The organism is Halobacillus amylolyticus, assembly GCF_022921115.1.
GTDB classification, from domain to species: Bacteria; Bacillota; Bacilli; order Bacillales; family Halobacillaceae; genus Halobacillus_A; species Halobacillus_A amylolyticus.
In genome coordinates, this window is record NZ_CP095075.1 from 3,996,096 (window position 1) to 4,053,766 (window position 57,671).

53 protein-coding genes, 3 rRNA genes, 3 pseudogenes, 1 riboswitch and 1 other annotated feature (2 of these 61 cut by a window edge) are annotated in these 57,671 nt (G+C 42.0%); of the genes and pseudogenes, 41 read left to right on the forward strand and 18 right to left on the reverse strand.

The annotated features are described in order from the left end of the window. Positions 1–352 carry the 5' portion of a divergent PAP2 family protein gene (locus tag MUO15_RS20100; protein WP_245032175.1) on the reverse strand. 122 nt of this gene lie to the left of the window's left edge, so 352 of the gene's 474 nt are visible here — the first part of the coding sequence; the start codon lies at positions 350–352; its stop codon lies beyond the left edge, outside the window. Positions 353–527: 175 nt separating this feature from the next. Between MUO15_RS20100 and MUO15_RS20105 the strand changes: the two genes are divergently transcribed. Then, entirely contained in the window at positions 528–2,012 is a 1,485-nt protein-coding gene (locus MUO15_RS20105; protein WP_245032177.1) for a leucyl aminopeptidase, read from the forward strand. Between the two features lie 148 nt (positions 2,013–2,160). Further along, positions 2,161–2,391, forward strand: coding sequence for a DUF2642 domain-containing protein (locus tag MUO15_RS20110; RefSeq protein WP_245032179.1), 231 nt, complete (start codon positions 2,161–2,163; stop codon positions 2,389–2,391). A gap of 46 nt (positions 2,392–2,437) precedes the next feature. Here MUO15_RS20110 and deoD read toward each other — a convergent pair whose 3' ends face one another. Continuing rightward, positions 2,438–3,148 carry a purine-nucleoside phosphorylase gene (deoD, locus tag MUO15_RS20115; protein ID WP_245032181.1) on the reverse strand — a complete coding sequence of 237 codons (711 nt, stop codon included), beginning with the start codon at positions 3,146–3,148 and terminating at the stop codon, positions 2,438–2,440. Positions 3,149–3,365: 217 nt separating this feature from the next. On the opposite strand from deoD, the gene MUO15_RS20120 reads away from it, so the two are divergent. Both MUO15_RS20120 and MUO15_RS20125 read left to right on the forward strand, forming a co-directional pair. Continuing rightward, a complete protein-coding gene (locus MUO15_RS20120; protein ID WP_245032183.1) occupies positions 3,366–3,854 on the forward strand; it encodes a cation:proton antiporter regulatory subunit in 489 nt (162 codons plus the stop codon). 6 nt (positions 3,855–3,860) lie between these two features. Then, positions 3,861–5,039 (forward strand): cation:proton antiporter, encoded by a 1,179-nt coding sequence (locus tag MUO15_RS20125; protein WP_245032185.1) that lies wholly within the window; start codon positions 3,861–3,863, stop codon positions 5,037–5,039. A 27-nt stretch (positions 5,040–5,066) separates the two neighbouring features. Here the strand turns inward: MUO15_RS20125 and MUO15_RS20130 are convergent, their stop codons facing one another. Beyond that, positions 5,067–5,450, reverse strand: coding sequence for a kinase-associated lipoprotein KapB (locus tag MUO15_RS20130; protein ID WP_245032187.1), 384 nt, complete (start codon positions 5,448–5,450; stop codon positions 5,067–5,069). Between the two features lie 122 nt (positions 5,451–5,572). Between MUO15_RS20130 and MUO15_RS20135 the strand changes: the two genes are divergently transcribed. Further along, a complete protein-coding gene (locus MUO15_RS20135; RefSeq protein WP_245032189.1) occupies positions 5,573–5,758 on the forward strand; it encodes a hypothetical protein in 186 nt (61 codons plus the stop codon). A 43-nt stretch (positions 5,759–5,801) separates the two neighbouring features. Next, on the forward strand, positions 5,802–6,599 hold the full coding sequence (locus MUO15_RS20140; protein ID WP_318036239.1) for a superoxide dismutase family protein: 798 nt from the start codon (positions 5,802–5,804) through the stop codon (positions 6,597–6,599). 45 nt (positions 6,600–6,644) lie between these two features. Here the strand turns inward: MUO15_RS20140 and MUO15_RS20145 are convergent, their stop codons facing one another. After that, a complete protein-coding gene (locus tag MUO15_RS20145; protein ID WP_245032191.1) occupies positions 6,645–7,814 on the reverse strand; it encodes a MalY/PatB family protein in 1,170 nt (389 codons plus the stop codon). Positions 7,815–8,159: 345 nt separating this feature from the next. Between MUO15_RS20145 and yugI the strand changes: the two genes are divergently transcribed. Continuing rightward, positions 8,160–8,549 carry a S1 domain-containing post-transcriptional regulator GSP13 gene (gene yugI, locus MUO15_RS20150; protein ID WP_245032194.1) on the forward strand — a complete coding sequence of 130 codons (390 nt, stop codon included), beginning with the start codon at positions 8,160–8,162 and terminating at the stop codon, positions 8,547–8,549. Positions 8,550–8,650: 101 nt separating this feature from the next. Here yugI and MUO15_RS20155 read toward each other — a convergent pair whose 3' ends face one another. Then, the gene (locus tag MUO15_RS20155) at positions 8,651–8,890 is read right to left on the reverse strand and encodes a DUF378 domain-containing protein (RefSeq protein WP_245032196.1); all 240 of its coding nucleotides are present in this window, start codon (positions 8,888–8,890) and stop codon (positions 8,651–8,653) included. 149 nt (positions 8,891–9,039) lie between these two features. Between MUO15_RS20155 and MUO15_RS20160 the strand changes: the two genes are divergently transcribed. The 3 genes from MUO15_RS20160 to MUO15_RS20170 all read left to right on the forward strand — a co-directional run bounded on the left by MUO15_RS20160 (position 9,040) and on the right by MUO15_RS20170 (position 12,220). Then, positions 9,040–10,206, forward strand: coding sequence for an iron-containing alcohol dehydrogenase (locus tag MUO15_RS20160; protein ID WP_245032198.1), 1,167 nt, complete (start codon positions 9,040–9,042; stop codon positions 10,204–10,206). A 145-nt stretch (positions 10,207–10,351) separates the two neighbouring features. Beyond that, positions 10,352–11,698, forward strand: coding sequence for a glucose-6-phosphate isomerase (locus MUO15_RS20165; protein ID WP_245032200.1), 1,347 nt, complete (start codon positions 10,352–10,354; stop codon positions 11,696–11,698). Between the two features lie 99 nt (positions 11,699–11,797). Then, entirely contained in the window at positions 11,798–12,220 is a 423-nt protein-coding gene (locus MUO15_RS20170; RefSeq protein WP_245032202.1) for a YugN-like family protein, read from the forward strand. Here the strand turns inward: MUO15_RS20170 and MUO15_RS20175 are convergent. Together MUO15_RS20175 and MUO15_RS20180 are read right to left on the reverse strand one after the other, a co-directional pair. Then, positions 12,197–13,195 carry a potassium channel family protein gene (locus MUO15_RS20175; RefSeq protein ID WP_245032204.1) on the reverse strand — a complete coding sequence of 333 codons (999 nt, stop codon included), beginning with the start codon at positions 13,193–13,195 and terminating at the stop codon, positions 12,197–12,199. The genes MUO15_RS20170 and MUO15_RS20175 overlap by 24 nt on opposite strands. An 89-nt stretch (positions 13,196–13,284) precedes the next feature. Further along, a complete protein-coding gene (locus MUO15_RS20180; RefSeq protein WP_245032206.1) occupies positions 13,285–13,839 on the reverse strand; it encodes a thioredoxin family protein in 555 nt (184 codons plus the stop codon). Between the two features lie 132 nt (positions 13,840–13,971). Between MUO15_RS20180 and MUO15_RS20185 the strand changes: the two genes are divergently transcribed. The 4 genes from MUO15_RS20185 (at position 13,972) to MUO15_RS20200 (ending at position 17,382) form a co-directional block, all read left to right on the forward strand. After that, positions 13,972–15,030: a M20/M25/M40 family metallo-hydrolase gene (locus tag MUO15_RS20185; RefSeq protein WP_245032209.1), complete on the forward strand. Its 1,059-nt coding sequence runs from the start codon at positions 13,972–13,974 to the stop codon at positions 15,028–15,030. 419 nt (positions 15,031–15,449) lie between these two features. Then, the gene (locus tag MUO15_RS20190; protein ID WP_245032211.1) at positions 15,450–15,812 is read left to right on the forward strand and encodes a GntR family transcriptional regulator; all 363 of its coding nucleotides are present in this window, start codon (positions 15,450–15,452) and stop codon (positions 15,810–15,812) included. Beyond that, positions 15,809–16,690 (forward strand): ATP-binding cassette domain-containing protein, encoded by an 882-nt coding sequence (locus tag MUO15_RS20195; protein WP_245032213.1) that lies wholly within the window; start codon positions 15,809–15,811, stop codon positions 16,688–16,690. Before MUO15_RS20190 ends, MUO15_RS20195 begins: the two co-directional genes overlap by 4 nt. Beyond that, positions 16,687–17,382, forward strand: a complete 696-nt coding sequence (locus MUO15_RS20200) for a hypothetical protein (protein ID WP_245032215.1) — start codon at positions 16,687–16,689, stop codon at positions 17,380–17,382. Before MUO15_RS20195 ends, MUO15_RS20200 begins: the two co-directional genes overlap by 4 nt. 307 nt (positions 17,383–17,689) lie before the next feature. Here the strand turns inward: MUO15_RS20200 and MUO15_RS20205 are convergent, their stop codons facing one another. From MUO15_RS20205 to MUO15_RS20215, 3 genes are all read right to left on the reverse strand, one after another. Continuing rightward, the gene (locus MUO15_RS20205; protein WP_245032217.1) at positions 17,690–18,061 is read right to left on the reverse strand and encodes a TraR/DksA family transcriptional regulator; all 372 of its coding nucleotides are present in this window, start codon (positions 18,059–18,061) and stop codon (positions 17,690–17,692) included. Between the two features lie 35 nt (positions 18,062–18,096). Beyond that, positions 18,097–18,483, reverse strand: coding sequence for a hotdog fold thioesterase (locus MUO15_RS20210; protein ID WP_245036113.1), 387 nt, complete (start codon positions 18,481–18,483; stop codon positions 18,097–18,099). Positions 18,484–18,600: 117 nt separating this feature from the next. Continuing rightward, on the reverse strand, positions 18,601–19,548 hold the full coding sequence (locus MUO15_RS20215; protein WP_245032219.1) for a 1,4-dihydroxy-2-naphthoate polyprenyltransferase: 948 nt from the start codon (positions 19,546–19,548) through the stop codon (positions 18,601–18,603). A gap of 228 nt (positions 19,549–19,776) precedes the next feature. Between MUO15_RS20215 and MUO15_RS20220 the strand changes: the two genes are divergently transcribed. The 7 genes from MUO15_RS20220 to MUO15_RS20250 all read left to right on the forward strand — a co-directional run bounded on the left by MUO15_RS20220 (position 19,777) and on the right by MUO15_RS20250 (position 27,699). Further along, the gene (locus MUO15_RS20220; protein WP_245032221.1) at positions 19,777–21,171 is read left to right on the forward strand and encodes an isochorismate synthase; all 1,395 of its coding nucleotides are present in this window, start codon (positions 19,777–19,779) and stop codon (positions 21,169–21,171) included. Continuing rightward, a complete protein-coding gene (gene menD / locus MUO15_RS20225; protein ID WP_245032223.1) occupies positions 21,168–22,904 on the forward strand; it encodes a 2-succinyl-5-enolpyruvyl-6-hydroxy-3-cyclohexene-1-carboxylic-acid synthase in 1,737 nt (578 codons plus the stop codon). The genes MUO15_RS20220 and menD overlap by 4 nt, the downstream gene beginning before the upstream one ends. 2 nt (positions 22,905–22,906) lie before the next feature. Continuing rightward, positions 22,907–23,704, forward strand: a complete 798-nt coding sequence (menH, locus tag MUO15_RS20230) for a 2-succinyl-6-hydroxy-2,4-cyclohexadiene-1-carboxylate synthase (RefSeq protein ID WP_245032225.1) — start codon at positions 22,907–22,909, stop codon at positions 23,702–23,704. A 54-nt stretch (positions 23,705–23,758) separates the two neighbouring features. Continuing rightward, a complete protein-coding gene (menB, locus tag MUO15_RS20235; protein ID WP_244753852.1) occupies positions 23,759–24,577 on the forward strand; it encodes a 1,4-dihydroxy-2-naphthoyl-CoA synthase in 819 nt (272 codons plus the stop codon). A gap of 79 nt (positions 24,578–24,656) precedes the next feature. Beyond that, positions 24,657–26,141 carry an o-succinylbenzoate--CoA ligase gene (locus tag MUO15_RS20240; RefSeq protein ID WP_245032227.1) on the forward strand — a complete coding sequence of 495 codons (1,485 nt, stop codon included), beginning with the start codon at positions 24,657–24,659 and terminating at the stop codon, positions 26,139–26,141. Then, complete coding sequence (menC, locus tag MUO15_RS20245; RefSeq protein WP_245032229.1) at positions 26,131–27,234, forward strand: o-succinylbenzoate synthase; 1,104 nt, start codon at positions 26,131–26,133, stop codon at positions 27,232–27,234. Before MUO15_RS20240 ends, menC begins: the two co-directional genes overlap by 11 nt. 147 nt (positions 27,235–27,381) lie before the next feature. Next, positions 27,382–27,699, forward strand: coding sequence for a hydrolase (locus MUO15_RS20250; protein ID WP_245032231.1), 318 nt, complete (start codon positions 27,382–27,384; stop codon positions 27,697–27,699). Between the two features lie 42 nt (positions 27,700–27,741). Here MUO15_RS20250 and MUO15_RS20255 read toward each other — a convergent pair whose 3' ends face one another. Next, complete coding sequence (locus MUO15_RS20255) at positions 27,742–28,575, reverse strand: DUF6612 family protein (RefSeq protein ID WP_245032233.1); 834 nt, start codon at positions 28,573–28,575, stop codon at positions 27,742–27,744. 268 nt (positions 28,576–28,843) lie between these two features. Between MUO15_RS20255 and ytkD the strand changes: the two genes are divergently transcribed. After that, positions 28,844–29,329 (forward strand): RNA deprotection pyrophosphohydrolase, encoded by a 486-nt coding sequence (gene ytkD, locus MUO15_RS20260; protein WP_245032235.1) that lies wholly within the window; start codon positions 28,844–28,846, stop codon positions 29,327–29,329. An 87-nt stretch (positions 29,330–29,416) separates the two neighbouring features. On the opposite strand, the pseudogene pckA reads toward ytkD, so the two are convergent. Further along, a pseudogene (pckA, locus tag MUO15_RS20265) lies at positions 29,417–31,008 on the reverse strand (phosphoenolpyruvate carboxykinase (ATP)). Positions 31,009–31,444: 436 nt separating this feature from the next. Then, a riboswitch (SAM riboswitch) is annotated at positions 31,445–31,559 on the forward strand. A 235-nt stretch (positions 31,560–31,794) separates the two neighbouring features. On the opposite strand from pckA, the gene metK reads away from it, so the two are divergent. Then, on the forward strand, positions 31,795–32,991 hold the full coding sequence (gene metK, locus MUO15_RS20270; RefSeq protein WP_245032237.1) for a methionine adenosyltransferase: 1,197 nt from the start codon (positions 31,795–31,797) through the stop codon (positions 32,989–32,991). 91 nt (positions 32,992–33,082) lie between these two features. Here the strand turns inward: metK and MUO15_RS20275 are convergent, their stop codons facing one another. Then, the gene (locus tag MUO15_RS20275) at positions 33,083–33,598 is read right to left on the reverse strand and encodes a gamma carbonic anhydrase (RefSeq protein ID WP_245032239.1); all 516 of its coding nucleotides are present in this window, start codon (positions 33,596–33,598) and stop codon (positions 33,083–33,085) included. A 70-nt stretch (positions 33,599–33,668) separates the two neighbouring features. On the opposite strand from MUO15_RS20275, the gene MUO15_RS20280 reads away from it, so the two are divergent. Continuing rightward, entirely contained in the window at positions 33,669–34,439 is a 771-nt protein-coding gene (locus MUO15_RS20280) for an alpha/beta hydrolase (protein WP_245032241.1), read from the forward strand. A gap of 49 nt (positions 34,440–34,488) precedes the next feature. After that, positions 34,489–35,529, forward strand: a complete 1,041-nt coding sequence (locus MUO15_RS20285) for a tetraprenyl-beta-curcumene synthase family protein (protein WP_245036115.1) — start codon at positions 34,489–34,491, stop codon at positions 35,527–35,529. A gap of 10 nt (positions 35,530–35,539) precedes the next feature. Here MUO15_RS20285 and MUO15_RS20290 read toward each other — a convergent pair whose 3' ends face one another. Next, a complete protein-coding gene (locus MUO15_RS20290) occupies positions 35,540–36,112 on the reverse strand; it encodes a tRNA 5-(aminomethyl)-2-thiouridylate-methyltransferase MnmM (protein ID WP_245032243.1) in 573 nt (190 codons plus the stop codon). A gap of 118 nt (positions 36,113–36,230) precedes the next feature. On the opposite strand from MUO15_RS20290, the gene MUO15_RS20295 reads away from it, so the two are divergent. Beyond that, positions 36,231–37,100 carry a WD40 repeat domain-containing protein gene (locus MUO15_RS20295; RefSeq protein WP_245032245.1) on the forward strand — a complete coding sequence of 290 codons (870 nt, stop codon included), beginning with the start codon at positions 36,231–36,233 and terminating at the stop codon, positions 37,098–37,100. Positions 37,101–37,142: 42 nt separating this feature from the next. Here the strand turns inward: MUO15_RS20295 and MUO15_RS21775 are convergent, their stop codons facing one another. Continuing rightward, positions 37,143–37,277, reverse strand: a complete 135-nt coding sequence (locus MUO15_RS21775) for a hypothetical protein (RefSeq protein WP_256464154.1) — start codon at positions 37,275–37,277, stop codon at positions 37,143–37,145. A gap of 125 nt (positions 37,278–37,402) precedes the next feature. After that, positions 37,403–37,618, forward strand: a binding site (T-box leader). Positions 37,619–37,848: 230 nt separating this feature from the next. Between MUO15_RS21775 and leuS the strand changes: the two genes are divergently transcribed. The 6 genes from leuS to rrf all read left to right on the forward strand — a co-directional run bounded on the left by leuS (position 37,849) and on the right by rrf (position 46,520). Continuing rightward, positions 37,849–40,263 (forward strand): leucine--tRNA ligase, encoded by a 2,415-nt coding sequence (leuS, locus tag MUO15_RS20300; RefSeq protein ID WP_245032247.1) that lies wholly within the window; start codon positions 37,849–37,851, stop codon positions 40,261–40,263. Positions 40,264–40,400: 137 nt separating this feature from the next. Further along, a complete protein-coding gene (locus MUO15_RS20305; protein ID WP_245032249.1) occupies positions 40,401–40,712 on the forward strand; it encodes a rhodanese-like domain-containing protein in 312 nt (103 codons plus the stop codon). 20 nt (positions 40,713–40,732) lie between these two features. Continuing rightward, positions 40,733–41,068, forward strand: a complete 336-nt coding sequence (locus MUO15_RS20310; RefSeq protein ID WP_245032251.1) for a rhodanese-like domain-containing protein — start codon at positions 40,733–40,735, stop codon at positions 41,066–41,068. Between the two features lie 422 nt (positions 41,069–41,490). After that, positions 41,491–43,057: ribosomal RNA gene (locus tag MUO15_RS20315) — 16S ribosomal RNA — on the forward strand. Positions 43,058–43,290: 233 nt separating this feature from the next. Further along, a 23S ribosomal RNA gene (locus MUO15_RS20320) occupies positions 43,291–46,211 on the forward strand. A gap of 195 nt (positions 46,212–46,406) precedes the next feature. Further along, positions 46,407–46,520: ribosomal RNA gene (rrf, locus tag MUO15_RS20325) — 5S ribosomal RNA — on the forward strand. The 16S, 23S and 5S rRNA genes sit together here, the layout of an rRNA operon. Before the next feature lie 593 nt (positions 46,521–47,113). Here rrf and MUO15_RS20330 read toward each other — a convergent pair. After that, positions 47,114–48,091, reverse strand: a complete 978-nt coding sequence (locus MUO15_RS20330; protein ID WP_245032253.1) for a cation diffusion facilitator family transporter — start codon at positions 48,089–48,091, stop codon at positions 47,114–47,116. Between the two features lie 204 nt (positions 48,092–48,295). Here MUO15_RS20330 and MUO15_RS20335 point away from each other — a divergent pair, with 204 nt between their 5' ends. After that, complete coding sequence (locus MUO15_RS20335; protein WP_245032255.1) at positions 48,296–48,550, forward strand: hypothetical protein; 255 nt, start codon at positions 48,296–48,298, stop codon at positions 48,548–48,550. 115 nt (positions 48,551–48,665) lie between these two features. Here the strand turns inward: MUO15_RS20335 and MUO15_RS20340 are convergent. Continuing rightward, positions 48,666–49,924, reverse strand: a pseudogene (locus tag MUO15_RS20340) (NAD(P)/FAD-dependent oxidoreductase). A 106-nt stretch (positions 49,925–50,030) separates the two neighbouring features. Here MUO15_RS20340 and MUO15_RS20345 point away from each other — a divergent pair. Then, a complete protein-coding gene (locus MUO15_RS20345) occupies positions 50,031–51,659 on the forward strand; it encodes a putative polysaccharide biosynthesis protein (protein ID WP_245032257.1) in 1,629 nt (542 codons plus the stop codon). Positions 51,660–51,662: 3 nt separating this feature from the next. Beyond that, entirely contained in the window at positions 51,663–52,385 is a 723-nt protein-coding gene (locus tag MUO15_RS20350; RefSeq protein ID WP_245032259.1) for a pseudouridine synthase, read from the forward strand. A gap of 81 nt (positions 52,386–52,466) precedes the next feature. Here MUO15_RS20350 and MUO15_RS20355 read toward each other — a convergent pair whose 3' ends face one another. Next, a complete protein-coding gene (locus MUO15_RS20355) occupies positions 52,467–52,706 on the reverse strand; it encodes a DeoR family transcriptional regulator (protein WP_396266277.1) in 240 nt (79 codons plus the stop codon). A 140-nt stretch (positions 52,707–52,846) separates the two neighbouring features. On the opposite strand from MUO15_RS20355, the gene MUO15_RS20360 reads away from it, so the two are divergent. The 6 genes and pseudogenes from MUO15_RS20360 to MUO15_RS20385 all read left to right on the forward strand — a co-directional run. Further along, entirely contained in the window at positions 52,847–53,872 is a 1,026-nt protein-coding gene (locus tag MUO15_RS20360) for an ion channel (protein WP_245032263.1), read from the forward strand. Continuing rightward, positions 53,869–54,039, forward strand: coding sequence for a hypothetical protein (locus MUO15_RS20365; protein ID WP_245032264.1), 171 nt, complete (start codon positions 53,869–53,871; stop codon positions 54,037–54,039). The genes MUO15_RS20360 and MUO15_RS20365 overlap by 4 nt, the downstream gene beginning before the upstream one ends. Beyond that, on the forward strand, positions 54,006–55,247 hold the full coding sequence (gene pepV, locus MUO15_RS20370; protein WP_245032267.1) for a dipeptidase PepV: 1,242 nt from the start codon (positions 54,006–54,008) through the stop codon (positions 55,245–55,247). The genes MUO15_RS20365 and pepV overlap by 34 nt, the downstream gene beginning before the upstream one ends. Before the next feature lie 216 nt (positions 55,248–55,463). Continuing rightward, positions 55,464–56,033 (forward strand): RNA 2',3'-cyclic phosphodiesterase, encoded by a 570-nt coding sequence (gene thpR, locus MUO15_RS20375; protein ID WP_245032269.1) that lies wholly within the window; start codon positions 55,464–55,466, stop codon positions 56,031–56,033. Then, positions 56,034–56,948, forward strand: a complete 915-nt coding sequence (locus MUO15_RS20380; protein WP_245032271.1) for an NERD domain-containing protein — start codon at positions 56,034–56,036, stop codon at positions 56,946–56,948. 274 nt (positions 56,949–57,222) lie between these two features. Further along, positions 57,223–57,671: pseudogene (locus MUO15_RS20385) on the forward strand (phosphotransferase); it runs 354 nt beyond the window's last position.

A 57,671-nucleotide genomic window follows, 5' to 3' on the forward strand; every position in this document is an offset into this window, starting at 1 on the left:
TGCTCCAGTCTTTAGCCTCGCCGACGAAACGGTGAAAGTCGTTTAATAATATATTTAACATAATAGCTTGTTCTCCTGTTTGTCTTCGTACTCCTGTTGAGTCGAACATAACGATAATTGAAAATACACAGGCAATGGCAAATATAGGAGAATCCAAGCCTTGATCTACGCCAACACCTGTCGCGAGGGCAGCAACTGCGGCTGAATGGCTGCTTGGCATCCCTCCAGTGCTGAAAGCAAGTCCAGCATCGAATTTTCTTGAGGCAATAAATTGAATTGGAATTTTGATAGCTTGAGCAAAAAGTATGGCGGCAAGTGACGCCCATAGAGGAAAATTTTGTAGTAAATCCATATGGTCTAAAGACATCCTTTCGTGCGTTGCAGGCTACATAGGATAGAAAGCCCGATAAAGTATTATTCGTATTGTACCATATGTCACTTTCAAAAGTCCTTTAAATTGAGACGAAAGGGCTTACAGAAGTATTCCTTTCCTTTTTTTAGTACACTTAGAAATGGAGGTGTATACGATGTTTACCATTCGAAAAACATTATTCGATCAAGATCACACGCTTATTGTTGGCTTATTTGATGAGGATTTACATCACCAGCTCATCTTTCAGTCACTGAATAAGCATTCCTCAGGTCAAGTAGATACATACGTCAAGGAAGGCGATATTTCTACGGAATATAAGCACGTGTCTAAATACTTATCTTCTGGACAGCTTCCGGTTAAACGTGTTTACTTTCTAGGTCTCGGAAAAAAAGGCCAGCTCACTCGCATACGTCTAAAAAAAGCTTTTGGAAAATTATTTAAACAGATTCAAGCGGATAAAATCGTTCAATTGTCTATCGCCCTTGAGAGCTTCCGTCCAGATAATCTTTCAAATGAAGAATGTGCTGAGATCATTTCTGAGGCTATGGGAACAGCCACTTATCAGTTGGCAAGCTTCAAACGTAATCAAGTGCAAACAATTACGTCTATTGATTCACTAACTCTAATTTCTGATGGGGATGAGGGAATACTGTTACGCTCTTTGGAAAAGGGGATTGCTTTTAGTAAAGGTGTTAATAAAGCGCGTCATTTAGTTCACCTTCCCGCAAATATACTGACCTCTGCACATATGGCGAAATATGCTGTGGATTTGGCTGATGAGTATGGCTTCACTGCTGAAATTTTGGAAAAAGAGCAGATGGAGGAGCTTGGGATGGGAGCATTGCTTGCTGTAAATCAGGGGTCATCGGAGCCTCCCAAAATGATTGTACTGAAATATCAGGGACTTGAGGAATGGACAGATGTAACTGCATTTGTAGGAAAAGGTATTACATACGATACCGGCGGCTACTCAATAAAATCTAAAACAGGCATGCCTGGAATGAAAGGCGATATGGGTGGTGCAGCTGCAGTGCTTGGGGCGATGGAAACAATCGGTCGCTTAAAACCAAAACAAAACGTGTTAGCTGTCATTCCGTCAACAGATAATATGATTTCTGGATCAGCATTTAAACCTGACGATGTGATTACATCATTAAGTGGAAGAACGATTGAAGTATTAAACACCGATGCTGAAGGCAGACTTGCCCTGGCAGATGGGATGACCTATGCGAAGCAGCTTCATGCTGTGCGAATAATCAATGTTGCAACATTAACAGGTGGTATGGTGACAGCATTAGGTTCATGGATGACAGGGGCACTAACGAACAGTGAAGATTTTTTTAAAACTGTACAAGACAGTGGTGAGAAAATGGGTGAGCCGATATGGCAACTTCCTTACAATGAGGACTATCAAGCACAAGTAAGGAAAAGTTCAATTGCTGACTTGAATAACTCTCCTACACGTAAGGCACACCCCATTATGGGCGGTGCATTTGTTGGAGAATTTGCAGAGGATACCCCGTGGGTTCATTTAGACATTGCGGGAACATCTACTGCTGAAGCAGCACATGATTTGGGTCCAAAAGGTCCGACGGGTGTAATGTCCCGAACGCTAGCTGATTATATCTTAACAAGGTAGGTAAGGCTCAGTTCTCATTTATATTAAGACCAACCTCAAATTGATCATAATTTGGGGTTGGTTTTCATTTTTCACAGACTTTGACCCAAGCTAAAGACAGGTCGTGCGTATAAACTAGAGGGATAGGCTTGATAGGAGGGGAGAGTCAGTGGACCATTTAAAGTTGCCGCCCTCTTATTCAAAAGAAGTATCTATAAACATCAATTCTGTCCTTGTGGAATCTTTAAAGGAAATGACAGGTGAAATGCTCTTCGTTTATACGAAAAGTGGTACGGTGAGGGGGGAAAGACTGGGCGTTGTGATTGATGATCATATCTGGCTCAGGGGATGCAGTGTTTTCCTTCAAATCCAAACTATTATTTATTTTATACAAAAATAAAAAAGCCCGCACTAGGGCGGACTTTATGATGAAGAATCTTCGCTTTTTAGTCTTGAATCGCTGCCTCTAAGGCTACTTCGATCATCTCGTTAAAGGTTGTCTGACGTTCTTCTGACGACGTTTCTTCACCTGTTAAGATGTGGTCGCTGACCGTAAGAACAGAGAGCGCTTGTCGATTGAACTTAGCTGCAAGCGTATATAATGCTGTCGTTTCCATTTCAACGGCTAAAACATTATATCTGGCTAATAGGTTGAAAAGTTCCATCGCATTGTCACGATAGAAGCTATCACTTGTAAAGACATTACCGACCCGCAGCTTAAGCCCTTTATTTACACCAGCATCATAGGCATTTTTCAAAAGTCCAAAGTCGGCAGTTGGCGCGAAATCAATGCCATCAAATACCATGCGGTTCATTTGTGAATCTGTAGTAGATGTCGAGGCCAAAATAACATCACGAACCTTTACATCTTTTTGCAGGGCACCACACGTACCCACACGAATCAACTTTTGAACATCATAACTTTCCATCAGTTCATTAATATAAATGGAAATAGACGGAACACCCATGCCTGTTCCTTGCACAGAAATGCGCTCCCCTTTATAGGTTCCAGTATAGCCATACATGCCGCGCACTTCGTTGTAGCATGTTGCATCTTCAAGGAAATTCTCAGCAATATATTTTGCTCTTAATGGATCTCCAGGTAGTAGAATCTTATCGGCAATATCTCCGGGTTTGGCACCAATATGTACACTCATTGGTATAACCTCCTCTTAAACATTTAACTATTTTAAATTACCACACAAGGTAAGAGAAAACAAACTAGGGTCTAGATTGACAAGGCTATTCTTGATAATATAGCAATGTAATCAATGGAGCTGATTGGATTATTTTAATAATGTGAATATCAAAGAGTTAAAAAGTGCGATACTAAGTGAGTAAAATTTACACGGGAAAAAAGGGAGTGGACATTGTATGAATATTTCTGTTTCACAATTGCCGGGTATCGGTCAAAAGATTACCTTGAAGACTGCGGAAGATAGTATGCTTGTGCTGATCGTACATCATACAGGTAAACGTGAGCTTTATTTTTTCGACGAAGCAGATAGTGAAGAAGCTGATTTTGCCATGGACTTAACATCGGATGAAACGAGAGAGCTTGGTGCACAATTGCTTGGTGCAACATATCAGCCGGTTGATGCGAACAAGCTAAAAATGTTTAAAAACCAAATCGTGATCGACTGGATTGAATTGAAGGAATCTTCCTCTATTACACATCAAACCATCGAAGAATCTGAGATTAGAAACAAGACAGGTGTGACAATTATTGGTATAATTAAGAAAGATGAAACCATTGCCATCCCTGAAGCGGACACGCAACTATTGCCGGGAGATGTCATTATGACCATTGGGAAGCAGGAGCAAATTGATAGCTTCACTGATTTGTGCAATGGAAAGGATTGATCATTAGTGCACACTGAATTTCCTGCCCTGTTGGGTGCAGGGTTGATTTTAATCGCGATTTTTTATTTAGGTTTTTTAAGTATAAAAATTAAAGTGCCAGGTGTCATTCTTTATATTTTATTAGGAATTGTCCTTGCTGGAAGTCTTGGGGGGAACGAGCTGCTTCACTTTGCAAGTGAAATAGGGATTGTCCTCCTATTTTTCTTGTTAGGATTGGAGTTTAATGTAAAGCGGCTTGGGGGCATTGCTAAAAAGATCTGGCCTTCGGGATTGCTTGATTTATTCTTAAGCTTAGGTGTTACCACAGGTATTGCTCTCTTATTTAACCTTGATCTATTTTCTAGTTTCTTAATCGGTGGGATCGCTTATGCCACAAGCTCATCAATTACAGCTAAACTGCTGGATGATCGGGGACGAATGGCTAACATTGAAACGGAATATATTCTTGGCATACTTATTTTCGAGGATCTTGTTGCTCCGATTGTCGTGGCAATTTTATTTGGGGTTAGTTCCGGAGAGACCTTTACTACGATTTCCTTTCTTACTATAACTGGAAAGATTGTAGGTTTAACTTTAGCGGCTATTATTTTAGGGAAAACAGTATTCAAAAAAGTTGAGACGTTACTTGATCGAATAGCGGATGAGGATTTTAAGATTGCGCTGTTAACGGGTATCGCACTCTCTTATGGTGGGTTAGCCTTATATCTTGGCCTTTCAGAAGTATTAGGTGCTTTCTTGGCTGGAATGATGCTCGCTGAAATTGGGAAAATTGAAAAGGTCGAACACACCGTTTTTCCTATACGAGATTTATTGCTGCCGACATTTTTTGTCTACTTTGGGACAACTATTGATTTAGGAAATGGTGTGCCAATGGCAGGGTTGCTTGTTGTCGTACTAATTTGGTCGATTATTGCAAAGATATTGGTTGGTATTCTTGGTGGACCATTGTATGGATTACCTAAACGGGCATCATTACGAGCAGGTTTGTCCATATGTTCAAGAGGTGAGTTTTCCGTGGTTATCGCAGGTGTAGCAACAGGCGTGTTAAAAGCGTTCAGTGGGCTTTATATTCTCATTGCTGCATTCATAGGTATGGTTTTATTTGAACGGGCTCCAAAAATAGTAACGAGAATTTACGGAAAGCCACAGAAAAAGAAAAAAGATTTAAGAGTACCCGGTAGTTAAAAAAACGCTCCCAATTGAGCGTGTTTTTTAACCAAAGTATTGCTTTTCAAGATCGATCAGCTGGTCTAAGGCATGTTGATTAAAATCTGTGTCACGACGCGTCAGCTTGTTCTTCAACTTTTCTACAGAATGTCTCAGAGAGGTAGGGTAGTCAGGTATATTCTCCTCTTCATATGGATGGACCGCCTGTTTATGAATGTTCGCTTTCTCTTGAAAGCTTAATGCTTTTCTTTGATGAAAAAATACATCTTTTGTTTGTCCAGGGTTATGAAGATCTCCTTGCATAGGGTGTTTATCCACAGCGAGTATCTTTACTAAGTAGTTTTGATTGCGATCCTCCAAGAGTTCACCTATGTAGATACCTGATTTATAATGGGCTTTAACAATTGCTCCATTTTGAAGTTCTGTCATATGAACGCCTCCTTTTTCATTATTATATCAGAGTTTGATTATGTGAAAAAATGGTGAAGACCTGCTTAAGTATAGAGTCATTTGTTATAATAGAGAGGTAAAGGGAAGGATGTGATGCTCCTATGATGGAATTTCTTTATTTTCCTGAGGATAAATCTGAATATATTCCAGCGGTGCTTACATTATTAGTTTTTATCGTAGCAGCTATTGTTACCATGTACTTTATCGTTAAAGCTTCACGAAAAGAAGAGGAGCGAACGGACTACACTTCTTATGATACACAGAATCAGCATCGTCACGATCATTAATGGGCAACACTTGAGGTGAAATCTCAGGTGTTGTTTTTTGTTTGTGGAGTATAATCACCAGGTCAACGCTCTTCTCGCTTTTCTTTGTCTAGCTCCGGCATCTAGACCCTCGAGAGATAAGTCAATCGCCACCGTGGGGGAAATTACCGACTGCGCCGCTAGTCTTATGCTTGTTGAGTCTGATCAAGACGCCTTTGCTTTTCTGATTATAAATGGTCGGTTTGTTGGGGAAGCTAGTTGTATGATTACGGATTTGGAAAGGGCGTTCGACATGAAATTTGTTCTAATAGGGGTACTCACTACTTTGTTAACGATTACGGGATGTGGAGAAAAACGTTCACCTTTAGAGTCGGCACTTTATAATCAGGCAGGTGATCGTATAGGAACAGTGACACTTACCGAACAGCCTGGAGGTGTCGAGGTAAAGGTAAAAGCTGAGGGACTAGAAGCGGGTCCGCATGGGATTCACATACACGAGTTTCCAAAGTGTGAGGGACCTGACTTTAAGAGTGCAGGGAATCATTTTAACCCGACACAAAAAAAGCATGGATTAATGAATCAGAAAGGCGCCCATGTGGGGGATTTACCAAACATCGATGCTGAGTCAAGTGGGATGGCAGACGCTAAGCTGATGTTGCCAGAGGCCACGTTAAAGGATGGGCAAACCTCGTTATTAAGAAAAGAAGGAACGTCTGTTGTCATTCATAGCGGTCCAGATGACGGTATGTCCCAACCAGCAGGGGACTCAGGTGATCGGGTTGCTTGTGCTGAAATCACATTGAACAGCGAAAAGGCTAAAGCAAGTGATCCTACAGAATTAAATAAAAAACAGGAAAAATAGGAACAATCCCCCTCTCAAACTTTTGCAAGAGGGGGGGGGGTTCGGTTATTTTTCGACAGCTTGGATGATTCTTGAGACACCTTTTTCGATAAGTTCCCTTGGTGCGGCGATATTCATTCTCATAAAGCTTTTTCCTTCTTCGCCAAAGGAGGCACCATCATTTAGACCTACTTTTGCTTGTTTTTGCATAAATGATTTAAGGTCAGATTGGGAGAGGTTAAGCTTGCGACAATCAATCCATAGTAAATAGGTGCCCTCCGCAGGGATCACACGCAAAGCATCTGTTTCCTTGTGGAGGCGTTCTGTAACGTAATTTCGGTTAAATTCAAGTGTTTCAATCAACTCTTCAAGCCATTCCTCACCTTGTTGATAGGCTGACTCAAGAGCTGTGATTCCTAGTGTATTAAGCATAAACATACCTTGCTTGTTAAAGTGAGCTGTTAACTTCGTGCGTATTTCTTCATTTTCCGTGACGAGATAAGAGGCTTGTAGGCCGGCTAAATTAAATGTTTTTGTTGGAGATAGACAAGTGACAGTATTATTGCTAGCTTCTTTTGACAGTGTGGCAATAGGGACATGTTTGTATTCGCTGTATATTAAATCGGAGTGAATTTCATCTGAAATTACAGTAACTCCATGTTCCAGACAAATATTGTTCATGCGCACGAGTTCTTCGCGAGTCCACACTCTTCCAACTGGATTATGTGGATTACATAGAATAAACAGTTTAACTTTATGATCTTTAATTTTAGCTTCAAAGTCATCAAAGTCAATCGAGTATGATTCATTTTTGAATACTAAAGGGTTTGTTACTAGTGTGCGATTATGGTCTTTGACTACACTGTAAAAAGGAGGATAGACAGGTGTTTGAATTAATATCGCATCCTCCTTGGAAGTCAAGGATTGCACGGCCATATGCAGGCTCGGTATAACACCAGGGCTGTAAGTGATCCAATCTTTAGCTGTTTTCCAGTTATGGCGTTGCTCAAGCCAATTGACGATTGTAGATTTAAGTGCATCATCTGGCATGGTGTAACCAAATATCCCGTGTTCAACCCGACTTGTCAGGGCATTTATTACAGCTTCAGGTGCTTTAAAGTCCATATCTGCCACCCACATTGGAAGCACATCTGGATCGTTATATATTTCTTCAGCCAAATCCCATTTAACGGATCTAGTCCCTTTTCTCACGGTCATTTCTGAAAAATGGCTCATTACTATCACTACTCCTTTGGATAACATTTAAACCTATCATAACGAATTAAAGTAAAGAATAGAAATGATGAGGGTTGGGCTGTGTGGAAATATAAAAAAAGCAAAGCGGACGATCCGCTTTGCTAACACAGGGGGAATACGAGAAAGCCTTACGATAATAACTATATCCATCTTGGGCGTCCTTTAAACCTATTTTTATTATTTCTCCAGAAAATAGATTGATAGAATATGTTGTATTTTACTAAAAAGTCAAGAATGAAGGTTTTGCTTATTGTGAACATGTATGATAAAATCAGTAATTGCGTGAAAAGAAACGAATAATATATATATCAGGAGTTGTATAGCATGTCAGATAAGTTTCAAGAAGGTCAAGTATTAGAAGGTAAAGTAACAGGAATTCAGCCATACGGTGCTTTCGTTGCACTTGATGAGCAAGTGCAAGGACTAGTGCATATCTCTGAAGTAACTCACGGTTATGTTAAGGATATTAACGAGCATCTTTCTGAAGGTGACGAAGTTCAAGTTAAAATTCTAAACATTGATGAAAAAAGTAATAAATACTCTCTTTCTATTCGTGCGACACAGGAAGCACCTAAGAAAGAGCGTCGTCCTCGCAAGCAAGCCGCACCAAAACAACAACAACAGGAGGATGCTTCGGCAGGGTTTAACACACTTAAGGATAAGTTAGAAGACTGGATTAAACAGTCTGATGACCGCGAAAAGTTCCGTAAGTAAATACGAAACCATTTAGAAACAAGTTTTAAAATCAGCAAAAACCCGGCTTCTTCTAAAGCCGGGTTTTTTTATATTGAATTTTACTGGGTACTAAAAGCTGATTATTTGCTTGGCTCTGCTTCGGTAGCTTCATGGTGCTCTGCTGCACGCGAGAAATAGAGGGAAATGGTAATAAGTCCACTAATTCCTACAAGTGTATAGATGATACGCGCAAACGCTCCACTTTGTTCTCCACCGCCAAACAAAGCAGCAACAAGGTCGAATTGGAACAATCCAATTAGTCCCCAGTTAATCGCTCCAATGATGGTAAGCAATAGGGCAATACGTTGTATCGTGTTCATGTTTTCACCCTCCTGTGTTTGGATTAAACATTCATAGCTTGAGCAAAAGCGGATAAAATATACATATTGCATTTCTTTTGAGAAATCATTTTATATGAGGGATAATGAAATACTGAAAGTCATGTTATGGAAGAGGGGAGAAGTTATAAATGGATTCATTTACGTTTCATAACCCAACGAAACTAATTTTTGGTAAAAGTCAGGTTGAACAATTGTCAGAACAGCTTCCAAAAGGAATAACAAATGTCCTTATCGTTTACGGGGGCGGGAGCATTAAAAAAAATGGTGTGTACGACAGTGTAATCAAAGAGCTTAATAAGGCAAATGTGATGGTTCATGAACTTTCCGGTGTAGAACCTAACCCTAAGCTCAGTACAGTTAGAGAAGGCGTTAATCTTTGTAAAAAGGAAAATATTGATTTTCTTCTCGCTGTTGGCGGTGGCAGTGTGATTGACTGCACAAAAACCATTGCGGCAGGTGCTAAGTACAATGGCGACGCATGGGATTTAGTCACTCGCAAAGCTACTCCAGATGGTGCACTTCCTTTTGGAACAGTGCTTACATTAGCTGCAACTGGCTCTGAAATGAACGCAGGCTCTGTGATCACTAATTGGGAAACGAATGAAAAATATGGCTGGGGCTATGCACCATATACATTTCCAACGTTCTCCATTTTGGACCCGCAAAATACAGTGACCGTTCCTCGTGATCAGACGATTTATGGCATTGTCGACATGATGACTCACCTGTTTGAGCAATATTTTCACAACCCAACCCAATCACCTGTACAGGATGAGATGATTGAAGGGGTTCTACGTACAGTTATTCATACAGCTCCTAAACTGCTGGATGATCTCGAATCATACGAGCATCGTGAAACCATTCTATATGCAGGCACTATAGCCCTAAATGGTATGCTGCAAATGGGATATCGTGGTGACTGGGCTAGTCATAATATTGAACATGCGGTTTCCGCAGTTTATGATATCCCTCATGCAGGTGGACTCGCGATCCTATTTCCAAACTGGATGAAACATAATTTGGAAGTTAATGAGGATCGGTTCGTGCGAATGGCTGTGAAAGTTTTCGCAGTGGATCCAGCAGGGAAATCAAACCGTGAGATAGCAGAAGAGGGCATCGAGGCTCTACGAAGTTTCTGGACATCGTTAGGCGCTCCTAAAACATTGGCTGACTACGATATTGACAATCAGAAGTTTGATTTGATCGTGGATCGTGCGATGAAACGAGGAACTTTCGGTAATTTCAGCAAACTTGAAGGCCAAGATGTTGAGAAAATCTTAGAAATGTCTAAATAAGCTTAGAAAGAAGTACAGAATGATCTGTGCTTCTTTTTTAGTTGGATACGTTTACATTTTTAGGCCTACTTGATTTGTTGCAAGCGTTTAGATAAAGTGAAAATGGCTTCGTTATATTTAATGATGATTTTTGGAGGAATTTTACATGACACACGTTCGATTTGATTATGAAAAGGCATTACCGTTCTTTAACGAACATGAGCTTGACTATATGCAGGATGCTGTATCTGTGGCCCATAAGGCACTCCACGAAAAAACAGGTGCGGGCAACGACTTTCTCGGGTGGGTTGATTTGCCTGTAGACTATGATAAAGAGGAATTTTCTCGAATTAAGCAGGCAGCAGAGAAAATTAAGAGCGATTCTGACGTCCTTCTAGTAGTTGGTATTGGTGGGTCCTACTTAGGTGCGCGGGCAGCGATTGAGATGCTCAATCATAGTTTTTACAATGAATTATCCCAGGAGCAAAGGGAAACACCACAAGTCTTTTTTGTTGGCAATAGTCTCAGTGCCTCCTATATTAATGAATTATTTGATGTGTTGAAGAACAAAGATGTGTCCGTTAACGTCATCTCAAAAAGTGGAACAACGACAGAGCCGGCGATTGCCTTTCGTATTTTCCGTAAGTTTTTAGAAGAAAAATATGGACAGGAAGAAGCACAAAAGCGTATCTATGCAACGACGGATAAAGAGAAGGGTGCTTTGAAGACGTTAGCTGCCGAGCAAGGGTATGAGTCCTTTGTCGTTCCAGATGATGTGGGTGGACGCTATTCTGTACTTACGGCTGTAGGGCTTTTGCCGATTGCGGCGAGTGGTATTGATATTGAGGAAATGATGAGGGGTGCTCAAGCTAGCCGAGAAGAGTTAAGTTCTGATCGACTTTCTGAAAACCCTGCCTATCAATATGCAGCGGTGAGAAATGCGTTGTACAGCAAAGGAAAAACGATTGAAATGATGATTAATTATGAACCGTCACTCCAATATTTCTCAGAGTGGTGGAAGCAACTTTTTGGTGAGAGTGAAGGAAAGGATCATAAAGGGATTTTTCCTAGCTCTGCAAATTTCTCAACAGATCTACATTCTTTGGGTCAGTATGTACAGGATGGTCGTCGTGACCTATTTGAAACAATTCTACATGTAGAGGAACCGTCGTCCGATTATACGATTGAAGAGGATGAGCAAAATTTAGATGGACTCAATTATTTAGCAGGAAAAACCATCGATGAAGTAAACGAGAAGGCCTATCAAGGCACAATGCTTGCTCATACAGACGGACAGGTTCCGAACTTAATTGTCCACATACCTAAGCGTGATGCCTTTACATTTGGTTATCTTGCGTACTTCTTTGAAAAGGCGTGTGCAATTAGTGGCTATATTCTTGGAGTAAATCCATTTGATCAGCCAGGAGTAGAAGCTTACAAGAAAAATATGTTCGCCCTGCTCGGCAAACCAGGCTTTGAACAACAAAAACAAGATCTAGAAAAACGCCTGTAATAATGAATTTACTTTAATTACCACCTCAGGTCATCCAGAAAATGGATGACCTGAGGTGGTTTTATTTGGGTAGGATAAGCTTAAAAGGAGTGAATGTTTGTGATTAATTTGTCTTCTCAACTTACAGATGAGTTATTAGATTTACATGAGCTTGAGCAGGGGCTTCGTCCAATTGGCTTTAACTTTTCGGACAACTGGGATTATGAGCATGGTTATTTTGATTATAAACTTGGTGATCAGAACGGATATCTATTTCTCAGGATTCCTTTTTCTGTCGTGGAAGGAACATTAGATTCACCCTCAAACCCTGCCACAGTGAAAATGAATGAGCCCTATTTACTTGCACATGTTTATCAAGATGGGATTGATGATCATGTACGAGAAGGAAACCTTCGTGCATCCATTGATCAATTTCAGACACCTAAAGATAAGGATGCAAGTTTTCCAGAGGAATATATTCAGACAGGCCAAGAAGTACTTCGACAAGCCGAACAGGCTTTACTCACTAAAGGGAGTAAATAGAACTAAATAATCTTCTTCCGTTAGTGTTGTATAAGTATCAATATTAAAAGAAATCGTGTCGCCCGTTTTTACTCCTATCACCTGAGAGCCCTGGGCTAAATAATGTTCCAGAACATTAATCATCGCGACACCGGCTAAGGAAGCGGAGACTTTTTCTTCGTGAAACTGACGAGCCGTAAGTAAATTCAGGAATAATTGGAAGGGTTGCAGAGGGTCTTTTCGGTAAAGCTCATGATAGAATAAACTGCTCATAAAATCATTGGAGCGGATCACCGTATTGGCCCCTGCTCTTTCTGCATTAATTTTTTGGCGCTCTGTCAACACCTCGGCTATGATAAATAAATTAGGATGGTGCCCTTTTAAAGCCACAAGCTGATGAATGACAGCCTGGTCGGATTGCTGTTCCTTTTTAGAGGGATTTGCTGTGACAACTGCCATTCTAGCCTCGCATACATTGGCTTTCTCTAGGGTATCCTCACTGGTCGGATCCCCTTTAACAAAATGAACATTTGATAACTCTTGGTAAAGTTGATTCATGGTCTCATCTATTAATACAATTTTATCTTCAATATTATCCTTTCTCATCATATCAATGAGTTGCCTTGTTCGTTCATTCCAACCTAATAAAACAATATGTGATTCTCCTTTAAAGCGGACTTTTCCTTTGGAGAGAGCTTGTTCATGCTTCACGGTTGCAGAGGATAATGTAACCATATAAAAGGTGATAAGTCCACCACCTGTAAAAATTAACAGAATAGCTACGATCCTACCTCCTAAGCTTATTGGAACGTAATCACCGTAGCCGACAGTGGCTCCTGTTACAAAAGCCCACCAAATCCCATCGAAGAATGTCGGAAAGTTTTTCGGTTCGATGAGATGGATCGCCATGCCAAAGAAGAGCATGGTTACCAAAGCGATAGATAACAATCGTATGAGTACAGGAAGTTGAAAATAAAATCGAATCCATTGCTGCATGGCGAAAATCCCCTTTTTATCTCTAGTATGGCTTGCAATACTAGGATTCAAACATAAAAAAGCATGCCTGGTTAGGCACGCTTTAATGTCTATTGTGCTAAAGTTTCTTTAAGGTTTTGATAAACAAATGAGTGGAAATCTTCATTGTCACGATAAGCCTTTGTAACAAATTGAAATAATTCCTGTTGCTTTTCCTTAAAATCATCTGCATCTTTAGGGGGAAGATTGGCTACTGCACCGTCAATAAACTCTTGCAACTTCGGCGCTCTGGGTCCCCAATTCAACCATTCCTCACCCTGTTCGTCAATGATTATAATTTTTGGGATCGAGCGTGAGGTACCGTTCGTTAAGTATTGATCCATTAGTTCAAGGTTCTCATCACGGTGTAGAAAATGTGTAGCAATACCACCTGCTTCCGCCATACGCAAAAATATTGGCAGATTTAACATCGCATCGCCGCACCAATCCTCCGTAATGGCAATGGCGCGCAAATTTTTGTTTTGTAATTTTGTGAAAAACGGTTCATCCTCTGCGGGGACTGTAAAGTGTTCATATATTTTAACAAAGCCCTCCTGATGTTGTTCCATGGAGTCTACATACTCCTGGGCAGTTATACCTTTGTTAAACCATTCGTTCAAATTCATTTCATTCCTCTCCTTTTAGGTGCATACACATTCATTTTCCCGAACCTTAGGGGAAGTATGCACATTTCTATAAAAACTAGACAATGGTATAATTTTGCACGACACTGCTAAAAAAATAGGAGGAATTATTCAATGGAAAAAAAGCAAATGGACTTTTTATTAGAATTATTACAAACCCCATCACCCTCAAGTATGGAAATGCAGATACAGAAGCGGTGGATGAAGGAAATGGAGTCACATGCAGATGAAATTCGGACAGACCATGCCGGAAACGTGATTGCTGTATTGAACCCTCAGGCAGAATTTAAAGTACTGCTTGCCGGGCACTGTGATGAAATTGCACTCGTCATCAATCGAATCGATGAGCAAGGCTATCTTCATTTTGACAAAATGGGAGGTATTAATCCTAAAGCAGCTGTTGGCATGAAGGTGGCTGTCCTTGGTTATCGCCAAACTCTTACAGGTGTGATTGGGGTCAATGCCCAGCATCATGGTGGCTTAAAGGACGATTTTGGTTTAGAAGATCTATTTATTGATTGTGGAGCGAAAACAAAACAGGATATAGAGAAATTCATTCAAATAGGTGATTTGGCTGTCTATAAGCGTACTCCCGAAGTACTTATGGATCAATATATTTCCGGAAGAGGTCTTGATAATCGAACAGGTCAATTTATTGTGGGAGAAGTGTTACGAAAGCTGTCTCAAAAAGATCTTAAGGTAGGTGTTTATGCGGCAAGCACTGTTAATGAAGAGACAAATATGGGCGGTGCTTATTTCGCGGCAGCAGGCATTCAACCAACGATGGCGATAGCCTGTGATGTTACCTTTGCAACAGACTATCCGGGAGTAAATAAAAATAAATATGGTGATATTCGTTTAGATGGAGGGCCTGTTCTGGCCAAAGGGGCGCCGATTAATCGGAAAATTAATCAGCTGCTTGAGAAAAGTGCCGGAACGTTAAATATGGCTCTTCAATATGAACTTACGCCTCGGATGACAGGGACGGATGCCGACCGTATGCGCTTAACTGGACAAGGGGTGCCAGTCAGTCTCGTGTCCTTGCCGTTACGTTATATGCATTCACCAGTTGAGACGGTCAGCATAAAAGATATGGAGGAAGAGATCGATTTGTTAGTTGAGATGGTTGCTAACATGACAGGACATGAAAGTTTAAATCCTTTAGATGATTAATGAAAAGAGCTCCGGCAAAGGCTTGCCGCTGAAAACATTGCAGTTTTTCAGCGGTCTCCCAGGTGGACGGGTTTTTTTGATAAGAATTGGATATAAGGGCCACAGTATTTGTTTAATGATGATAATGAAGGGAAGCCCTGCTTAACTATTTTCTCATTTAACCTGCTTATATCTGGTCTATGGGCAGGGAAACAATGTCTGCGCGGCTTTTTGTCCCATTGTTAATTAAATTAAAACCGTGGATCGAACAGAAGAATAACTCATCCGCTGCATAATTAGAGATCTCGGAGAAGCTGGCATGTTGCCAGCTTCTTTTTTTCCTATAATATAAGCTTTAAAAAGAAATTGACATTTCTGTAGTTAGAGTATAGTATTGTGGTTAATTACTTAACTAATTAACCAAATGAGGTGGCTTATTTGTGCATCAACTGAAGGATGACCGGCCAATTTTCCATCAAATCACAGAATATATTCAGAATCAGGTCGTGGATGGCTACCTAAAAGAAGGCGATAAAATACCTTCAACGAATGAACTGGCTTCTTTTTATCAAATTAACCCTGCTACAGCATTAAAAGGAATCAATCAACTTGTTGATAAACAAGTGATTTATAAGAAAAGAGGGATCGGGATGTTTGTACAAGAAGGGGCCAAAAGCATTTTGATTAACGAGAGACGTGAGCAATTTGCTGACCAATTTATTAGGCCTATGGTGAAGGAAGCGGAGAGAATAGGTTTCTCTAAACAAGATTTGCATTCTATTCTTGAGGAGGAAAAGGGATGACGGTACGTGCGGCTTTTCAAAATGTAAGTTTCTCTCATGATAGGAAAACGAACCTGGCATTAAATCATGTAAACTTAGATATTGAAGATCATAAGATTTATGGGTTGTGGGGGCGGAATGGGGCGGGTAAAACGACGCTTCTTCACTGCTTATTTGGTTTAATCCAACCGAGCGAAGGGAGTGTATCCGTTTCCGGATCTAGTCCTATGAATCACAAACAGTTAACGGAAGACATTTGTTTTATTCAAGAAAATCATCCGTTACATCCATTATGGAAAATCAAAGACGTTTTTGTGATCTCACGCCACTTTTACCCGAACTGGGACGAAGAAAAGGCGGTCCAATTATTAGAGCGTTTTTCATTAGATTCAAAAATGAAAATCAAACAGCTTTCTAAAGGTATGAAAACAGCTGTTTCTATTGTGATTGGGATGGCTAGCAAGTCAAGGGTTACTGTTTTTGATGAACCTTCTAATGGATTGGATGCCGCGTCACGCGAAGCCTTTTACGCCTTGCTTATAGAAGAATATGAGCAAAGCCAGCGCACCTTCATTTTATCTTCTCACTACATTCAAGAGATTCAAGGGATTGTGGAAGAATTGATCGTGATGAAACAGGGTGAAATTGTTTTAAAAGAACCTATCGATCAATTACTGGAACGGTCTGTATATATAATGGGGCAATCTGCAATTATTCATGAACACTTCCACCAAGTTCCGGTTCTTGAGAAAAAGGACATTCAAGATATGAGACGGATTATGGTAGAAACGTCTCGATTAAATCCTCCCGGGGCTGCAGCTGTAGATGTTCAGTATGATCAAGTACCGCTTCAACAGTTTCTTTTAAGAAAGACAGAGCCTGAGGAGGGAAGGGAATGAACACATTCACAGGTGTGTGGCGGATCGTATGGGGAGACGTGAAAAGGAGCTTCTTTATTTTCTGGGCAATCTTAATTGCAAGTTCGCTCGTGATTATTGGTGTTTCGCAAACAGTATCATCGGGCAGCATCTACCTGGTTACAAATATGCCTATGCTGGTTTACGCATCTGTACTGGGGTCTCAATTATTTCACAATACTTTTTCTTATGCTTTGTCGCTAGGCTGCTCAAGAGGGAACTTTTATAAAGGTTTGGTTGGCTCACTAACGTTTATAATCTTATTGTTAACTGTGACTCATCTGATTGTATGGAAAGCTTTTGACCTGATTCCTTCAGAAGCTAAAGTATTCAATATGTGGTCGTTCTTGACTAAAGAAGATCATTTGCTGACATTTGTTTGGTATGACTTCATTGTTAGTTTCATGATGTTAGCAATATTTTTATTGCTTTCTGTCGTGCGTTATCGTTACGGGACAAATGTGTTATATGTACTTGCGGGATTAATGTTTGTCGCCATTTTTACAGGAGTTGTAACAGAAGTGATAATTGAAAGAGCCGTTTGGTTTTTAAATCAACCGATTTTAATTCAGTCTTTGTGGTGTATAGGGACCATCTTCATGATGACCATTCTTGTATGGCCACTTGTTTTGAAGAGTAAATACAGAGCAAAAAATCAAATCCAGCCGCAATAACAACAAAAGCGGCTGGAACAAAACTGAATAAGGCATGAAATAATCCGAACGATTCTAGTGAAATCTGTTCAGATTATTTGTGTGCCAAGGAAAGATTTCTACCATCGCTACGTCAAAACACTTCGCTTTCCGCGGGCACGGCCTCAGATTCCTTGGAAAGCAAAGGACGCTTTCCTGGGGGATCTTTGGCTCGCGCTGTTCCCGCAGGAGTCTACCTATTTTGACTACGCTAATAATCTGCGTTTAACCTATTCATTTTTTATCGTTCGTTCTTTGACATCATTGCTTTACTTATGTCCCAGCCTCTTTACGATTGGTCTTCTACTTCATCGACCCGCATTCTAGCTGTAGGCATGACCTTCAGGCGTTCTAAAGGGATTGGTTCGCCGGATTTCTCGCTCTTTCCGTAGCTGCCATCTTTAATGCGTTCAAGGGCATCGTTGATCTCCATTAACTTCTCTCGGGACTGCTCGTATAACGTATATTCCTTCTCTTTTTCAAATTGGGAGGTCCCAAGATCTCCGGGATGGTCAGCTATACTGGATAGCTCTCCATCTTTCTCGTTTGGGTACTCCTTATCTGCCTGCTCATTTTGGAATTTATTCAGTTCCTGTTCTGTTTCAACTTTCATTTTTTCGAGCTGCTTTTTAAATTCGCTCATTTGCTTTTCGCTTAACATCTCATTCACTCCTATTTAAAATGTAAGACGATTGGTCAGGGTTTGCGGGGAACAACACCGACTGTGCATCTGGAAATCGAGATTAACTGGTGATCTTTGTCCTCAATCTTTATCTCCCATACCATTGTATTTTTTCCTAGATGTAGAGGTGTGGCTGTGCCGTAAACATAGCCAGAGCGTACACTTTTAGTATGATTGGCGTTGATTTCAATGCCAAATACCTGCTGCTGTGTGGGATCAATATTCAAGTAGGACCCAATACTTGCTGCGGATTCTGCTAGCGCCACACTGGCACCGCCGTGTAAAAAGCCCATAGGCTGGTGTGTACGTTCGTCTACTGGCATTTTGAGTGCTACTCTGTCAGCCTGTGCTTCAATGACCTCCATACCCAACGATTCCATTAATGTGTTTTCTAAGGACATATCCATTTTTACCATCATCCTTTTTTAATAATTCCCTACATTGTTTTTATCAAACATAACAAAAAAGGATGGCAGCTGCCATCCTTTTGTTCTAGTCGTGAAGTTATAGTTCCCTTTTTAAAATGTAAAAGGGATAACAAGTTGAAAAATTAACGATAGCCCTAATAATAATCCATACAGGGTATTGGTTTGTGCTGTTGCTTTCATAGCAGGCATCATTTCAAGTGGTGATTTTTGTCCAGCAAATCCTTGTATAGATTGCACAGCTTTCCTTATGCTAAGCAATGTAATAAGCGACCAAATAGGGAGCATCCCCACTGCAATGAAGATCAACGTAAGCCCATAGGCAAGGATATATGAACACATTAAAAAGCGGACTGCACCATTATGGCCAAACAAAATCGCCAGTGTTTTACGGCCATTCTCTGCATCACCAACACGATCGCGAATATTATTAGAGAGATTAATGGCACCAATAAAGATCGCGACTGGAATGGAAACCACGACTACTCCCCATGTAATACTTAACGATTGAATAAAATAACTGATGCCAACAATGATGGTCCCCATGAAAATACCTGCTGTTAATTCCCCTAAAGGGGTGTAGGCGATAGGATAAGGTCCGCCAGAGTAGAGATAGCCAAGCAGCATAGATACGAGACCGATTACAGCAACCCACCAACTGGATGAGGCACAAATATATATGCCAAGCAATGTTGCAACAACGAGAAAGCTGAGAGCAAGCGTTAATACAGTTCGCGGTTGAATACCGTCCCGAACAATCGTCCCGCCTATTCCAACAGAGTTCTCGTTGTCTAAGCCTCTGACGAAATCATAATACTCATTGAACATATTTGTTGCTGCTTGAATTAAAATAGAGGCAAGAAGCATAGCAGCAAATAACCCTAGATGAACTCCATGATCAAGAGCGGCCAGCATTGTACCCACAAACACAGGAACGAATGCGGCGGTTAAAGTATGTGGACGCAGCAAACGCCACCAAACTTGAAATCCATCACGTTCATTCAAGGAAGCTTTTATATTTTGATTTGAAACAGAACTCATGGGTGTCATCTCCCTTGTTAAAAAACTAGTAATATAATATCAACTTAAGTTTAGGCAAACAGTCCTCTGGTGTCAATACTTGTAATTATATGCAAGAAACGATGGCGATCCCTTGAGTCAATAGTAAAAAGAGAATAAAATAGAAGAGGATCATCAACGTCTGTTTAAAATGGACCAATTATTATCCAATTATAATGCAGCATCCCTTTAAGGGTGGGAGGAATTATAATGCTTCATATAAAAGTACCTCAATTAGAAGAGATCGTTGAGGGTGCAATTAGTCAGGCTGCTCTTCAAGGGGAGCCGCAATTAATCAGCGTAGTAAATGAAATAGATTATACAAGCCCATATGCTTTTTTAGATCGTGCCCAAGCAGTCGATCAACACCGTTTATTCTGGAGAAGTGCTGGTGAGGATTTCGCTATGGTGGGCGTTGGGGCTGCCCATCGCATACTATCGACAGATTCACATCGTTTTAGGGAAATAGAGTCTGTTTGGAATGAACTTCAGAAGAAGGCGCGCGTATATGACCCTTCTCACGTAAAAGGTACTGGCCTTGTCGCCTTAGGCGGGTTTAGTTTTGATACGAACCAATCTGACCTAACACCGTGGGAATCCTTTCCTGACAGTCAAATGACAATTCCTGCTTATTTATTAACGAATAAAGGAACAAAATCTTATTTATCAACAAACTTGCTTATTTTTGAAGAAGATCACAAACAGCAAATTATTCATCAGATTAATGAGCAGCAACATCAACTTTTGCATGGGGACAGGCAAGAGCTTAAGCTGCCAAATAGGACGAGCTCTATGGAAATGGAAGCTGAAAAGTGGAAGCAAAGTATTAAACAAGCAACCGATGATATTAAAAAAGGAAAGCTTGGAAAAGTTGTCCTTGCCCGTGAGTTACGGGTGAAATTTAACGCGCCTGTAGAATTAGCTGCTGTTGTTGAAGAATTGTGTGAAACCCAGTCGAACAGCTATGTTTTTGCTTTTGAAAATGGCGGTGATCATTTTATCGGGGCTACACCTGAAAGACTTGTTAGAGTAGAAAAACAGGAGCTTATCTCAACGTGTTTAGCAGGGACGATTCCTCGTGGGAAAGATGAAGAGGAAGACCATATCTTAGGCCAACGCCTACTGAATGACCCTAAAAATCGTCAAGAACATGACTTTGTCGTTCAGATGATAAGAGAGGCCGTTGAGGCTTGTTGTTATAATGTTGAGATTCCAAGTGCTCCTGTCGTATACCCGCTTCGAAATTTACAACACTTATACACACCTGTAACGGCAACGCTAGAGAATGGATATACGTTGCTCGATGTCGTGGAGCGACTACATCCGACACCTGCACTTGGGGGCATGCCTCAAAAACAATCGGTTGACTATATTAGAAAAAATGAAGCGTTGAATCGCGGCTGGTATGCAGGCCCTATTGGCTGGTTCGACGGGCATAATAATGGTGAATTTGCTGTAGCGATCCGTTCAGCGCTCATTCAAGGGGATGAAGCCTCATTATTTGCGGGATGCGGCGTCGTTGAAGATTCTGATCCCGAGGCAGAATATGAGGAAACAGCAGTGAAACTTAAGCCAATGTTGTCCGTATTAGGGGGATCATTATGAGCTATACAGAAACGTTAACAAAGTATATGACTCACTTTGTTGGTCAGCTTCTCTACTCGGGGTTAGAAGATGTAGTGATTTCACCAGGATCCCGGTCGACACCGCTTGCGATGACGTTTAGTGAGCATAGTGATGTGAAGCATTGGGTCCATGTTGATGAACGGTCTGCTGCCTTTTTTGCCTTAGGTTTAGCAAAAGAAAAACAAAGGCCTGCCGCGCTTGTCTGTACATCAGGTACAGCCGCAGCCAACTATTATCCTGCGATTGTGGAAGCATATTATAGCAGGGTTCCTCTAGTTGTATTAACGGCTGACAGACCGCATGAATTACGGGACGTTGGTGCCCCACAGTCCATCGAGCAGACAGAAATGTATGGAGGTTATGTGAAGTGGTTTCATGACCTGGCTTTAGCTGAAGAAGGGCTGATGTCCTACGTAAGGAAGCAAGCTGCTCGTGCTGTCGAAGAAAGTCAGTCTAACCACCCAGGTCCTGTGCATGTAAATATTCCTTTAAGGGAGCCGTTAGTTCCGGATTTTAAATTAGAGGGTCTTTGGAAGGAGGGAGCTAAACCGATACCAAAAACTTTTCATGGCTTACCTCAAATTTCAAAGCAGCAGGCGGCATTTTTTGAAGAATTGCTTTTCAGTGGAAAAAAGGGACTACTTGTCTGCGGGCCGCATACAGATTTAGATTTAGCCTCCGATATAACTAATCTTGCTGCACGGGCAGGGCTGCCTATTCTAGCCGATCCATTGTCCCAGCTTAGGGCTGGAGAGCATGATAAAAGAAATATCATTGAAAATTATGATGCTCTATTAAAGTCAGATAAGTGGAAGGTGAATTTGCAGCCGGATTTTATTATTCGCTTAGGTGCTATGCCAGTATCTAAAGCTTATTTGCAATGGGTACAAAAGCACGGAGCTTCTGTTGATCATTATGTTGTTGATACGTATGCAAGCTACCGCGAACCTTCGGGGGTAACAACCCAGTTCGTTTGGTCTGATCCGGTCAAGTTTTGCAAAAAGGTTTATGAACGGATCGATGAGGACCATTTGGAAAACGAATGGTTACGTAAATGGCAGAAAATGAACACGTTAGCTAAAGGTCATATGCTGACAGAACATGATGAACGGCTAAATGAAGGTCATGCTGTCGTCCGTTTGTCTGAGGCTATGCCTGATGAATCGGTATTGTTCGTAGGGAATAGCATGCCTATTCGTGATGTGGATAGCTTTTTTATGTCGACACCGAAACGAATTAAGATCCTCGCTAATCGTGGAGCTAATGGCATTGATGGTGTTGTTTCTACAGCCCTAGGTGTGGCGGCAGCTGGCCAGCCTACAACTTTGCTGCTCGGGGATCTATCCTTCTTCCATGATTTAAATGGCTTGCTTCTTGCTAAAATGCATAGCCTGCCTATCACGATTGTCGTAATTAATAACGATGGAGGCGGGATCTTTTCCTACCTTCCACAAGTTGATCAGCGTGATCATTTTGAGGAACTTTTTGGCACACCGATAGGTATTGACTTCAAAGCCGTTGTTGAAATGTATGGTGGAACACATAACCGTGTTCATACTTGGGCATCCTACAAACGGTCTTTAGAAGAAAGTTATCAAGAAAATGGTCTGAGTGTTGTTGAAGTGATGACAAACAGGGAAGATCATGTTCCTTTTCATAAAGCAAAGTGGCAAGGCGTTGCAGAGGCTTTGGAAAACTGGGATGAGGCGTAGGAATGTATATACAGCTTAAGGATAGAACGTATTGGGTAGAGGATTATGGGGAAGGGATACCGCTTCTAATGTTTCATGGGTTTACAGGAAGTGGTCGTACCTTTACTAAAATACATCAGCTGGTAACAAATTCTATAAGGACAGTTTGCATAGATTTGCCTGGTCATGGAAAAACAGGACCTGTTGGTGAAGTAACAATGGAACAATTTGCTTCTGATTTAACAGAAATTCTTGATGAACTGGAACTCCCACGCATTCATGTGTTAGGTTATTCTTTGGGAGGCCGGGCAGCACTATCATTAGCTATGACCTACCCACAATACGTGTCGAAGCTAATTCTCGAGAGCGCCTCCCCAGGAATCGCTCATCCAGATGAACAAATGGCAAGGCGTGTAAAGGACCAGGGGTTGATTGACAAGATAGCTTCCCAAGGTATAGAGGAATTTGTCAACTATTGGAGCGATATTCCTCTCTTTAAAAGCCATGAACAGCTGCCAATAGAAGTCAGAAGGCGTGTGCAAGAAGAGCGGCTAAGTCACGATCCCCAGGGCTTAATTCAATCATTAAAAGGAATGGGGACAGGGCGCCAACCGTCATGGTGGGATCGATTGTCTCATCTGTCTATTGACACTCTCCTGATTGTTGGGGAGTGGGATGAGAAATTTGTAGCTATCAATAGGGAAATGCATGATCAATTACCTTGTTCATCGTTGGTGATAGCAGAAAAGGCCGGACATACTGTTCATCTTGAGCGCCCGAAGTTTTTTGCTAAAATTGTAGAAGATTTCGTGATACAATAGAATTGAATCGAAGCGGAGAAGTCCGCTAATATACAAAAATGGAGGAAATGACTTATGGCTTATAATTGGGTTTCTGAACGTGAATATGAAGATATTCTTTATGAAACGTTTGAAGGCATTGCTAAAATCACGATTAACCGTCCAGAGGTACGCAATGCGTTCCGTCCAAAAACGGTAACAGAATTAATCGATGCGTTTGCTTACGCTCGTGATGATTCCAAAGTTGGTGTCATTGTACTGGCTGGTGCAGGAGACGATGCATTTTGTTCAGGAGGCGACCAAAGTGTTAGAGGACACGGTGGATATGTTGGCGATGACCAAGTCCCTCGTTTGAATGTACTCGATTTGCAACGACTTATGCGAGTGATTCCAAAACCTGTCGTAGCAATGGTATCAGGATACGCTATAGGAGGCGGTCACGTATTACATATTGTTAGTGACCTAACGATTGCAGCAGATAATGCGATCTTTGGTCAAACAGGTCCAAAGGTAGGCAGCTTCGATGCTGGTTACGGGGCTGGCTTGCTTGCCCGTATGGTTGGTCATAAAAAGGCGCGTGAAATCTGGTTCCTATGCCGTCAGTACAGTGCCAAGGAAGCAGAAGATATGGGAATGGTCAACACTGTTGTCCCACTTGAACAACTCGAGGATGAAACGGTTCAATGGTGTAGAGAAATGCTTGAGAAATCACCAACAGCTCTTCGTTTCCTAAAAGCATCCTTTAATGCTGACACAGATGGCCTTGCTGGTCTTCAACAAATGGGCGGTGACGCTACGTTACTTTATTACACAACAGAGGAAGCCAAAGAGGGAAGAGATGCGTTTAAAGAGAAACGCAAACCTGACTTTGATCAATTCCCGCGTTTCCCATGATATAAATAAATAATGTTATAAAAAAGGGCTCCCTATAGCTAGGCAGCCCTTTTTACGTGAAAAGAAGGAGGTTAGGATCATGAATGAGATTCCTCACTGGCTCGAAAAGCAAAGTGACTTGCAGCCAACAAATGTGGCCATTGAATATGGTGAGCACCAATCAATCAGTTACTCTGAATTAAGAGAAGAGAGTCGAAAGCTGGCAAAAGGGTTAATTAAAAAAGGGGTAAAACAAGGGGATCATGTAGCTATTTTATCCGGAAATCGGGTCGAGTTTCCGATTTGTGTTCATGCACTAAGCTATATTGGAGCCGTAGTCGTTTGTTTAAATACGAGATTGTCACCAGAAGAACTTGCCTTTCAGTTAACAGATGCCGATGCCACATCGTTTATCGTTGACACGGAGTTTGTTGAAGAAGGTCACAAAGCTATTGAGCTGACGACATTAAATGAGGATACTCTTGTAACAATGGATCATCTTCCTAAAGCCGATGGTTCAATTTCTCTGAACGACCAGCTATCCTTAGACGATGTTTTTACAATGATGTACACCTCTGGTACCACAGGAAAACCAAAAGCTGTCATGCACACGTATGGCAATCATTGGTTTAGTGCTGTAGCTTCCGCTTTAAATTTAGGTTTGTCAGCACGTGATAAATGGTTAGCCTGTCTGCCTCTCTTCCATGTAGGCGGTTTTTCATTACTTATGAAGAATGTGATTTATGGTATGCCAATACGAATGCTTGCTCGTTTTGATGCAGAAGTGATAAATAATGAAATACGCCATCATGGGGTAACGATCGTTTCTGTTGTTACTGTCATGCTTCAAAGGTTGCTGAAAGACTTACAGGAAAACAGCTATCCCAGATCCTTTCGATGTATGTTACTAGGTGGAGGGCCTGTCCCAAAGCCTTTGCTACACAAAGCAAATGAAAGAAATATCCCTGTTTTCCAGACCTATGGGATGACGGAAACAAGCTCACAAATCGTCACATTGAGTCCGAGTGATGCTCTACGAAAAATAGGATCCGCAGGAAAAGCGCTGGCTCCCGCTACGCTGAAAGTATTAGTAGGTGGGCGAATCGCAGAACCGTATGAGACAGGGGAAATTCATGTGAGAGGGCCAATGGTTTCAAGCGGCTATTATAAAAAAGGGCATCGAGAAGCCGAATATTTGGCAACCGGAGATGCAGGTTATTTAGATGAGGAAGGATTCCTTTACGTTGTAGACCGAGTAAACGATATGATTATTTCCGGCGGTGAAAATATTTATCCGGCAGAAGTCGAGAGTGTTTTGCTAGGAATTGAGGGAGTAGAAGAAGCAGGTGTAACAGGGATGCCAGATGATGAATGGGGTGAGGTACCAACCGCCTTTATTGTTAAAAAGGAGGAGGCAGACATATCTTTGGAAAAGCTGAACGAATATTGTCGTGGTCATTTGGCACCGTATAAGATTCCGAAACAATTGTTCGTTATTTCTCAGTTGCCGAGAAACGCCTCAAATAAAATTGTAAGGCGGAAACTTTTCAAGAGTGTTGAAGGAGAACATGGGTATGAACATTAGTACCATCCATTTACGAAAAGTATCGCTGCCGCTACGGAACCCATTTAAAACACATCAGGGAGAACTCCATGAACGATCGGTGATCATAGTTGTGGCGAAAGATAGCCAGGGACTGCAGGGATTTGGAGAAGTGACAGCTTTTCCATCACCATTTTATACCGCCGAAACGCTTGAGACGGCCTGGCATATGTTGATCGATATCATCCTCCCTCTTCTCAAGGAAAAACCGATACAACATCCTAGTGATTTTCTAGAGATGACGGATTTTATCCAGGGGAACCAAATGGCTAAGGCTGGTATGGAGGGAGCACTCTGGGATCTGTATGCTAAGCAAAGGCAAGTCAGTTTAGCGGAATTGATTGGCGGAACTCGCTCATCGGTTAAAGCAGGCGCTGTTCTCAGTCTTTCTAATTCTCTTGAAAAAGATATCCATCAGTTGAAACATTCCGGGTATGAACGATACAAGTTGAAAGTTGAAAAAGGGAGAGAGAAGGAAATGATTGAGCAAGCACAAGCGATCGATCCTGAGTTAGCGATCATGATTGACGCCAATGGCATGTACACGGAACAAGATCTTGATCACTTATTCTCACTGGATCAACTTGGCTTGCTAATGATCGAGCAGCCATTTCAGCCAGGTGATTTTTATTTGCATAAACAAGCCCAGCAACAGATGGAGACCCCGCTTTGTTTGGATGAGTCGGTGATGTCATTTCATGATGCGAAACAAGCTATCAAGCTCGGGAGTTGTCGTGTAGTTAATATAAAGATAAACCGAGTAGGCGGTCTCATGGCAGCCATCAACATCCACGATTTTTGTCAGGATCATGACATACCCGTTTGGTGTGGCGGAATGGTTGAGACAGGAATATCGAAAGCACACAATATAGCCTTAGCTTCATTGCCGAACTTCTCGATTCCCGGTGATTTATCCAGCTCAGACAGGTATTTTAGTAAAGATCTTCTCCACAGACCAATTAAAGTGGTGAACGGAGAAATCAATGCGCCCGATGGTTATGGGATCGGCGTTGAAGTTGATCAGTCATTTTTGGAGAAGATGACATACCAGAGTTTTTTGGGGGATATAAAGTAGCTCTCAATTTCAGCTTTAACGGCATTTGAATGGCCGATTGCCAACCATTTTCGATTAAGATGCATTTGGTAATATTTTCTTTCTCGCATTTTTATGTAATAAACCTTTCCTTGATTGTTCAACCTACAAAGAGAGGAGGTTATTATTATGGAGAAAAATCAATATTACGTAAACATTGGTACAAGAGAAATTTCGATCAATCATGATGCAAATAACGATGAGTTCATGATCAATGCGGACAGGGAGGAGCTTCTTCTGTTACGCGAGGTGTTTAATGAAATGTATAATTCTGATACTCGCGCTTTTTTTCGCTCTCACGTCCCGTTTGAGGAATATCACAAAGATAGTTCAAACGATGAGTATGATGAAGGGATGATGAGGGCGTTTCAGATGCTCTATGATTTAGGAGATGAAAAGACGAGGCAGCATATTAGCGGAATGGGCATACTAAAGGATTTAAACTAAACAACCGCCTCCTTAAAAAAGGAAGCGGTTGTTTTCGCGTGTTTATTGAGGTAATGAACTTAATCCCGGCATTTCTTTAGCATGATCAATGACTTCTTGAGGGATTGTAATCTCTCCAACCTCATTAAATTTGCTGTACGTACCACTCATTTCTTGGCTGATAGATGCTTTTTCTCCATCCATTTCCATAGTAAAGTCCATGGCTGATTCGATTGCTTCTGGGTAGTAGGTATCTTTATTAATGGTTAAGGTGTAGCTTGCCTTTTCAACTGTTAATCCTTTCAGTAAATCCTCAGGTAGTAATTCTTTCGGCATCGATTCGGTCATGGTTTTTTTAATCAGTTTTTGAACGTCCTCCCCTTTTGAACTAAAAGATAGGATGTAGGAATCCTCTTTTTCTTCAAGGTTAAATTCATCTACATACTCCTGTAGCGTTTCAAGCTGTTTTGCAGGTGTTTGCTGTGCTGCACTTACTTGATTTAGCTGCTCAACGATTTCTTTAGGAGCTTTAAACCAGCCATCTTTACCTGGCTGGGACATATACATGCCGCGATCGGAATAATACTGTTCAACGGTTTGCCCGAAGATCTCAATTGTTTGATGAAACGCTATCGGGTCCATCTGCATTTTAGAATCGATCGTTGTTTTAATAGGCATATTCATTGGCATACTTCCAGTTGTGTCTGTGCCTTTAGGTGACTGAAGACTAATATTTTGTGTCATATTAATACTCATGGCTAAACTGTCTAAGCTCTTAGATGCTTCAGAAGATTTTGCAAATACTTCTTTAGCTTTTTCTCCTTCTGCACTTGAGCAAGCTGCTGACACAAGCATAATAAATAACAAGCTGATAATCATCCAACTTTTATGTTTCATTACGATCCCCTTTCGATAATGTACTACTATTACATACGAGTGAAAAAACTTTTTGTTTCAAAAATATACAAAAAATCCTTTTCTTTCTAAATGTTTACCTCATTACTGCAAAAGGGTAACGTAATTATAGTTTACAAATGGGAAGAAGAACACTACTGTTTGTAATTCGGCTTGCTTATGATACGATTTATATAGCAATGAACACGAGTGAATGGAACGTCTTTCCATATTCACTACATAACAACGGATTAAAGGCAGATGATCTTGCATGAAAACATTTAATGATTACTACAGAAATCAAGTTAAATTATCTTTTGATAATCATCCATTTTCAAAGTCACCGAAGCATGTTTGGGTTATTTGCCGTTATAAAAATGAATGGCTGTTAACAAAACATAAGGACCGTGGGCTTGAATTTCCAGGTGGCAAAGTAGAGCAAGGCGAAACAGCTGAAGACGCTGCAGTTAGAGAAGTTCTAGAGGAGACAGGTGCTAGTATTGCGCATATTGATTATGTAGGTCAATACCATGTAGCTGGAAAAGGGGGCACCATCATTAAAAATGTGTATTTTGCTTCCATTTCTCGGTTGAATGAGCAGTCGCATTATTTTGAAACACATGGTCCTGTCCTGCTGGCCAAACTTCCTGAAGGAATTGTCAGCAACGAGCAGTATAGCTTTATGATGAAGGATGAAGTGTTACCTTGTTGTATGAGCCAAATTAGAAAAAAATTTTTGCGGAAGCCTGCTGAATAGGCATAGGTGATCAAATTTTACACGAAAGAGAGCGTGCAAATTATTATTGCACGCTCTCTTTATTTATATTGAGGAAATGAGGAAACATTAGTTATTTCTGCCAGAGGCAGGTCCAGCCTCTTTAATAGCCGTACTGGCATGTGTAAATTGCTTAAAATTTTCGTGGAACTTCGCTGCTAATTCCTGTGCTTTCTTGTCATAAGCATTAGGGTCGTTCCACGTTTTTCTTGGTATGAGAACATCGTCTGGAACACCAGGGCAATGGAGTGGGATTTGTAAACCAAATACTCCATCTGTATATGTCTCCACAGAATTAAGTTCCCCCTCTAGTGCTGCATGAACCATGGAACGAGTGTAAGAAAGTTTCATTCTCTGTCCTTCACCGTAAGCTCCACCGGTCCAACCTGTATTGACTAAATAAACATTTGTATCAAATTGATCGATTTTCTCTCCCAGCATTTCTGCATATACTGAGGGTGCTAATGGTAGGAATGGTGAGCCGAAACAGGCTGAGAAAGTAGCTTGTGGGGAAGTAACCCCGCGCTCGGTGCCAGCAAGTTTACTTGTATATCCACTTAAGAAGTGATACATGGCTTGTTCTTTTGTCAATTTGCTTATTGGAGGCAGGACCCCAGTAGCATCAGCAGTAAGGAAAACAATCGCATTTGGATGTCCGGCAATGCTTGGTTCAACTGTGTTACTAATATGATGCAGCGGGTAGGCAGCCCGAGTATTTTCAGTCAAGCTAGTATTGTCGTAATCAGGTTTTTGTGAATCTGGATCGAGCACAACATTTTCTAAAACGGAGCCAAAATGAATCGCATCAAATATTTGTGGTTCCTTTTCGGGTGATAAGTTAATGCATTTAGCGTAGCAGCCACCTTCAATATTTGCGACACCATTATGTGACCAGCCGTGTTCGTCATCGCCGATAAGACGTCGCGCAGGGTCTGCTGATAAGGTTGTTTTTCCTGTGCCAGATAAACCAAAAAACAGCGCTACATCACCTTCTTGGCCAATATTCGCTGAACAGTGCATAGGCAGAATATCTTTCTTAGGAAGCAAGTAATTCATGACTGAGAAAATTGACTTCTTAATTTCCCCAGCATATTCTGTTCCGCCAATCAGTACGATTCTATGCTTGAAGGAAATCATGATAAACGCTTCTGAATTCGTTCCATCTTGATTGGGATCTGCTTTAAAAGTAGGTGCAGAAACGACTGTGAATTCAGCCTCATGGTTTGAAAGCTCCTGTTCATCAGGACGAACGAACATTTGATGGGCAAATAGATTATGCCAGGCGAATTCGTTAATCACTTGGATAGGGAGTCGATATTTTTCATCTGCCCGGCATAGCCTTTAAATATATATAGTTCATTCCGTGTTTCTAAATACTTTAATACTTTGTGGTACAAACGGATAAATGTTTGCTCATTGATGGGCTGGTTAGTGCTCCCCCACTGTATATCTGATTCAGATACATGATCTTTCACAATAAATTTGTCCTTAGGAGACCGACCAGTATAGGTGCCCGTTGTAGCTAGAACAGCCCCACGATCGGTTAACGTTCCTTCTTTGCGAGAGAGTATTTTTTCAACAAGTTGTGGTACTGACAAATGGTGGACGTGCTCTTGTGCTAACAGTTGATTTAGTTCTGACATTTGGTTAATGGCACTCATATGTGTCTACCCGCCTTTACTCTGAAATTAATAAAAAGCATCAGGTGCTTTAATTTGATTATTAGTATAGCACATTCAATTTAATAAACCATACTAATCCTGAAAATGCTTTCATTTTATTTTATAAAACTACTTCAGTATATATAGTCGCCACATTCGACACTCGCGACATAAGCAGAGCACTTCTGTGAAGGAAAACCACTTCACTGCAGTGCTCTGCTTGGCCCCGCAGGACGCGGGCCAGTTCGACGTTGAAACAGGACGTTTCGTTTTAGCCGAACTTCCTCTTTCCCCGATCTTAGCCGAACTTCCACTAGTTCAGGTCTAAGCGCCCCTTTCCGCTTTTCTACTGTCTAGCTTCGACGCTTTTCTTAAAACATAGTAAACTAATTGACATTAAATGTTGTTTTCGGTACGATTATTTCGAACGGATACTCTCTTATCCAGAGTCGGTGGAGGGACAGGCCCTGCGAAACCCGGCAACCGTCAGATCACTTTGACATGGTGCTAACCTGGAGCAAGGCAATTTGGTATGCCTTGGACGATAAGAGCGAAAGGAAGCAGCCCCTTTCCTCTTTATTAAGTAGGAAGGGTTTTTTCTTTTTATTGGGAAATGGTCCAACACAATTTTAAAGTTAGTACATATTTATATGTACACATAAGGTGAATTGTGCGATGGATAGAAGATCGACGTTAATGAAATCATAGAAACATAGCGATTTCTACTCATACTGGTAAAGAGTTCCGTATAATTTTTGTACTTAACAGAAGGAGGAGTTTTAGAGAATGACTGCCAATCGCCGGTTATTCACATCAGAATCTGTAACAGAGGGTCATCCTGACAAAATCTGTGATCAGATTTCCGATGCTATTTTAGACGAAATTTTAAAAAATGACCCCAATGCACGTGTAGCGTGTGAAACGACAGTTACGACTGGACTAGTACTTGTCTCAGGAGAAATCAGTACAAATACGTATGTAGATATTCCTGCAATCGTTCGTCAAACTATTAAGGATATTGGATATACGAGAGCAAAATACGGATTTGATGCTGATACGTGTGCTGTTTTAACAGCCATTGATGAACAATCTCCTGACATTGCTGGCGGAGTAGATGTCGCACTTGAGTCTAGAGAAGGTCAAATGAGTGATGAAGAAATTGAATCGATCGGTGCAGGCGACCAAGGTTTAATGTTTGGTTATGCAAATAATGAAACAAAAGAACTTATGCCGCTACCGATTTCTCTTGCTCATAAATTATCGAAGCGTCTTTCTAATGTACGAAATGATGGTACACTCTCCTATCTGCGTCCTGACGGTAAAACACAAGTAACTATTGAATATGACGATCAGGATCAACCTGTTCGTGTCGATACCATTGTGATCTCAACACAACATGCTGAGGAGATCACACTTGAGCAGATTCAAAAGGACTTAAAAGAAAATGTTATTCAGCCTGTTGTGCCAGCACATCTTATTGATGAAAAAACAAAATACTTTATTAATCCTACGGGTAGATTCGTCATCGGCGGGCCACAAGGGGATGCTGGTTTAACAGGTAGAAAAATTATCGTGGACACATATGGCGGGTACGCTCGTCATGGAGGTGGCGCATTTAGTGGTAAAGATGCAACAAAGGTTGACCGCTCTGGTGCTTATGCAGCCCGTTATGTTGCGAAAAATATCGTAGCTGCAGGCTTAGCTAATTCCTGCGAGGTTCAGGTAGCTTATGCAATTGGTGTAGCACAGCCTGTATCGATTTCCATTGATACACATGGATCTGGCAAGGTTTCAGAGGAGAAGCTTGTTGCGGCCGTTAGAGAGTTGTTTGATCTTCGTCCTGCCGGCATAATAAAAATGCTTGATCTTCGCCGGCCAATCTATCGACAAACAGCTGCTTTCGGTCATTTTGGACGTACGGATGTTGAGTTCCCTTGGGAAAAAACAGACCGGGCTGAAGAGTTGAAAAATCGACTTCAGTAAGAAAAAGTATAAGAAATCAAGTTTCTAGATAGGAAAGAAAACCGTTCTTTGCGATAAAGAACGGTTTTCTTTGTTTTAAAATCAAGCCCGTTTATTTAGCCTGTTGTTTTTTATAGACTTGTCCTTTCTCAATGTAGGTTGTTCGAACGCGATCCAGTTCCTTATAGTCATCTTCATTTAATTCACGTATCACTTTAGCAGGTCGTCCAAAAACTAATGTGCGAGGTGGAATCACTTTTCCGGGAGGCACAAGACTACCCGCTCCAATAAAAGCTTCTTCTCCTATTTCAGCTCCGTCTAAAATGAGAGATCCCATTCCAATAAGGGCATCTTTTTTTACATGGGCAGAGTGAAGTGTCACTTGATGCCCTACGGTTACTCCGTCTTCAATGATAAGCGGTTGATTCGGACTTTGGTGAAGCATGCTTAAATCTTGAATGTTTACCTTTTCTCCGATTCGGACGGGAGCTACGTCACCTCGTATGACTGTTTTAAACCAAACACTTGAATAGGGGCCGATCGTTACATCCCCTGTAATGACGGCGTCCTCAGCTATGTATACGGTAGAGTCAATTTGTGGCAGTCTTCCATTATATTCGCAAATCATGTTATCCCCCCTATAATATGAATATAACCAGTATAGCAAAGTGTAATTCTTTTGTGGGGGGGTTTCCTTAATGAGCTCTACACCAGCTTCCATAATTATCGTTCATGGAGCATTCGAACACATTGGTAGATATAATCATTTGATTAAGCAATTTGAAGCGGACGGATACCGCGTACTTGGTCAAAATCTGCCAGGACAGGGTGATTCAGAGGGCGTGAAAGGACATATTCGCTCCTTTGATCAGTATATAGAAACGATTGAGAAATGGCTGCAGCAAATTGATGAGGGGCCCGTTTTCCTCTTGGGACATAGCATGGGAGGCCTAGCAGTTATTCGCACGATGCAAGAATTGAAACCAAAAGTAAATGGAGTAATTTTGTCCTCGCCTGCAATGGGAATTTTAAATGGTGCTTCAAAACCAATGGAAGCCGCTTCGAAAATCTTAAATTATTTGTGGCCTTCATTAAAGGTCGACACTCAATTCAATCCGGAATACGTAACAAAAAGTGAAGCGGTTAGAATACGTGATCAACATGACCAGCTTATCTTAAAGAAAGTATCGGTTCGTTGGTATAGGGAGTTCCAAAGAGGGATCAGACAAGCTTTTTCCAAGGTTGATCAGTTTCCTGATGTTCCAATATTAGTTATGCAGGCTGGAGAAGATCTTATGATAGATGCATGGAAGACCAAGGAATGGTTTCATAAAATCGACCTTCATGAGAAAACCTATAAAGAATGGCCAGGGCTTTATCATGAGCTATTTAATGAGCCCGAATGGAAACAGGTCTATGCTTTTGCTACACAATTTATGCAACAACAGCTATCGAAACCTATGCGATAAGGAGGGCTTGCTCTTGGCTGGTAAAGTTCCCACAAACGCCTTACACTTAATGGTCCGGGTCTACAAGGATATTTTCCCTAGGGTACACGTTGAACTTAATCAATGGATTAATAAGGCGAAGGCAATTCCGAATTCAGAATTGAAAAACCAAGCTCTTGCAAGCATTGAATCTAAGACCTTTCATTGTGAAGGCGGCAGCATTTATGGGTTATTAGCTGGAGAGAGGTGGAAAGAGTCGATTCGCTTTATTGTCGCTTATCAAACGATCAGCGATTATTTAGATAATTTATGCGACCGAAGTACATCTATGGATCCCAGTGATTTCAGAATGCTCCATCAAGCCATGATTGATGCATTGACTCCTGAAAATAATATAAAAGATTATTATTATTATCGGGAGGACAAAGATGATGGCGGTTATTTGGTGGAACTTGTTCAAACCTGTCAGTCGGTTTTACGTGAAGCAGAGGACTATGCCGGTGTCTATCAATACACTCATAAACTTGGTGGTCTTTACAGTGACCTTCAAGTACATAAGCATGTTATTGAAGAAGAACGGATACCGAGGTTGAAAAGTTGGTTCAAAGACTACCAAAGACATTGGCCGAACCTAGAGTGGTTTGAATTTTCCGCCTGTTCAGGTTCTACATTAGGAATTTTTTGCTTGGTTGCTTACACTTTGAGCGGGCAGATGACGGATCAATTAGCTCAGCAAATAGGGAAAAGTTACTTTCCATTTATGCAAGGTCTGCATATCTTGCTTGACTACTACATTGATCAACAGGAAGATGAGAAGGAAGGAGACTTAAATTTCTGTTCCTACTATAATCATGGGAATCAGATGAAGCAACGGTTTGTATTTTTTGTTAAACAGACGAACCAAGAAGTTCAAAAGCTTCCCGATGCCACCTTCCATCAGATGATTCACGAGGGCCTTGTAGGGATGTATCTCGCTGATAGAAAAGTGAGCAACATTCAACATGCCAAGGACTTTGTGAAGGAATTACTAAAGGTGAGTGGAAAGAAGGCAACATTCTTTTATTTAAATACAAAAATGTACCATAAATTAAAGCCTGATAAACCATTGTAGGTTATCAGGCTTATTTCTTTTCGATAGCTATGATGAAAGGCGGTTGGTTTCTTTGATTGATAAAGCCGTACTGTAAAACATTGTGTTGACGCTGATCCAAGTTGCTTACATACTCAAGCAAGGCTGCTTTTTCTTCTTCTCCACCTGGATGGCCATAGTATACAACGAGTACGATGAGGCCGCCTTTTTGTAAGTAATGAAGAATGGTTTGAACAGATTTAAGTGTTTGATCAGCTTCTGTAATCACTGATTTATCGCTTCCCGGCAAATAGCCAAGGTTAAAAATAGCTGCCTTGAGACGCGTAAGGTGCTGATCGGGGATGTGTTGTTCTATGAATGAGTGGCTGTCTAAAACAAGTGTGGTTTGCTTATCTGCTTTGTTATCCTTAAGGCGTTGCTGCGTATTTTGTATAGCTGTCTCTTGGATATCAAATCCATACACATGGCCGGTCTTCCCAACAAGCCGGCTTAACAATAATGTATCATGACCATTTCCGCATGTACCATCTACAGCGATATCGCCATGTGTTAGTGCGTGATTCATCAGTTCGTGTGCGTACTGTAAAACGCGTTTTAAATTCATTTTTTACGCCTTCTTTCCTTTATCCGTTTCTCCCGTTAGCAAAAATTATTGTAGCATGAATAAAGGCGATATGAAATTATGTAGATAGAGATGGTTTGTATCAAAGGAGGAAAAAGTGATGGAAATTACGGAGCTAAAGAAGCACTCATCACATGTGAATAAGGTAAAGTTTGATCCTGTGGGAAACTATATTCTTTCTGCTGGATTCAACGGGGAGCTGTTTCTTTGGGAATGTGAGACGGCGGAATGTATCCAAGTTTATGAGGGACATAAGCAAACAGTAAATAGTGTCATTTGGAATGGCTCAGGAAGGGAAATTCTTTCAGCTTCAGGAGATGGGACAATCCTTAAACATGAGATCTCCTCTTCAGAGCCTGCAAATAAATGGACAGACTTGAAGTCAGGGATCAGTCATATGCACCTTACGTTCGATGAGAAGTATTTATTAACGAGTAATAAGTCCAATATGCTTCGTATACGTGAATGGCCAGAAGGGGAGTTAGTCGGCAAGTTTAAAGGTGACCGGCAACATCGTAGTGTAATCGCCACTGCCTTGACAGCTCCACATGCAGTAATTGGCGGTGTAGGACCTACCATTCTACGCTGTGCTGTGCCTTCAGGTGAAGTATTAGAGCAAGTGAAGGGGCATGATAAGGCAACGATGGCCTTCAAGTTCTTTGACCAGGATAAACATGGGGTATCGATAGGGTACGATGGCACATTAATGATATGGGATATGGAGGCACATCAGGTTTTAGAGAAATATTCTATTGGGGATGAAGGATATTATGGACTTGCCATCGACCAGTCTGGACTAGAAGCAGCTATTGTCATGCCGTACAAGCTCAAACGAATCAAGTTAAAGAATTTGTCTGTTGACACAACGGATCTGCCGGCTAAAGGCAATTATAGTGTCGATTATTCATCAGTCCACAATCAACTAGCTATCGGATCAGCAGATAAAACGATCCGGCTTTTTCGCTATTAAATAAATTAAGCCCAACTCCTATGTAGAAGATGGGCTTATTCTTTATTTTTTAGGCGCTGTATTTGTAGCTGATTTTCTCTTTTTTTGAATCGTGTCAAACGCTTTTTTAGCATAACGTTTTGTCTGTTCCGGGTTCTTTTTTGCATAATCGGAAGCTTTTTTAATTAAATTTTTCACAATAAATCCCCTCCATTAGGAAGTATCGTTCTTACTTCATTCTACCCTTATTAAAGGTGATTGTAAACATGAACATCCATGTGCTTGACAAAGCCCTAACCTTTCATTAATATACGAATATATATACTAAAACGTAGAAAAGGACTAGTAATAAAGCTTCAAGCATAAGAGAGACAGCGGATGGTGCAAGCTGCCCTTGACCTTTATGAACTCCCCTTGGATGTTGAAGAAGCGAACTTAACAGTAGTTTCTTCCGGTCACATTACCGTTATCGATGTCAAGTGAACGTGATGAACGTTAATTTGGGTGGTACCGCGGGAGAAAAGTCTCCCGTCCCTTGCTCTAGGGACGGGAGACTTTTTTGTATAGATTAAATGTTCAAAAGGTAATCGAAGGAGAAGGCGAGCTCACAGTGTCGTACAGCAATGTTTGACATTAGCACGTCATCGACAATTTGAGAACCAGAAACCTTCCTCAAACATCACACGTTCTATAAACACAAGGCTACGAAGAGATTCGTCGCTTATAATTTGGCGACAACCATTAGTAAAGTAATTGAGGAGGAAACATTATGGCCTTTGATCATAAGACGATTGAAAAGAAATGGCAGAAATATTGGTTGGAGCATAAAACCTTCAAAACTAGCAGTGATTCGAATAAGGAGAAATTTTATGCGTTAGATATGTTTCCTTATCCATCAGGAGCGGGGTTACACGTTGGTCATCCCGAGGGGTATACAGCGACAGATATTGTTTCACGAATGAAACGCATGCAAGGATATGAAGTCTTGCATCCAATTGGCTGGGATGCTTTCGGGCTTCCTGCTGAACAATATGCCCTTGACACAGGAAATGACCCTGAAGAATTCACAAAACATAACATCAACACTTTCCGCAGGCAAATACAGGAATTGGGCTTCTCATATGATTGGGATCGAGAAATTAATACGACCGATCCAAACTACTACAAATGGACACAGTGGATTTTTCTGAAGCTTTACGAAAAAGGTCTTGCTTATATTGATGAAGTAGCCGTGAATTGGTGTCCTGCATTAGGTACAGTACTTGCTAATGAAGAAGTGATTGATGGCAAGAGTGAGCGGGGAGGACACCCTGTTGAGCGCAGACCCATGAAGCAGTGGATGCTTAAGATTACAGCTTATGCTGATCGTCTGCTTGAAGATTTAGAAGAACTGGATTGGCCAGAGAGTATAAAAGACATGCAACGAAATTGGATTGGAAAATCTGAAGGTGCCGAAGTGAGTTTTGAGATAGCAGGTCAAGATATGTCCTTTGAGGTATTTACAACTAGACCCGACACGCTCTTTGGCGCAACATACGCTGTACTTGCACCTGAGCATCCACTCGTTCAAAAAATCGTAACCAGCGAACAAAAGGACGATGTTAAAGAGTATATCGAACAAGCGCAAAGAAAGAGCGACCTAGAGCGGACTGACTTAGCTAAAAATAAATCAGGTGTGTTTACGGGAGCTTATGCAATTAACCCAATTGATGGCAACAAACTTCCAATATGGGTGGCTGATTATGTACTCATGAGTTACGGAAGCGGTGCAATCATGGCTGTTCCTGCTCATGATGAACGTGACTATGAGTTTGCTACTAAATATGATCTACCTATCATTGAGGTCGTTGAAGGTGGCGAGATTGACCAAGAAGCTTATACAGGTGACGGGAAGCACGTGAACTCAGACTTTTTAAACGGTCTTGGGAAGGAAGAAGCAATTAAGAAGTCGATCCACTGGCTAGAGAGCAACAACAATGGAGCAAGAAAAACAACATATCGTCTTCGTGACTGGTTATTTAGCCGTCAGCGCTATTGGGGGGAACCGATTCCTATTATTCACTGGGAAGATGGCACGATTTCGGCGGTCCCTGAGGATCAATTACCAGTAACACTTCCAAAAACCACGGAAATTAAACCCTCCGGAACTGGGGAATCACCATTAGCCAATATTAGTGACTGGGTTAATGTAGTTGATCCGGATTCAGGTAAGAAGGGACGGCGAGAGACAAACACAATGCCTCAGTGGGCAGGCAGCTGCTGGTACTACCTGCGTTACATTGATGCAGGGAATGACGAAATTTTTGCTGATTTTGATAAGCTTAAGAAGTGGCTTCCTGTTGATGTTTATATTGGGGGAGCAGAGCACGCTGTTCTACACTTGCTTTACGCCCGTTTTTGGCACAAAGTGCTTTATGATGTCGGCGTAGTTCCAACAAAAGAGCCTTTTCAAAAATTATTTAACCAGGGAATGATCCTTGGTGAAGGTAATGAAAAAATGAGTAAATCCAAGGGGAATGTAGTTAATCCAGACGATATCGTGAATAGCCATGGCGCTGATACTCTAAGATTGTATGAAATGTTTATGGGGCCACTTGATGCTTCTGTCGCGTGGTCAACGAACGGTCTTGATGGAGCAAGGCGTTTCTTGGACCGTGTTTGGAGACTTTTTGTTGTCGAAGGGCAATTATCCTCAGCTGTTAAAGAAAGCAGTGAAGACCAAACTTTAGAGAAAACTTACCATGAAACGATACAAAAGGTGAGTGAAAACTTCCAGGAGCTACGCTTTAATACAGGGATTTCCCAAATGATGGTCTTCATTAATGAAGGATACAAAGCAAACGAGCTTCCAAAAGACTTTGTTGAAGGCTTTGTTAAACTTCTTTCCCCTGTTGCACCTCACCTTGCTGAGGAACTATGGGAGAAACTCGGTCACGAAGAAACGATCAGCTACCAAGAATGGCCATCCTTTGATGAGTCGAAACTCGTGGAGGATGAAGTTGAAGTTGTGATCCAAGTAATGGGGAAAGTACGTGCTAAAATGATGATGAGTGTAGAGGCTTCTAAAGAAGATATGGAAAAAGCCGCATTAGAAAATGACAATGTTCAAGAATGGCTGGAAGGGAAGACGGTGAGAAAAGTGGTCGCTGTCCCCACTAAACTTGTAAATATCGTCGCTAATTAAAGACTACTCTAAAGAAGGCTGTCTGTCTTAAAAGCAGCCTTCTTTGTTTATGGTTAATGATGTGAACGTAAATTCTTGACTTAAAGATGAGGTTTAATACAATATGGATGATAGAAAAGTTACGAGGAGGAGATAAGATGACTAACATTCTTGAAATAAGCGCAGATGAGCTGCAAAAATCTTTAGATAATAATACTGATGTTACTATTATAGATGTGCGGGAAGATGAAGAAGTCGCACAGGGAGTCATTCCAACAGCTAAGCATATTCCATTAGGTAATATTCCAGAAGCAGTCGGCAATTTGGATCCCGATAAAGAATATGTCATGGTATGCCGTTCCGGAAGAAGGAGTATGAACGCATCCGAATATTTAAAAGGAAACGGCTTCGAGCATGTGAAAAACCTAGAAGGCGGTATGCTTGCCTGGAACGGTGAGCTCGTATTTTAAGGTGAAAGAGGTAGAAACACATGGAGTTCATCTTATTTTCAACCGTTGCAATTATTTTGATTATCGTTATGAAGGATATGTGGGAGAAAAAAATGCTGACTCGATTAGGGCATGACCCTGTTTCTATTGGAGAATATTGTGTGATAGATATCCGCGATTATATCTCTGCTTCTCGTTCCCCATACCCAGGAGCTGAGAACATTCCACTTAGCTATTTGCCACGCGAACTTAAGCATCACTTTGATTGCACTAAAAACATTTTGCTTATCACAGACGATAAGCGTGGGGCAAAGATCGCTGCTAAAATGATCCGCAAGAAAAGAAATAAATTGGTTTATTATATAAAGTCAGCCTGACTCTAAGTACCACACCTTTTGGACAGGTGTGGTTTTTTTGTGAAAATCATTGACATTTGGATTATGATCACGTAATGTTGAGAACGTTGCTTTTTTAGAAAACAAGAAACGGCAAATTGAACGAACAATCGAAAAATCTACCGAACTATTGACATTCGTTTAGTTCTCATGGTAGAATTTGATTACTGTCGCAGAGTTAGTGTGATAGTTTCTCTTTATCAACAACACTATCATGAAAAAAGTTATTGACTTAACTTACTCATCATGATATATTTATTGAGTCGCTGTTTTGGAGCGACAAACAATATTTTGATCTTTGAAAACTGAACGAACCAACCAGTACGTCAACATATTCTTTCTATTATATAGAGAGAATTCAAACAAGCACATTTGGTGTGCAAATGAGCAAGTCATTCTCAACTTTTATGGAGAGTTTGATCCTGGCTCAGGACGAACGCTGGCGGCGTGCCTAATACATGCAAGTCGAGCGCAGGAAGCAAGCAGATCCCCTTCGGGGGTGACGCTTGTGGAATGAGCGGCGGACGGGTGAGTAACACGTGGGCAACCTGCCTGTAAGATCGGAATAACTCCGGGAAACCGGGGCTAATGCCGGGTAATCCTTTCTCTCGCATGAGGGGAAGGTAAAAGATGGCTTCTCGCTATCACTTACAGATGGGCCCGCGGCGCATTAGCTAGTTGGTGAGGTAACGGCTCACCAAGGCAACGATGCGTAGCCGACCTGAGAGGGTGATCGGCCACACTGGGACTGAGACACGGCCCAGACTCCTACGGGAGGCAGCAGTAGGGAATCTTCCGCAATGGACGAAAGTCTGACGGAGCAACGCCGCGTGAACGATGAAGGTCTTCGGATCGTAAAGTTCTGTTGTTAGGGAAGAACAAGTACCGTTCGAACAGGGCGGTACCTTGACGGTACCTAACGAGGAAGCCCCGGCTAACTACGTGCCAGCAGCCGCGGTAATACGTAGGGGGCAAGCGTTGTCCGGAATTATTGGGCGTAAAGCGCGCGCAGGCGGTTCCTTAAGTCTGATGTGAAAGCCCACGGCTCAACCGTGGAGGGTCATTGGAAACTGGGGAACTTGAGGACAGAAGAGGAGAGTGGAATTCCACGTGTAGCGGTGAAATGCGTAGATATGTGGAGGAACACCAGTGGCGAAGGCGACTCTCTGGTCTGTCTCTGACGCTGAGGTGCGAAAGCGTGGGTAGCAAACAGGATTAGATACCCTGGTAGTCCACGCCGTAAACGATGAGTGCTAGGTGTTAGGGGGCTTCCACCCCTTAGTGCTGAAGTTAACGCATTAAGCACTCCGCCTGGGGAGTACGGCCGCAAGGCTGAAACTCAAAGGAATTGACGGGGGCCCGCACAAGCGGTGGAGCATGTGGTTTAATTCGAAGCAACGCGAAGAACCTTACCAGGTCTTGACATCCTTGGACCGCCCTAGAGATAGGGTCTTCCCTTCGGGGACCAAGTGACAGGTGGTGCATGGTTGTCGTCAGCTCGTGTCGTGAGATGTTGGGTTAAGTCCCGCAACGAGCGCAACCCCTAATCTTAGTTGCCAGCATTAAGTTGGGCACTCTAAGGTGACTGCCGGTGACAAACCGGAGGAAGGCGGGGATGACGTCAAATCATCATGCCCCTTATGACCTGGGCTACACACGTGCTACAATGGATGGTACAAAGGGCAGCGAAGCCGCGAGGTGTAGCAAATCCCATAAAACCATTCTCAGTTCGGATTGCAGGCTGCAACTCGCCTGCATGAAGCCGGAATCGCTAGTAATCGCGGATCAGCATGCCGCGGTGAATACGTTCCCGGGCCTTGTACACACCGCCCGTCACACCACGAGAGTTGGCAACACCCGAAGTCGGTGAGGTAACCTTTTTGGAGCCAGCCGCCGAAGGTGGGGCCAATGATTGGGGTGAAGTCGTAACAAGGTAGCCGTATCGGAAGGTGCGGCTGGATCACCTCCTTTCTAAGGAACTATGCAAGGCAACCCTTTCTCTTACGAGAACACCGGGAAGCTGCCGCATACGGAAGACGTACATGGTTGGTTGTTCAGTTTTGAGAGATCAAACGATCTTTCAATGTGAACCTTGAAAACTGGATAAGATTAATCAGAACGTGGCGATCTTCTTTTGATAGAGGACGACACGGGATGACAAGACATCAAACATCAATTTTTTAACGTCTTTTCACGACGATAATAGTTAAGTGAATAAGGGCGCACGGTGGATGCCTTGGTACTAGGAGCCGATGAAGGACGGGACTAACACCGATATGCTTTGGGAAGCCGTAAGTAGGCTATGCACCGAAGATTTCCGAATGGGGAACCCCCTGCTCGTAATGGAGCAGGATCCTTTACTGAATACATAGGTAAGGGAAGGCAGACCCGGGGAACTGAAACATCTCATTACCCGGAGGAAGAGAAAGCAAACGCGATTTCCTAAGTAGCGGCGAGCGAAACGGAATCAGCCCAAACCAGAAAGCTTGCTTTCTGGGGTTGTAGGACACTCCTTTGGAGTTACAAAAAAAGAGGATAGATGAATCGATCTGGAACGATCAGCCGGAGCAGGTAAGAGCCCTGTAGTCGACATCCTCTTTTCTCCGGAGTGGATCCTGAGTACGGCGGAACACGAGGAATTCCGTCGGAATCCGGGAGGACCATCTCCCAAGGCTAAATACTCCCTAGTAACCGATAGTGAACCAGTACCGTGAGGGAAAGGTGAAAAGCACCCCGGAAGGGGAGTGAAAGAGATCCTGAAACCGTGTGCCTACAAGTAGTCGGAGCCCATTGATGGGTGACGGCGTGCCTTTTGTAGAATGAACCGGCGAGTTACGACCGTCTGCAAGGTTAAGCTAAAGCAGCGGAGCCGCAGCGAAAGCGAGTCTGAATAGGGCGAAGCAGTAGGCGGTCGTAGACCCGAAACCGTGTGATCTACCCATGTCCAGGGTGAAGGTCAGGTAACACTGACTGGAGGCCCGAACCCACGCAAGTTGAAAATTGCGGGGATGAGGTGTGGGTAGGGGTGAAATGCCAATCGAACACGGAGATAGCTGGTTCTCTCCGAAATAGCTTTAGGGCTAGCCTCAGAATAGAAAGTCTTGGAGGTAGAGCACTGATTGGACGAGGGGCCCCTACCGGGTTACCGAATTCAGTCAAACTCCGAATGCCAACGACTTTGTTCTGGGAGTCAGACCATGGGTGATAAGGTTCATGGTCGAAAGGGAAACAGCCCAGACCGCCAGCTAAGGTCCCAAAGTGTGTGTTAAGTGGAAAAGGATGTGGAGTTGCTTAGACAACCAGGATGTTGGCTTAGAAGCAGCCATCATTGAAAGAGTGCGTAATAGCTCACTGGTCGAGTGACTCTGCGCCGAAAATATACCGGGGCTAAACACACCACCGAAGCTGCGGATTGATCCGAACGGATCAGTGGTAGGAGAGCGTTCTAAGGGCTGCGAAGTCAGACCGTAAGGACTGGTGGAGCGCTTAGAAGTGAGAATGCCGGTATGAGTAGCGAAAAAAGAGTGAGAATCTCTTTCACCGAAAGCCCAAGGTTTCCTGAGGAAGGCTCGTCCTCTCAGGGTTAGTCGGGACCTAAGCCGAGGCCGAAAGGCGTAGGCGATGGCCAACAGGTTGATATTCCTGTACCGCCTCCTTTCCGTTTGAACGACGGGGGGACGCAGGAGGATAAGGAGAGCGCACCACTGGATGTGTGCGTCCAAGCAGTAAGACGGTCGAGACAGGCAAATCCGCTCGGCAACGTCAAGCTGTGATGGGGAGGGAATTTAAGTACCGAAGCTCCTGATTTCACACTGCCAAGAAAATCCTCTAGTGAGGAAAGAGGCGCCCGTACCGCAAACCAACACAGGTAGGCGAGGAGAGAATCCTAAGGTGAGCGGGAGAACTCTCGTTAAGGAACTCGGCAAAATGACCCCGTAACTTCGGGAGAAGGGGTGCTCCTCTGCCGAGGAGCCGCAGTGAAAAGGCCCAAGCGACTGTTTACCAAAAACACAGGTCTCTGCGAAGCCGTAAGGCGAAGTATAGGGGCTGACACCTGCCCGGTGCTGGAAGGTTAAGGGGATGCGTTAGCGCTCTGCGCGAAGCGTTGAACCGAAGCCCCAGTAAACGGCGGCCGTAACTATAACGGTCCTAAGGTAGCGAAATTCCTTGTCGGGTAAGTTCCGACCCGCACGAAAGGTGCAACGACTTGGGCACTGTCTCAACGAGAGACCCGGTGAAATTATACTATGCGTGAAGATGCGCATTACCCGCGACAGGACGGAAAGACCCCGTGGAGCTTTACTGTAGCCTGATATTGAATGTTGGTACAGCTTGTACAGGATAGGTGGGAGCCTGAGAACCCGGAGCGCTAGCTTCGGTGGAGGCGCTGGTGGGATACCACCCTGGCTGTACGGACATTCTAACCCAGGACCGTGATCCGGTTCGGAGACAGTGTCAGGTGGGCAGTTTGACTGGGGCGGTCGCCTCCTAAAGAGTAACGGAGGCGCCCAAAGGTTCCCTCAGAATGGTTGGAAATCATTCGCAGAGTGTAAAGGCACAAGGGAGCTTGACTGCGAGACCTACAAGTCGAGCAGGGACGAAAGTCGGGCTTAGTGATCCGGCGGTACCGTATGGAAGGGCCGTCGCTCAACGGATAAAAGCTACCCCGGGGATAACAGGCTTATCTCCCCCAAGAGTCCACATCGACGGGGAGGTTTGGCACCTCGATGTCGGCTCATCGCATCCTGGGGCTGTAGTCGGTCCCAAGGGTTGGGCTGTTCGCCCATTAAAGCGGTACGCGAGCTGGGTTCAGAACGTCGTGAGACAGTTCGGTCCCTATCCGTCGTGGGCGTTGGAAATCTGAAAGGAGCTGTCCTTAGTACGAGAGGACCGGGATGGACACACCGCTGGTGTACCAGTTGTTCCGCCAGGAGCATCGCTGGGTAGCTACGTGTGGACGGGATAAGTGCTGAAAGCATCTAAGCATGAAGCCCCCCTTGAGATGAGATTTCCCCTTACGCCAAGTAAGTAAGATTCCTCAGAGACGATGAGGTCGATAGGTCCGAGGTCGAAGCGTGGTGACACGTGAAGCTGACGGATACTAATCAATCGATGGCTTAACTATATTAAAAAGCGGAGACGACCGTTTACGTCCGCTGGGCTAAGTGAGCTCACGTAAAGGCTTTGGTTTTTCAGCCTTGAAGAGAGATGACTTAGAACATGAGGACTTGGGAGTCGGAGCTAGATTGTCAAACGTTAAAACATGATGTTGGTCTTGGATGTCTTATCCAGTTTTGAGGGTTCACCTCATAACCCATGATGTGGTGGCGAGAGCGAAGAGGTCACACCTGTTCCCATGCCGAACACAGCAGTTAAGCTCTTCAGCGCCGATGGTAGTCGGGTCGATCCCCATGAGAGTAGGACGCGGCCACGTCAAGTAACCTCTTGGAATTATCCAAGGGGTTTTTTAGTATCCCTATATTTGGGCATAAGCTATAGGGGTTAAGTCTCTAACGCCGTAGGTTGTTGTAGCCGTTAGCCAAAGACAAAGCTATCTAGAAGCCATTCGAAGCGATAGTACCTCATCTTCGAGAAGAGGAGGGAAGAGCTGAAAGATAGAATGAGTACTATGTCCCTGGCGTACGCCTCATCGAAAAGATAAACCAATTCTCCTTAGGATGGCACAACTGAATGATGGAATGGTTGAGAAGAATGCTCCGAATGATTCGATGGAAAGTGTGGGAGATGCCAAAGACAAAAAGAAAGCACCTAATGGCTTTAGGCGTATCAGGCAAAGGCTTTTAAACGGGGAACATAAGAAAAGGCTACAGGCTATTCGCCTGTAGCCTTTTCCTCCACCGTACGCTCAAATGACCAATATTAGCATCGAATGGGTCGTGGTTATAACGTTTGAATTCTATTGAATCGCCGTATACGAGTCCGTCCGTACGGTGGTGTGAGAGGTCGGGCTTTAACACTCCCGCCTACTCGATTAGGCACGAGCACACCGCATAACTAGTTTACGTGCTACGTTTTTTTAGGGTTTGATTTTTCTACCTGCCAATCTTTTTGGTCATCAGTCTCTAATATTCCTATTGTCACATCGACAACTCCTGGATCTTCTAATACCTTATCTTGAACTTGATATTTGATATCATCCGCTTCTCCTAGCGTAAGTCCTTTCTTAAGCTCAATATAACTCTCAACATGATAATCTCTTCCTTCTTGGACAATTCGAAGCTTACTAATATCAACTACATTTTGATCACCTAAAATAATTTTCGCTATTCGTTCTTCAACAATTTTAGGGGCAGCTACACCGATTAAGCCGATTGTATTTTCGTATCCAATCTTAAGAGCGATGCCAATTAGCAAGATGCCGATAATAAGGGTCCCCAAACCATCAAGAAAATATAACCCTGTAAAATGGGATAATACAACAAAAATTAACGCGATCACCGCACCGGATGTTGCCACAATATCTTCATAAAAAACAAGACGAGTCGGCGGTGCTGCCAGGCTAACATTTTTAAATGCGTTTGTAAAAATGTTACCCTCTTCTAATTTTGCACGGCTTTCTACACCAATTTCTTTCATTACTTTAATTAAGATATATCCGTCAACAATTATAGCTACTACTAATACTCCAATATTCAGCCAAATGTTAGATGCTGGATGAGGGTCCTGTATTAATCCCCATCCTTTTAAAATGGTTTCATAGGCCATGATAGTAACAATAGTAACAGCTACAAGTACAAAGAGGTTGACAACACGTCCAAATCCAGATGGGAACCGCTCTGTAGGTTCTTTTTCAGCTAATGCACTTCCAAAAAAAACAAACCCTTGGTTGGTTGCATCGGCTGCCGAGTGGATAGCTGTTGCGAACATCGCTCCGCTGCCGCTAATTGCAGCTGCAATCGCTTTGATAATTGCCAATAATGTATTCCCTAGGGCTGCTATACCAGATGATTTATTTCCTTTCTTGAGCAATTTTAAAAAGGCCATAAGTTTTCACCCTCACTGATTTAGTCAATACCTTTTTATTTTGCTTTAAAAATACAATTTTAATCTCTTATATAAGAATTAATTCCATTGTAATTTTTTCTAATGGTCTTTAAACTGCTGATTATAAGGGACAAAAGTTTATAGGGTTATGATAAACTAATAATTAGTTTCTTTTATAAGAAAGGGGTAGTGAGGAGCTATAGTATGGTGGAGGATAAACAATCACACGTATTAGTTAAGAAATACATTGTTGTGCTTCTTTTCATTCCAGCAGAATTTTATTTATTATCATTAGGGGAAAAGGTTTCAACATTTCAACAAGTCTGTTTGAACAGTATTATCATAATGCTGGCTGTTATTGGTGTTCTAGCTGCCACTGGAAGGAATCTGTTTTATGGGGTACTGTGCTTGGCAGCGTCTCTGTTATTTACATATATGAGTTTAGTACTTATTTGGTAAAAGGCGAGAAACTTGTTAAGGTATCTCGTCTTTTACCTTTATAAGCGAGTCTATAAACGAATTAAGACTGATCTAACATATAACGCTGAACTAGCTTGTTATTCAAAAACTTCCCCTATCCCATCGCTTCATACGCTGCATGAATACCTGCTACCCGGCCTGTAACCATAGCAGCTGTGATGTTATATCCCCTGTATAGCCATGAATATCAAGGATTTCACCACAAAAATAAAGTCCTGCCATGAGTTTTGATTGCATCGTGTTTGGTACAACCTCTTTAATTGAAACACCGCCTCCAGTGACAAAGGCTTTTTCAATTGGCTGCGAATCATGGACAGTAACATTAAAATGCTTTACGTGTTTGACAAAACTGTGGAGTTGCTGGTTGGAGATATTTGCCGCCTTATCTTCGTGATTTATCCCATTAACCTGTAATAGATAATCAAGTAATCGCTCAGGGACTACTCCTTTAACGACATTACGAAAAGACTTTTTAGGTTGTTCTTGCAATTGAATTTGCAAATGTTCATATAATTTTTGCTCATGTTCGTCTGGTAGACAGTCAATTTCTATCGTGACGGGTCTATGACCTTTCATAAATTCTTTAACTACATACTGGGAACATCTTAGAATCGCTGGCCCCGATAAGCCGAAGTGTGTAAACAGCATGTCCATTCGATGGGTAATGATCGCTTTGTTTTTCTTATTCATAACGGAGACGTCTACATCTCTTAAGGAGAGACCCTGAAGTGCCTTATTCTGAATAAAAGAATCCTTCGATAGCAGGGGAACTTCTGTTGGAAAAAGTGTTGTTATTGTATGGCCCGCTTTTTTTGCCCACGCATAGCCATCCCCTGTACTTCCTGTGTGAGGAACAGCCTTCCCGCCGACCGCTAAAACAACGGAGCGAGTGATGATTTTTTCCTTGGACTGTAAAATAATTTGATGTTCATCCTCACCGTAAATAATGGCCTCGACAGGTGTCTTTGTACGTATGTCAACATTGAGCTCCTTAAGTCGTGAAAGAAGAGCGTTGACAACATCTTTCGCTTTATTACTGGTCGGGAACATCCGTCCGTGATCTTCCTCTTTCAACCCAACTCCTAAATCTTCAAAAAAATCGATGATGTCATAGTTATTGAAAACAGAAAAAGGGCTGTACAGAAATTTTCCATTGCCAGGTATATGCTTAATCACTTCATCCTCTGGTAGACGGTTCGTGACATTACAACGGCCGCCGCCCGATATGGCAAGCTTTGTGCCAAGCTTGCTTCCTTTATCAAGGAGTAAAGTAGTAGCCCCTTGTTCAGCAGCTGCAATGGCCGCCATTAACCCGGATGGTCCTCCGCCGATGATCGTTACTTGGTAGCTCATGTCGTTCTTCCTTTCTTTTTAACCACTTAAAACAGATGTTTCCTTCTTATTTATGGTAAAATAGATCCGTTCGACTCTACAACATATTGAAGGTGAAAATAACATTATGTCGAAAATTTTAAAAGGTACAATGATTTTGACAGTCGCCTCATTCCTGTCAAAATTTTTAGGAATGATTTATACAGTCCCGTTTGAGGAAATGGTAGGTCCTGATGGGATGGAGCTCTATTTCTACGCTTATACACCATACAATATTTTATTAAGTTTATCTACACTTGGTGTACCTTTAGCTGTATCAAAGTTTGTCTCCAAATATAATTCGCTTGAGGATTATCAAACAGGACGTGAGATGTTAAAGTCTGGCATGCTGCTTATGGGACTTACAGGATTTGTTGCGTTTTTGATTACGTTTTTAGGCGCTGAACAAATTGCTATTCATAGTTTGTCGGATGAAGCTACGAATACTAAGGTAGCCGAGGTAACTATGGTTATTCGTATGATCAGCTTTGCCCTACTAATTATACCTTTAATGAGTATCATACGCGGATTTTTTCAAGGAAACGACTCAATGGCTCCCACCGGGATTTCTCAAGTCATTGAACAAATCGTGCGGATTATCTTTTTACTCGTTTCGGTATATATTGTACTTAATGTGATAGGCGGGGAGCTTTCAACAGCAATTGGTTTTTCCACTTTTGCGGCTTTCGTAGGTGGAGTTGCCTCATTCATTGTCCTGGTTGTGTTTTGGAAAAAGCGTAAACCCCATTTGGATAAGCTGGTAGAACAGCAGGAGTTTACGTATGATATTTCAAGAAAATCAATGTTTAAGGAACTGTTAGGTTATGCAGGCCCGTTTGTGTTAGTTGGAATAGCGACACCCCTGTATCAGCTAATTGATCAATTTACTTTCAAACAAGCAATGTATGAAGCTGGTCTCGGGCAAGATTCCGGGGAGGCAATATCAGCCATCCATGTGTTAAGTCATAAGTTGGTAATCATACCTGTAACATTAGGAATTGGTCTATCCCTTGCTTTACTACCGGCTATAACAAAGTCATACACAAAAAATTACATGGGACAGTTAAATCACCAAATCAACCAGGCATTACAGATTATAGCCCTGCTCATTTTGCCTGCAGTCGTAGGATTATCGGTTCTCGCTTATGAGGCCTATGGATCCTTTTATGGGGTAGATAGGGTGAGTTATTTTGGGGAATTGCTTAGATGGTATGCGCCCGTTGGATTATTCTTTGCATTATATACTGTAACATCGTCCATTCTACAAGGTATAAACCGGCAAAACTTCGCTGTGGTCAGTCTCGGTTCAGGACTTGCGATTAAGCTCCTCACAAACTCATGGTTTATCGTTATGTTCGGTGCAAAAGGATCAATTATTTCAACCGGATTGGCAGTCCTTGTCGCTGTAGCTTTAAATTTATGGCGAATTCACAGAGCGATTGATTTTTCATACAAGCAAGTATATAAAAGAAGCCTGCTTATCATCATCGTTACTACGATCATGGCTGCTGTCGTTTTTTTAATAAAATGGGCTATAGGCCTTCTGTGGGACCCGCTTGATAGCAGACTGGCTGCATTGTTTATATTATTGCTCAGTGCAGGAGTAGGAGGGATCCTTTATTTGTGGATGGCCTACCAAACAACATTGCTCGAGAGAATATTAGGAGGACGTGTACGGATACTTGATAAGTTTTTACGGCGCGGCCAAAGGGGGTAAGGTATGAGAATCGATAAATTGTTAGCAAATATGGGTTATGGCACACGAAAAAAAGTCAAAGGGCTGCTTAAGGGTGGAAATGTGAGAGTTAATGGTGAGCCAGAGAAGAGTCCTAAATCCCATGTAAATCCAAATGAAGATATGGTTACTGTCATGGGAGAAGAAGTAGACTATCGAGAATATATTTATTTAATGTTAAATAAACCGGGTGATTTAGTTTCCGCTACAAAGGATGCGAATGACACAACAGTTATTGATATTCTTCAAATAGAAGATCAAGTCTTCGAACCCTTTCCTATTGGCAGGTTAGATAAAGATACAGAGGGATTGCTCTTAATTACTAACGACGGCCAGCTGGCCCATCGTTTAACCACGCCAAAAAAGGATATTGGTAAAACGTATTATGCTGTTATAGCGGGTGAAGTAACAAAAAGTGATGTAGAAAAATTCGCTGAAGGTGTTACTCTTGATGACGGATATGTCACGAAACCTGCGAATCTCCACATTATACATTCAGCTGCTCAATCAGAAATAGAGCTGACGATAACAGAAGGTAAGTTCCACCAAGTGAAACGAATGTTTGAAGCAGTCGATAAACAGGTTACTTACTTAAAACGAATTCAGATAGGAAATTTGAAGCTGGATCCTGAACTTGAGTTAGGGGAATATAGAGAACTCACTGAAGAAGAACTTGATTATTTGCTCACCATTACTAATTTAGAATAGCAAAAAACACCCGGGATCTCCCCGGGTGTTCTATCATTAGATAAGAAATTGGTAAGCACATCTTTCTGCTTTTTCTATAGTTTATGAAATCTTGACTTTCTTTTCAGTTGTTGTCCACTTTCCACGGTGCGGGCTTGAAACAAGACCGTTGTATTCCAAAATGCTTAAGTCCCTTTGCATCGTTCGATCAGTTATACCGAACTCTTCAGCGAGCTGGTTAGTCGTAACGACCCCTTGGTCCTTAATATACAAGTAAACAGCCTTGATCCGATTTAGCATACGGGATGATGGATGATTCAAAAGACCACTCCTTATTATCATTCATTGGAATTCTCGCGGTGCTAGTGAATGTATGAAGTTATCTATATATTACAACAATGAGAACAAATCGGCTAGAAAAACGAGTTAAATTTACAGAGTTTTCATTATACTTTACATTAAAATAAAGAGGGGGCGCTACAATGATCATATTAAGAAAGTTCTTTCTAAAAATGTTGAAAGTAAATAACTATGTCTTGTTCGTAAGTAGTGCCTTATTGATAATCTTATCTTCAGTCCTTGTTGTTTATGTTGAGAATGATACGTTTCCTACCGTATTCGATGGCTTTTGGTGGGTAATGACAACCGTGACAACTGTAGGATATGGAGATTATTATCCTGTAACTGTAGCCGGTCGTGGCATAGCGATTATTTTGTACATATTTGGCATCGGCCTCATCGGAATTGTAATAGGTAAAATCATTGACGGACTTGCAGTATTTAGAAAAAAAAGGGTGGAGGGTGATATCGTGTTTAAAGGCAGGGATCATTTTATTATTATTGGCTGGTCGCAAAAGGCACGTTTTGCTGTTAATGAGATGGTGGCTACCCATAAAGATGTTGAAATCATTATCATTGACGAACTGGAAGAAGCACCAATATTAACGGAGAATATTCACTACATAAAAGGCAATGCATCAGAAGCGATAACCTTAGAAAAAGCATCCGTAGCAAGTGCACGCTCTGTCCTGATATTTGCAGATGATCACCTAACGAATGATCAAGTAACAGACGGAAAAACACTGCTGATTGCTTCCACCATCGAGTCGGTTGCTCCTAATGTTCACACCGTTGTAGAAGTTATGGAAGAGAAACATATTAAGAATTTTCAGCATGCACGCGTAGATGAATTTATTGTATCGAATGAAACGATTTCTTCACTCGCCGTTAGATCAGCCTTCAGGAAAGGGGTTTCAGAGATTTATAGTCAGCTGTTGAGACGTTCTGTAGGTGATGACCTTTATCATATCCCTGTACGCTCCTCATGGGGTACGTACCGTGATGCATTTCAGGAATTATTAAATGAAGGCGCAACACTGATTGCAGACCGGAGCGATCTTACCATCAACCGCCGCCTTGATGAGCAATTGCCTGCCGAGGCCGAATTGTACGTCGTTTGTGATGAGCCTACTTATGAAAAGATTATGAAAAAAGGTGGCTCCCTATGAACTTTAAATCATTAAGTCAACAATATGAATCAGAATATACTGAAAAGGTTTCACAACTATTACGTATTCCAAGTGTTTATGAAGAGAGTGCCGATTTTCCTTATGGTAAAGCCATTGATCAATCCTTCAAACGATGCTTAAGATTGCTGAAAAGGATGGTTTCGTAACAAAGAACGTTGATGGTCACGCCGGTCACATCGAGTTTGGACAAGGAGAGCAAATTCTCGGTATTCTCGGCCACCTGGATGTTGTACCATCAGGAGAAGGCTGGGAGACCGATCCTTTCACACCTGTCATTAAGGACGGAAACATCTATGCCCGAGGAACACAGGACGATAAAGGACCGGTCATGGCCGCCTATATCGCTATGAAACTGCTCAAAGATCAAGGCTTCAAGCCAAACAAACGCGTCCGGCTCATCGTTGGAACCGACGAAGAACGAGACTGGCAGGGCATCGAGCATTATTTTAAGCATGAAGATATGCCCGAGTTCGGTTTTTCCCCAGATGCCTCTTTTCCAGTTATTAATGCGGAAAAAGGGTTAGTAGATACCTATCTCACGTTCCCTGTATCCAAAGAATCACATGGTACTTGTGAGCTTCTGACGATTGAGAGTGGGGATCGCCTGAATATGGTTCCGTCCCATGCGATAGCGAAAATTAAAACGGCTGATGACATAGAGGAAGCATTCCAATCCTTCCTCCGAACAAAGGATGTTGAAGGAAAAGTAGATAGGCAAAATGATGAAATCACCATAACAGTTGAGGGGACACCAGCACATGGCAGTAAGCCAGAACAGGGTAAAAATGCGGCCCTCCTTTTGTTAGCTTTTTTACAAGAGCTCCCTCTTCCAAAAGCACACAAGCAAATCGTGACAAAGCTTCACCATCGATTTCATGATTTTACTGGGAAAGCTATAGGGTTGAATTACATGGATGAAGCTTCTGGCTCACTTACATTAAACGTAGGCTCACTCACTTGGAAAAAGGGAGAGAACTGCCGAGTAGGGTTAAATACACGTTATCCTGTGACTGTTGATGGAGAAACCGTGATTGATAAAATAAAACAATTTGCTGAACATGAGGGTGGATTGTTTGAACTTTACGATCACTTGCACGCTCTCTATGTAGAAGCTGATAATCCTTACGTACAAACATTATTATCTATTTATAATGAAGTAACAAATGAGGATGAAAAGGTGAAAGCTATAGGTGGCGCTACCTATGCACGGACACTTAAATCCGGTGTCGCTTATGGGGCTTTGTTCAAAGACAGCCCTGATACAGCCCATCAAAAAAATGAGCACGTACGAATAAAAGACATGATTAAGGCGATCTCCATCTACGCGGATTCCATCTACCGACTAACCAAATAACTTCTTGAAGTTCATATAAGAAAGATAAGCGTGCCACAGCGGTCAGTTATTCGGCTGTAGGAAATGGTTAGGGAATGCTTTTTGCGACGTTCTTATTGATGTTTGGAGTGTTCAAGGAATGTATGGCTTTTTCTCAATAATAAGTTTCTATAGGGATTGGCATAGTTGCAGTTATTCGTAATAGTCACCAGTTTCTATGAAAAGGAGTGTTGCGTGATGGCGACTAATCACTATTTTATCGGGGTCCCTTTACAAAAAGAAAAACAAGATGAGTTTGCAGATTTACAAAAGATACTACGGCAGGAGATGACTTATAAAACATGGACGCACCCTGAAGATTTTCATATTACGCTGAAATTTCTAGGTGCCTGCACAACGGAGCAACTGGCAGCCATCGAAAAGGAACTGCAAAAAAAATCGTGGCCTGACCCATTTGAACTAGAGCTCGGACCTGCAGCTTCTTTTGGAAAGAAGGACCAACCAAGGGTCTTTCATCTATCAGTTAAAGAAGCCTCTCCCTTGGCAAGAATTAAAAAAGAGATTGAGCAACTTTGTGAACAGGTGGGTTTTGAGAAAGAAGATAGAACGTATAAGCCGCATATTACCTTGGCGAAAAAGTGGGTTAGCGGACTGTCTCCTTTGTCGGCTGAGAAGGTTAATGACCACTTTTTAAAAACCTATTCTATGGACGTTGATCGTTTTTGCCTCTATCAAATTCACCCGCAGCAATCCCCTAAGTATGAGGTTGTATGCGAAGTAAACCTGTATAGTGGAGGTGAAGCCTAAATGGCTCAGTTAATTAAACTGCAGGACTATATTTCGAGGTACGAAACGAATATGTACCAATATCCCAGCAAATATATTCGTCTAAAGCAGGAAAATTGGACGAAAATAAAGCAACTGTGGGAGCAAGGGGAGCTGCAAGGGCGCGAGAAGAAGAAGGAAATTCCTTTAGAGGAAGATAGAAAGGATAAACCCTGGCTTCGTTTTTTAAGGAAGAGACAAGTAGAGCATCATGTCGAAGCTATCGAAGAAGAAGCGTGGACACCGACAACGATGCTTGAACTAAAACAGTATTTTCTTGATGGGCTGCTCCCTTTCCAAATCAAATGGGCTACCACGACATTGCAAAAGAAATCGTTTGTTGATGGATCTATACATGAGGATGAAAACTTAAAGTTATTTTTGCAACGCCTGCCTGATACTTTTTTGGTTATGTATCATCCCATTGTTGAAATCAAGACGGTTCCAGTGGAGGCGGAGGTCATCTTAATTGGCCCACACGAAATTGAAATCATTTCTGTCTTAGATGTGCCGGACGTTACGACTATATATCCTTCTAGTGAATCTAGCTGGCATGTAGAGAAAAGAGGGATTCGTACCAAGATGTTCAGCCCAATGCATGGGTTAAAAAGAACAGAGACGTTTGTGAAAAGTGTCTTGCGGTCGTATGATCTTGATTTTCCTTTCCGTAAAGTAGTTTTGGCACCTTCACATTCATTTGATGGACCAAAAGCATCTTATTTAACAAGTTACATAGATAAAGCATCCTACACTGGATGGTTAGAAGAGAAAAGGAAGCTGAGTTCCCCTTTGAAACACAATCAATTGAAAGTGGCAGATTTACTCATCCGCCATACAAAAACACTAGCAGTGAAAAGGCCCGAATGGGAACTGGATGATTCTAAGAATCAATTATAAGAATAGCACATATAAAAATTGGAGCTGTTTCTTCTCTTGATCAGCCAGCATGGAAAGTGAAAGAGTGTGATTTAAAAAGCTGAACAAGAACGTATTATTTAAAACTTAATAAGATATTCCTTGAAAGCTGACTGGCTTTTGCGTTAATCTATTAAAAGGTGTCTTATTGTTGAGATAGTAACGAACTATAAAATTCTTGTTATATAGGATATATTGATAGAAGATGAAAACGTAATCCATCACAGGAAGATTTGAGGAATTGAAGGTGAACTGGTTGGAGCACATATTAGGAAACAATTGGACAATTACACCTGCTGGAGGTTCCACAGGTGAAGCATATTATGCCCAGAACGAAGGGAAACGTTTATTTTTAAAGCGTAACTCTTCACCTTTTCTTGCTGTTCTTTCTGCTGAAGGAATTGTACCTAAGCTAATTTGGACGAAGAGGTTAGAGAACGGGGATGTAATCACAGCCCAGGATTGGCTTGAGGGTCGAGAGTTGAATACAGAAGAGATGAAGCATCCAAGGGTTGCCGAGTTGCTTAGTAAAATCCACCATTCCTCCGAATTATTGGATATGCTTATGAGACTAGGTAAACATCCACTTACCCCCAAGAAGTTTTAAAAGATATTATCGAAAATCAAAAGATATTAGGACAAGTAGAACCCGGGATTGAAATGCATCAAGCCATTTCATATCTAGAAAAACATGTCCTTGAAGTG

Excerpts from the sequence above, each read along its gene's own strand:
- MUO15_RS20165 (WP_245032200.1), top strand. The coding sequence starts at position 10,352 with ATGACACACGTTCGATTTGATTATGAAAAGGCATTACCGTTCTTTAAC.
- MUO15_RS20290 (WP_245032243.1), bottom strand. The coding sequence starts at position 36,112 with ATGAATTTAAAACGCGTTTTACAGTACGCACACGAACTGATGAATCAC.
- MUO15_RS20380 (WP_245032271.1), top strand. The coding sequence starts at position 56,034 with ATGGCTCAGTTAATTAAACTGCAGGACTATATTTCGAGGTACGAAACG.
- ytkD (WP_245032235.1), top strand. The coding sequence starts at position 28,844 with ATGAAAACATTTAATGATTACTACAGAAATCAAGTTAAATTATCTTTT.
- MUO15_RS20130 (WP_245032187.1), bottom strand. The coding sequence starts at position 5,450 with ATGACAGAACTTCAAAATGGAGCAATTGTTAAAGCCCATTATAAATCA.
- MUO15_RS20200 (WP_245032215.1), top strand. The coding sequence starts at position 16,687 with ATGAACACATTCACAGGTGTGTGGCGGATCGTATGGGGAGACGTGAAA.
- metK (WP_245032237.1), top strand. The coding sequence starts at position 31,795 with ATGACTGCCAATCGCCGGTTATTCACATCAGAATCTGTAACAGAGGGT.
- MUO15_RS20145 (WP_245032191.1), bottom strand. The coding sequence starts at position 7,814 with ATGAGCCATTTTTCAGAAATGACCGTGAGAAAAGGGACTAGATCCGTT.
- deoD (WP_245032181.1), bottom strand. The coding sequence starts at position 3,148 with ATGAGTGTACATATTGGTGCCAAACCCGGAGATATTGCCGATAAGATT.
- MUO15_RS20105 (WP_245032177.1), top strand. The coding sequence starts at position 528 with ATGTTTACCATTCGAAAAACATTATTCGATCAAGATCACACGCTTATT.
- MUO15_RS20175 (WP_245032204.1), bottom strand. The coding sequence starts at position 13,195 with ATGCAGCAATGGATTCGATTTTATTTTCAACTTCCTGTACTCATACGA.
- menC (WP_245032229.1), top strand. The coding sequence starts at position 26,131 with ATGAACATTAGTACCATCCATTTACGAAAAGTATCGCTGCCGCTACGG.
- MUO15_RS20240 (WP_245032227.1), top strand. The coding sequence starts at position 24,657 with ATGAATGAGATTCCTCACTGGCTCGAAAAGCAAAGTGACTTGCAGCCA.
- MUO15_RS20215 (WP_245032219.1), bottom strand. The coding sequence starts at position 19,548 with ATGAGTTCTGTTTCAAATCAAAATATAAAAGCTTCCTTGAATGAACGT.
- MUO15_RS20180 (WP_245032206.1), bottom strand. The coding sequence starts at position 13,839 with ATGAATTTGAACGAATGGTTTAACAAAGGTATAACTGCCCAGGAGTAT.
- MUO15_RS20350 (WP_245032259.1), top strand. The coding sequence starts at position 51,663 with ATGAGAATCGATAAATTGTTAGCAAATATGGGTTATGGCACACGAAAA.
- MUO15_RS20310 (WP_245032251.1), top strand. The coding sequence starts at position 40,733 with ATGGAGTTCATCTTATTTTCAACCGTTGCAATTATTTTGATTATCGTT.
- menB (WP_244753852.1), top strand. The coding sequence starts at position 23,759 with ATGGCTTATAATTGGGTTTCTGAACGTGAATATGAAGATATTCTTTAT.
- menD (WP_245032223.1), top strand. The coding sequence starts at position 21,168 with ATGAGCTATACAGAAACGTTAACAAAGTATATGACTCACTTTGTTGGT.
- MUO15_RS20160 (WP_245032198.1), top strand. The coding sequence starts at position 9,040 with ATGGATTCATTTACGTTTCATAACCCAACGAAACTAATTTTTGGTAAA.
- thpR (WP_245032269.1), top strand. The coding sequence starts at position 55,464 with ATGGCGACTAATCACTATTTTATCGGGGTCCCTTTACAAAAAGAAAAA.
- MUO15_RS20305 (WP_245032249.1), top strand. The coding sequence starts at position 40,401 with ATGACTAACATTCTTGAAATAAGCGCAGATGAGCTGCAAAAATCTTTA.
- pepV (WP_245032267.1), top strand. The coding sequence starts at position 54,006 with ATGCTTAAGATTGCTGAAAAGGATGGTTTCGTAACAAAGAACGTTGAT.
- MUO15_RS20195 (WP_245032213.1), top strand. The coding sequence starts at position 15,809 with ATGACGGTACGTGCGGCTTTTCAAAATGTAAGTTTCTCTCATGATAGG.
- MUO15_RS20135 (WP_245032189.1), top strand. The coding sequence starts at position 5,573 with ATGATGGAATTTCTTTATTTTCCTGAGGATAAATCTGAATATATTCCA.
- menH (WP_245032225.1), top strand. The coding sequence starts at position 22,907 with ATGTATATACAGCTTAAGGATAGAACGTATTGGGTAGAGGATTATGGG.
- MUO15_RS20355 (WP_396266277.1), bottom strand. The coding sequence starts at position 52,706 with ATGATAATAAGGAGTGGTCTTTTGAATCATCCATCATCCCGTATGCTA.
- MUO15_RS20250 (WP_245032231.1), top strand. The coding sequence starts at position 27,382 with ATGGAGAAAAATCAATATTACGTAAACATTGGTACAAGAGAAATTTCG.
- MUO15_RS20360 (WP_245032263.1), top strand. The coding sequence starts at position 52,847 with ATGATCATATTAAGAAAGTTCTTTCTAAAAATGTTGAAAGTAAATAAC.
- MUO15_RS20210 (WP_245036113.1), bottom strand. The coding sequence starts at position 18,483 with ATGTCCTTAGAAAACACATTAATGGAATCGTTGGGTATGGAGGTCATT.
- MUO15_RS20330 (WP_245032253.1), bottom strand. The coding sequence starts at position 48,091 with ATGGCCTTTTTAAAATTGCTCAAGAAAGGAAATAAATCATCTGGTATA.
- MUO15_RS20205 (WP_245032217.1), bottom strand. The coding sequence starts at position 18,061 with ATGTTAAGCGAAAAGCAAATGAGCGAATTTAAAAAGCAGCTCGAAAAA.
- MUO15_RS20255 (WP_245032233.1), bottom strand. The coding sequence starts at position 28,575 with ATGAAACATAAAAGTTGGATGATTATCAGCTTGTTATTTATTATGCTT.
- MUO15_RS20285 (WP_245036115.1), top strand. The coding sequence starts at position 34,489 with ATGGTCCGGGTCTACAAGGATATTTTCCCTAGGGTACACGTTGAACTT.
- MUO15_RS20345 (WP_245032257.1), top strand. The coding sequence starts at position 50,031 with ATGTCGAAAATTTTAAAAGGTACAATGATTTTGACAGTCGCCTCATTC.
- MUO15_RS20295 (WP_245032245.1), top strand. The coding sequence starts at position 36,231 with ATGGAAATTACGGAGCTAAAGAAGCACTCATCACATGTGAATAAGGTA.
- MUO15_RS20335 (WP_245032255.1), top strand. The coding sequence starts at position 48,296 with ATGGTGGAGGATAAACAATCACACGTATTAGTTAAGAAATACATTGTT.
- leuS (WP_245032247.1), top strand. The coding sequence starts at position 37,849 with ATGGCCTTTGATCATAAGACGATTGAAAAGAAATGGCAGAAATATTGG.
- MUO15_RS20155 (WP_245032196.1), bottom strand. The coding sequence starts at position 8,890 with ATGAACACGATACAACGTATTGCCCTATTGCTTACCATCATTGGAGCG.
- MUO15_RS20275 (WP_245032239.1), bottom strand. The coding sequence starts at position 33,598 with ATGATTTGCGAATATAATGGAAGACTGCCACAAATTGACTCTACCGTA.
- MUO15_RS20120 (WP_245032183.1), top strand. The coding sequence starts at position 3,366 with ATGAATATTTCTGTTTCACAATTGCCGGGTATCGGTCAAAAGATTACC.
- yugI (WP_245032194.1), top strand. The coding sequence starts at position 8,160 with ATGTCAGATAAGTTTCAAGAAGGTCAAGTATTAGAAGGTAAAGTAACA.
- MUO15_RS20365 (WP_245032264.1), top strand. The coding sequence starts at position 53,869 with ATGAACTTTAAATCATTAAGTCAACAATATGAATCAGAATATACTGAA.
- MUO15_RS20220 (WP_245032221.1), top strand. The coding sequence starts at position 19,777 with ATGCTTCATATAAAAGTACCTCAATTAGAAGAGATCGTTGAGGGTGCA.
- MUO15_RS20185 (WP_245032209.1), top strand. The coding sequence starts at position 13,972 with ATGGAAAAAAAGCAAATGGACTTTTTATTAGAATTATTACAAACCCCA.
- MUO15_RS20280 (WP_245032241.1), top strand. The coding sequence starts at position 33,669 with ATGAGCTCTACACCAGCTTCCATAATTATCGTTCATGGAGCATTCGAA.